The sequence below is a fragment of the Thermus caldilimi genome, from assembly GCF_004684245.1.
GTDB classification, from domain to species: Bacteria; Deinococcota; Deinococci; order Deinococcales; family Thermaceae; genus Thermus; species Thermus caldilimi.
Genome location: NZ_CP038452.1, coordinates 111,143 through 167,086 on the forward strand (window position 1 = coordinate 111,143; position 55,944 = coordinate 167,086).

The following is a 55,944-nucleotide window of genomic DNA, read 5'->3' on the forward strand; positions in this document are numbered from 1 at the left end:
GGGGTATACCTTTGCTCCTAAGGTAGCGGCAGCCCACCTCCCCTTCGCTGTACCGGTCCCCGGGGAGCCTGCCCCCCGCCACCGCCACCTTTGGGGCCGCGCCCCTTTGGTAGAGGGCCAAGGCCGCCTCCAGGCGCCTTTCCAAGGCGGGGGAGGGTTTGCCCCCGTACTGGGCCGCCCCCAGGACCACGATCCAGCTGTAGCCCGGCTGGGCCATGGCCGGGGCCAGGAGGAGGGCCAGAGCAAGCCAGCGCACCCTTTTCAATCTAGAGCCAGGGGCGGTTTTTGGGTATACTTAAGGAGCATTGGAGAAGATCTTCGGCAAGACCGAGGGGCTCAAGAAGAGCGAGCGAAAGAGGCTTTCCAACCTGTACCGCAGGCGGATTCCCCCGGAGAGGGTCCTGACCCCCGAGCTGGCCCAGGCCCTGGCCGGGCTCTCCCAGGAGATCGGGAGGCCTGTGAGCCTTCTCTTGGACCGGGAGGGCCGGGTGGTGCGGGTGGGGGTGGGGGATGCCAAGGACCTGCCCATCCCCGAAGGGGCCAGGGGGGAGAGGAGGCTATCGGGCTTCCGGCTCCTCCACACCCACCTGGCCAAGGGAGGGCTTTCCCGCCCCGACCTCTCGGTGCTTTTCCTGAACCGGCTGGACAGTTTGGCGGCCTTGGAGGTAGAGGACGGGAGGCCTACCACCCTGCACCTGGCCTTTCTCTCCCCGCCCAAGGCCGTGGCTGCTTCCCGATGGGAACACGTTACGGAGGACTGGCGCATCCTTCCTCCCAAGCTCTACTTCCAGTACCTGGATTTTGACCACAAGGCGGAGGTGGAGGCCTTGGAGGAGGAGCTGGCCCGCCAGGCCCGGGTGCGGGAGCTTTTGGACGGGAGCGGGGAGCGGGCCATCCTGGTGGGGGTGGACCTGGGGGAAGGCCCGGAGGCGGAGGCGGGCCTTTCCGAGCTCGCCGAGCTCACCCGCACCGCGGGAGGGGTGCCGGTGAAGAAGGTCCTGGTCTTCCGCCCCCACCTGGACCCCCGGTACCTGGTGGGGCTGGGCAAGTTGGAGGAGCTCAAGAGCCTGGCCTACCACGAGAACGCCTCCACCCTGATCTTCGGCCTGGAGCTCACCCCCGCCCAGGCGCGGGAGATCGAGCGGGCCACGGGCCTCAAGGTCCTGGACCGGACCCAGCTCATCCTGGACATCTTCGCCCTGCATGCCAAAACCCCCGAGGCCCAGACCCAGGTGGAGCTGGCCCAGCTAAGGTACCTTCTCCCCCGCCTGGTGGGGAAGGGGAAGGAGCTGAGCCGCCTGGGAGGTGGGATCGGCACCCGGGGTCCTGGGGAGACCAAGCTGGAGGTGGACAGGAGAAGGCTTCAGGAAAGGATCGCCCACCTAAGCCATAAGCTCCAGGAGTTCACCCGGCGCCGGGAGGAGGCAAGGCGGCAGAGGAAGCGCCGGGGTGTGCCCCTCATCGCCGTGGTGGGGTACACCAACGCCGGCAAGACCACCCTCCTCTCCGCCCTTGCCCGGGGCGGGGAGCCGGGGGAGGACAAGCTCTTCGCCACCTTAAGGCCCCTCACCCGCCGGGGTTTCCTGCCGGGGGTGGGGGAGGTGCTCTTCACCGACACTGTGGGCTTCATCCGCCAGATGCCCGCGGAGCTCCTCACCGCCTTCCGGGCCACCCTCGAGGAGGTGCGGGAGGCCGACCTCCTCATCCACGTCCTGGATGCCTCGGAGGAAGGGGCCCTGGGGCGGTACCGGGTGGTGGAGGAGCTTCTGGCGGAGCTGGGGGTGGAGGCCCCCCGGGTCCTGGCCCTCTCCAAGGCGGACCGGGCGGCTCCCTACGACCTCTTCTACCTCCAGGAGAAGCTGGGTGGGGTGCCGGTTTCCGCCCTGAAGGGTACGGGGGTTTCGGAGCTCAGGGAGGCCCTGGCGGAGGCCCTCCTTAAGGTGGGGGTTCGGCCCCAGCCCTGGGCCCAGGCTCCTCAGTACACGTAAAACCCCTTTAGGCCGGTTTCCTCGGCCCACTGAACCTCCACCTCCTCCACCCGGCTTAGACGCGGGCCCTGCTTGAGATGGTGGAGGAGGGTGAGGAGGTCTTCCTTGGGGCCTTCCGCCACCACCTCCACCCGGCCGTCGGGGAGGTTCTCCGCATAGCCGGAAAGCCCTAGCTCCAGGGCCTTTTTCTGGGCGAAGGCCCGGTACCCCACTCCCTGTACCCTTCCCTTGATCAAGGCCACCAGGCGCGGCATGGTGGCATTTTAGCCTCCTTGCCACGCGGTTTTCATCTCCGGTGCCTATGCTAATAGGGATGCGGCGGGGGCTTCTCCTCCTCCTGGGATTCGCCCTGGCCCTCCTCCTTCTGGCCTGGCCTCCCCTTTTGCGGCTTGCCGTGGAGCGGGGGCTTGCCCTTTCGGGCTTCCAGGGGCAGGTGGGGGAGGTGCAGGGCCACCTCCTCTTCGGCCTCCGCCTGAGGGGGGTGGCCTTGAGGGGGGAAGGGCTTGCCCTCGAGGCCCAGGAGGTGCGCCTGGGCTACGACCTTCTGGGGCTTCTTCGCAGGGAGCTCCCCGTGTCCTTGGTCCTTAGGGGTGCGAGGCTTAAGCCCACCTGGGAAGCCTTGATCCCGGAACGGCCTGGGCCGCCCCCCGCCATCCGGGTGGTCTTCCGGCAGCTCCGCCTGGAGGATACCCAGGTGGAGCTTCCCAAAGGGCAGAGGCTTTTCCTGCCCCCCATGCGCCTCACCTTGGCTGGGGAGAACCCCTACGCCTTTCTGGCCCGGCTTCCTGGGGGGAGCTTCCGGGGGGAAGCGCGGGCCTTGGCCCGGGATCTTTCCGCCTGGGAGGTTCGCTATCGGGGCGAGGTGGGAGGGCTTTCCTTCTTCTACCCGGGGCTTAAGGGGGGAAGGCTTTCCGGGGTCTTCCGCCTCTTGCCCTCCGGCGTGGAAGGGGAAGCCCAAGTGGAAGGAGGGGTGGTGGAACTGGTGGGCTTCACCCTCACCCGGGTGGCGGGGCCCATCCGCCTAAAGGAGGATCGGGTGGAGGCGGAGCTCAAGGGTATGGGCCTCGAGGGGCCCCTTTCCGCAAGGGCCGAGGTGGACCTGAAGGCGAAGCGCTACCGCTTCTTTCTCACGGGCCGGCCCCGGCTTCCTGCCCTGGCCCGGCACTACCGCCTTGCCCTGCCGGTGGAGGGGGATGGGGAGCTTCGGCTGGAGGGGGAGGGCTGGGACCGGATCCGGGTGAAGGGGAGGTTTTTGGGGGAGGGGCGGTTTCTCTCCGAGCCCTTCCGCCACCAGGGAACCCTTTCCTTTGACCGGGTCTTCTCCCTGAAGGCGGAGGCGGAGGGAAGGCTTTTTGACCGCACCTACCGGCTGGGCTTTGGCGTGGTGGGCCAGGACTACCAGGCCAGCCTGGAGGACTCCTTGGGAAGCCGGGTTGCCCTCAAGGGCCAGGGGAACCGCACGGAAGCCCAGGGCCAGGTGGCCTGGCCCAGGCCCCTGGAGGGATGGGCCCAGGTGAACGTTGAAAGCGAGGGAAGCCAGTGGCAGGCCCGGGTGCAAAGCCCGGGGGTGCACCTTTCCTTCTTCCGACCCCTGGATCTTTCGGGGGAGGTGGCGGGGAAGGGGGAGCAAGTGGCGGGCCAGCTTGGACCCTTGGCCCTCCGGGGAACCTGGAGCCACCTTTTTCTGGCCCTCAGCCCCACGCCCCTGGCGGTGGGGAGCCTGGAGGGGGAGGGAAGGCTGATCTCGGGGAGGCTCGAGGCTTCCTTGCGCTACACCTCCCCCTATGCGGCTTTCCCCGTGCAAGTGGCGCAGGAAAAGGGGGCCTTCCGCTTCCGAAGCCCCTATGGGGAGGGGGAATACCGGGGTGGGATCCTGGCCTTACGCCTGCGGAACCTGCCCATCCATGCCCTGGACGAGTTCCGCCTTTCCGGGCAGGCCCTTTACCGGGACGGGGGGCTTTCGGGAAGCCTCACCTTAAAGGGCCGTTACCTGGAGGCGGAAGGGCATTTGCGCCGTTTGGGCGCGGGGATATGGGGCAGGATCCAGACCCCTTTGGGCAGCCTTCCCTTTGCCGGGGCTTACGACCCGGAGCTGGGCCTCACCTTGAGGGCCCAGGACTTCCTCCTGCGCTACCAAAGGGGCTTAAGCCTGAAGGGGAGGGCGGAGCTGGGACCCGTGGTCCTTGGGGCAGACCTCTTTTTGGATGGGGGCTTCCAGGGCTGGGCCCGGGTGGAAACCCCCTGGCTGGCAGGGGTGCTCCGGGGGGAGGGCGGGAGGTTGCTCTTGGCGGGGCTCAAGGGGTACGCCCAAGGGGAAGGGGAGGTCTACCCGGAGCTACGGATTGCCGGCAGGTTCCTCCCTCCCTTGCCGGAGGGCCTCGAGGTGCCTTCTTTGGCCTTCCGTCTGGACCGGAAGGGTTTGGAGGTGCTGGGGGTGGGAAGGCTGGAGTTCACCGGGCGGTATCCCTTCCACCTGGTCCTTCCTTGGAGGTACCGAGGGCTTTCCGGCCGTTTCCAGGCGGAGGGTACCCTGGAAAGAGGCCATCTTAGCCTTTCCTCTCCCTATGGTCGCCTGGAGGCTCAGGGAGGCTGGCGGGACCTAAGGGTAGGGGGGCAGGGGGAGGTTCCCTATGCGGGTCCGGTGGGGATGACGGGAAGGCTGGACCTCCTGGGACTTTCCTACCAGGCCCAGGCCCACCTGGAGAGGCTGGACCTAAGCCTCAGCCTGGTGGGGCGGGGGGCGGGCTTCCGCTTCCAGGGCCAGGCTCCGGGCCTGCGTCTCCTGGGGGGGTACGAGGGGGGTCTAAGCCTTCTGCTCCAGGCGGAGGGGTTTGACCTCTCCCCTTGGGGGCTTCCCGCACGGGCCAGCGGCACCTGGGGCACCCGGGGTGGAAGGCTTAGCCTGGAAAGCCCCTACGGGGAGGCCCTTTTCACCGGGGAGGAGCTGCTTTCCGCCCGGGCAAGGTTTTCTGGGCCCTACTTTCAGGGAGAGGGCCAGGTTTCCCCGGAAGGGCTTTCCTTGGCGGTGCGGGGAGAGTATGAGAAGAACGGGCTAGGAGTGCGCCTAAAGGCGGAAGGGGAAGGGCCCTGGCGGGCCTTCCGCCTGGGGCTTTCCGGGGAGGCTTGGCTTCCCTACGTTGGCACCCTGCCCCTTTCGGGCCAGGTGTGGACCGAGGAGGGGAGCCTCCGCTACCGGTTGCAAGGTCCCTTGTCCCTCGAGGGGGAGGGACTTAGCTATAGGGGTAGCTTGGCCTTACCCTTTGCTGCCCTGGGAAAGGAGGGAAGGATTGCGGGGAGTTTCCAGGGCCAGGGGCTTCAGGTGGTGGGGAAGGGGGAGGGGAGCTTTGCCGGCCTGCCCTTCACCTTCCAAGGGGGGTACCAGGGTAAGCCCTATCTGGCCCTGAGGTGGGAGGGCGGTGAGGCGGCGCTAACGGGAGAGGAGGTGGGGTTTTCCCTGGAGGAGGTGGCCCCTTTGGCCGGGGTTTTGGGCCTTCCCCTTGTGGGAAGGGCGGAGGGCAGGCTGACCCTTTCCGGCGAGGGGGAGGCCTGGGCGCGGGTGCGCTACGGAGCGGAGCCCTTGGCCCTGGACTACCGGGAAGGGATCCTCCGCCTGCTCCTGCCCCAGAGGGATGCGGGCCTGGCCTGGAATCCCCGGGAAGGGAGGCTCTGGGGCCTAGGGGGGCTTGCCGGGGAGGGCAGGTTCCGCCTGGGGCCCGGGCTTCAGGGGGAGGTGGAGGGGAGTTTCCGCTACGGTCCCTTGAGGCTTGGGCTTAGGGGTCCCTTGGAGGGCCTAGCCCTGGAAGCCCGCTACCAGCAGGATGGGCTTGGGTGGACGGAGCTTGCGGGCCGGGTAAACCTTTTGGCCTTGAGGGGGCAGGGTACCCTGCGCCATGCCTCCCCTTATGGGGAAGGGGAGGTGGCGTGGACCTTTGAGGGAAGCCGCTACCAGGGGGAGGGAAGCTTTAGGAGCCTCCGCTACCTGGAGCAGGAAGGGCCCTTGCGCCTGAAGGGGGAGGGAACCCGGGCGGAGCTTTCCTGGGAGGCGCCCTTGGCCTTGTTGGCCCGGTACGACGGGGCTTGGCACCTTTCGGCGCAAGGGGAGGGCAAGGCGGAGGGAATGGCCCTTCGGATGGATCTTTCCTGGGGCCCGGAGGGGTATCGGGGAAGGCTTTGGGCGGAGGGGCATGGGCTTCTTCTAAGGGGGGAGGGGGAAGGGCCTTTGCACCTTACCCTGGAGGGCAAGGACCTTCCGGGGGAGGTGGTGGTGGAAGCGACCCTGGAGGACCTTTTCCTTTCCGGGAGAGCCCAATACCGCCTGGAGCTGGGCCAGGCCCAGCTGGAAGCCCAGGGCAGTTTTCAAGCGGGGTGGTCTGGGCTTCCCCGGGGTCAGCCCTTGGGCCAGTTGGAGGGCCAGGGAAGCCTCTTGGGGAAGGGGGAGGCCTTGCCCTTCCGCTTCGCCTACCGCTACCGGGGAGGGGCCCTGGGGGTGGAGGCTCTTTCCCTGGTGGGGGAGGCGGAGGGCTTCGCGGTGCGTCTGGAGGGAGGGCACCTCGCCCTGGACCTTGACCGGGACCTCACGCCCTTCGGCCTTCCCCTGCGCCTCAAGGCCCAGGCGGACGGGCCCTGGCAGGAGGCCCTTGAGGTAAGCCTGGAGCGTCCGGAAGGACGGCTATCCGGGAAGGCGTGGCTCTGGCCCCTGCGGGCGGAGCTTGCGGGGGAGGTGCTGGGGGAAAGGGTGGCCCTGCGGTACGGGGATGGGGAGGCGGTGGGGAGCTTCCAGGGGCCGGAGCTTCTGGGGGAAGCCCGCTACCGGGAGGGGCTTTCCGGCCTCCTCACCCTCCGCTACCCCCTGCCCCAGGGGGGGCTTGCCGGGTGGGTGGATCTCGGGGCGGGCTTGTTCCAGCTCCAGGGGGAGGGGGATTGGCAGGGGCGTTTGCAGGGAGGGTTCTGCCTGCCGGGACCCTTGGGAAGGTGCCCGGGCCTCGAGGCCTGGGCTTCAGGGAGCCTGGCCTACCAGGGGGTGGCCTTCCAGGCCCAGTACCGCTACCTGGCGGAAAAGGGGTACCGGGGAAGGGTTACGGGGGAGGGCAGGCTTTCCACTCCCTATGGGGTGGTCCTGGCCCGGGGGGAGGGGCTGGGCCTGGATCTCTTGGGAGAGGGGCTTCCCCTCTCGGGGCGGCTGGATCTTTTTCCCTTTCGCCTGGCCTACCGCTACGCCGGGGCCCTGCCCCGGGGCCTGGGGGAGCTTTGGGCCGAAGGGATTTATCCCGGGGAGTGGCTTAAGGGCCAGTACCGCTACGGGGAGGTGGCGCTTTCCCTGATGGGGCTTCAGGGCTTCCAGGTGGGGGTTTCCGGGGCGGGGGTGTCCGGCGAGGTGGGGCCTAAGGGGGTGGCCTTTCGGTTTGAGGGGTTCCGCTATGGTCCCCTAACCCTTTCTGGCCGGGTGGAGGGTCCCTGGCGGGAGGTGGGCCTGAACCTGGCCCTCCTGGCTTGGGGCCGGAGGGCTAGCCTGGAAGGGCGGTACGGAGGGGAAGGGCTCGTCCTGGAGTTCCACGGGGACCTCGAGGGGCAGGTGGCCTGGCAGGAGGCCTGGAAGGGAAAGGTGGCCTTTAAGGAGGGAAGCCTGGAGCTTTCCGGCAAACAGGTCCCCGAACTCCAGGGGGAGGTTTGGGGGGAAAGGGTGCGCCTGGCCTGGCCTCGTCTAGAGGTGGGGGGAGTGCGCCTGGACCTGGTGGCCCGCCAGGGGGAAGGGGAGGGCAGGCTCCTTAAGGCCCTGTTGCCCGGGGGCCTGGGGGTTTTGGGGCAGGGGGAAAGACTCCTTCTGGACTACCGGGTGCCCGCCCTGGGCCTGCCCCTGGAGGGAAGCTTGAACCTGAAGGACTTTTCCCTAACCCTGACCAGCCCCCAAGGGGAAGGGGCCTTGGCCTATGCCGGGGGCCAGGTGGAGGGGGCCTTGGCCTTGGACCTTTCCGGATTCCGCCTGCGCCTGGAAGGGGAGAAGGACCGGGTGCACCTCTTGGGGGAGCATCCTGCCTTTTCCTGGTGGGCGGCGGGGGCGGGGAGGCTTCAGGGAGAGGTGGACCTTGGAGGGGCATACCGGATGGTCTACCGGGCGGGGGAACAGGCCCTGGAGGTGGAGGGGAGGCTTTTGGAGGCCAGGCTCCGGGCGGAGGGTCCCTACCTTGCCGGCGAGCTTGCCTACCCCCCTGCGGGCGAGGTTCGGGTGGACCTTCCCCTTCCCCCCTGGAAAGCCGCTTCCGAGGCCGGGTTTTTGGAGAGGGATACCAGGTGGAGGGGGCGTTGGAGGGAGCGGTGGGCCGGATCGCCGCCGAAGGAAGACTTCTTCCCCTTAGCGGCAGGCTTCGCCTGGAGGGAGCGGCCTTGGAGGATCTTTTGGGCCGCTACGCCCCTTATCTGAAGGGGGTGGTTTCCGGGGAGCTCTCCTCGGAGGGTACCCGAGTCCAGGGGCAGCTTACGGGGGAGGCGGAGGTGGCGGGGAGCCGCCTGCCCTTCTTCTTCGCGGGAGCTTTGGGGCCTGGGTTGGTGCAGGGGGAGGGGCAGCTTGGGCAAAGCCCCTTCCAGGTGGCCCTCGAGGGGGATCGGCTGGACCTCTCCGCTTCCCTCCGGGGTTTTCCCCTGCACCTCCTCCTCATGGCGGTGGCGGGGCCCTTGGAGGGGGAGGCCTACTGGACGGGGGCGGTGCGGCTCCGCCTTCCCCTTTCCCACCCCTTGCGGGGCGAGGGGGTCCTGGTGGGGGAGGCCTTGCGCTTCGTGGGGGGCGGGGATGAGCTTAAGGGCCAGGCGGTCTTTCGCCTGGAGGGAGGCCGGATCATGGTGGACCAGCTCCGCCTTCTGGGCCGGGGAAGCTGGGAGGGTGGGGGGTACTGGAGCCCGGAGGGGAGCGACCTTTACCTAAGCCTCAGGGACACGGTCTTCACCCCCGTGCTCCAGGTGGTGCCTCCCTTAAAGCCCTACCGGCCCGAGGGTTCGGGAAGCCTCTTCCTGAGGCTTAGGGGGGAGGGCTTCCAGGTGGAGTTCAAGGACTTCCGCTTCCGCTTGGGGCCGGTGGCGGGGTACCTTCCCCAGGGACTTCTCTCCTTGAACGGGGGAGCGCGGGCGGAGGGGGAGCTTACCCTTTTGGCCCCCTTCCCCGGGAAGGCCAGGCTGGGCCTCGAGGGCGGATTGGAGAAATTCCAGGTGAGTGCCAAGGGCGTGGTTACCCTGCCCGGGCTGAAGGAGGAAACCCCGGCGGAGGTGGCCTTCCGATACCCGGGCTACGGGGTGGAGATCCACCTGGGGGAGGCCCAGGCCCAGGGCACCCTCTTTCCCTTGCGCCTTGCCGGCTACGGCCGGCTTCCCCTCTACTACCCCCAGTACTACCTGCAGGAGGGCCTCCTAGACGTGAAGAGCTTCTTCCTCTATGAGGAGAAGGGCACCTACCACCTCACGGGGAACGCCGAGGTCCTGAGGGCCAGGCTGGCCCTGCCGGAGGCAAGGGCCAAGGAGCTGGCCCAGGGGGGGGTGGAGCTGGGGGGAAGCGGGGCGGGAAAGCCCACCCCCCTGCCCCTGGTCTTCGAGGGGGTGCGGGTGTATGCGGAAAGGGGGGTCCTGGTGCAGGAAAGCCTGGCCCAGGGGGAGCTCAAGGGGGAGGTGTTTCTGGGGGGAAGCTACGCCGACCCCTACCTGTCCGGACAGGTGGAGGCCCTGTGGGGTAACTTCCGCCTTTGGGATTCCCTCTTTACCCTGGATCCCACGGCAAGCTTCCTGCGCTTTTTCCCGGACCGGGGCATCCTCCCCGAGTTCCAACTCAAAGCCCAGGCGGAAACCCGGGGCCACAAGGTTTTCCTCACGGCCACGGGGGAGTTTTTGCGGGAAAACGGCCGGGTGAAGGTGCGCCTCGAGCCCCACTTCGCCTCGGATCCCCCCCTCAGCGAGCCCGAGATCTACGCCCTTCTCACCCTGGGTACCCCCGACGTCACCCGGCTGGCGGAAACCCTCCCCCAGGTGGCCCTGGGGGCCGCTTTGGAGAACCTGGTGCTGGGCCAGCTGGAGCGGGAGCTGGCCCGTTCCTTGGGCTTGGACCGCTTCCAGGTGCAGCTTCCCCTTCTCCAGGGGGGAGATCTGGAGGAAACCCGTTTTTCCGTGGGCAAGTACCTGAGCCCCGAGCTCTTCTTGGGTTATGAGCTGGACCTCAGAGGGGAGCAGACCCTGAGCGCCCAGTACCGCCGGGATGGCCTTACCTTTTCCCTGGGCTCTACCTTCCTGCCAGGGGATGGCAGGCTTGCCCGCTTCACCTTCACCCTGGGCTACGACCTCACCCCGGCTTTGGGCCTGAGCTTGAGCCTCGAGGCGGCGGACACCACCCGCTTCGGCGTGGGTGCCCTCTACCGGTGGTAGCATGGCCCCGGTATGCGCGCTTTGGCCAAGCTGGCCCCGGAAGAGGGCCTAACCCTGGTGGAACGCCCCGTGCCCGAGCCGGGCCCGGGGGAGATCCTGGTGCGGGTGGAGGCTGCCAGCATCTGCGGCACCGACCTCCACATCTGGCGGTGGGACCATTGGGCGAGGGGCCGGATCAAGCCTCCCCTCATCACCGGGCACGAGTTCAGCGGGGTGGTGGAGGCCGTGGGCCCGGGGGTGAAGCGCCCCCAGGTGGGGGACCACGTGAGCCTGGAAAGCCACATCGTCTGCCATGCCTGCCCCGCCTGCCGCACGGGCAACTACCACGTTTGCCTCAACACCCAGATCCTGGGGGTCGACCGGGACGGCGGGTTTGCCGAGTACGTGGTGGTGCCGGCGGAAAACGCCTGGGTGAACCCGGTGGACCTGCCCTTCGAGGCGGGGGCCATCCTGGAGCCCTTCGGCAATGCGGTGCACACGGTGTATGCGGGGAGTGGGGTTTCCGGAAAAAGCGTTCTCATCACCGGGGCGGGGCCCATCGGCCTGATGGCGGCCATGGTGGCCCGGGCCAGCGGGGCCGGGCCTATCCTGGTATCCGACCCCAACCCCTACCGCCTGGCCTTCGCCAAACCCTACGCCGACCGGCTTGTGAACCCCCTGGAAGAGGATCTCCTTTCCGTGGTGGAGGAGGTGACGGGAAGCGGGGTGGAGGTCCTCCTGGAGTTTTCCGGGAATGAGGTGGCCATCCACCAAGGGCTTAAGGCCTTGATCCCGGGGGGAGAGGCCAGGATCCTGGGCATTCCCTCGGATCCCATTCGCTTTGACCTGGCCGGGGAGCTGGTCATGCGGGGGATCACCGCCTACGGCATCGCCGGTAGGCGCCTTTGGCAGACCTGGATGCAGGGCACCGCCTTGGTCTACTCGGGCCGGGTGGACCTACAGCCCCTCATCACCCACCGCCTGCCCATGAGCCGATACCGGGAGGCCTTCGCCCTCCTGGCCTCGGGCCAGGCGGTGAAGGTGATCCTGGACCCCAAGGCGTGAGCCTGCCCGAAGGTGTCCTAGCTCCCCTGGAGGAGGAGGAAGCCGGGGTAGCCTGGGGCCAAAGGAGGTGGCAGGTGTTCACGCGGAGGGGGGTGTTGGCGGGGCTCTTGGGCTTGGGGCTCGCCCGGTCCCAGGGGCTACGGGCGGAGGAGGTGGTGGGGGGCCTCGAGGTGCCCTGGGCCCTGGCCTTTTTACCCGACGGGAGCTTTCTCATTTCCGAGCGGCCTGGGCGGATCCGCCTGGTGCGGGAGGGAAAGGCCTCCCTCTATGCGGAGCTTCCCGTTTACCACCGGGGGGAGTCGGGGCTCCTTGGCCTCGCCCTCCATCCCCAGTTTCCCCGGGAGCCCTACCTCTACGCCTACCGCACGATGGAGGAAGGGGGATTGAGGAACCAGGTGGTGCGGCTAAGGCACCAGGGGGAAAGGGGCGTGCTGGACCGGGTGGTCCTGGACGGGATCCCCGCCCGCGCCCACGGCCTCCACTCGGGGGGGCGCATCGCCTTCGGTCCCGATGGGATGCTCTACGTGACCACGGGGGAGGTGTACGAGCGGGAGCTGGCCCAGGACCTGTCCTCCCTGGGAGGAAAAATCCTCAGGATCACCCCGGAAGGCAAGCCGGCACCGGGGAACCCCTTCCTGAACCGTCCCGGAGCCCGGCCCGAGATCTATAGCTACGGCCACCGCAACCCCCAGGGCCTGGCCTGGCACCCGGAAACGGGGGAGCTTTTTTCCAGCGAGCACGGGCCAAGCGGGGAACAGGGCTTTGGCCACGACGAGGTAAACCTCATCGTTCCCGGGGGCAACTACGGCTGGCCGAGGGTGGTGGGCCGGGCCGGGGACCCTAGGTATGTGGACCCCCTCTACGTCTGGCCCCAGGGCTTCCCCCCGGGGAACCTGGCCTTTTGGAAGGGGGCGCTTTACGTGGCGGGCCTCAGGGGGCAGGCCCTTTTGCGGCTGGTCCTCGAGGGAGGCCGAGGCGCGTGGCGGGTGGTACGCGTGGAGACCGCCCTTTCCGGCTATGGCCGCCTGCGGGAGGTGCGGGTAGGCCCGGACGGGGCCCTTTGGGTCACCACCTCCAACCGGGATGGCCGTGGCCAGGTGCGCCCGGGGGACGACAGGGTCCTCCGCCTCCGGTAAGCTTTTGCCGTGGAGCGCGTCCTGCCCTTTCGCTTTGAGGAAAAGGAGGGGGTCTTCTGGCTTCTGGACCAGAGGAAGCTTCCCCTGGAGGAGGTCTGGGTTCCCATCCGCACCGCCAAGGAGATGGCGGAGGCCATCCGGACCATGGTGGTGCGGGGGGCTCCGGCCATCGGGGTCTCCGCCGCTTACGGCATGGTCCTGGCCCACCTCTCTGGGGAAAGCCCGGAGGAAGCGGACCAGCTCCTGCGGGGAAGCCGCCCCACGGCGGTGAACCTCTTCTATGCTTTGGATCGCATGCGCCCCCACTGGGGGAACCTGGCGGGAAGTCTTAAGGAGGCCCAGGCCATCCGGCGGGAGGTGGAGGAAACGGAAAGGGCCATAAGCCTGCATGGGGCCAAGGTGCTAAGGGGCCAGGTCCTCACCCACTGCAACACCGGCCCCCTGGCCACAGGGGGGTACGGCACCGCCCTGGGGGCCATTGTGGAGGCCTACCGCCAGGGGCGGGTTTCCCATGTCTGGGTGGATGAAACCCGGCCCTACCTGCAGGGGGCCAGGCTCACCGCCTACGAGCTCAAGAAGGCCGGGGTTCCCGCTACCCTCATCACGGACAACATGGCGGGCTTCCTCATGGGAAAGGGCCTGGTGGACGCGGTGATCGTGGGGGTGGACCGCATGGCCTTAAACGGGGACTTCGCCAACAAGATCGGCACCTATACCCTGGCGGTTCTCGCCCACCACCACGGGATTCCCTTCTATGCCGCCCTGCCCCTTTCCTCCGTGGACCCAAGCCTGGAAAGTGGGCAGGGGATCCCTATAGAGGAACGCTCCCCCGAGGAGGTCTTGGAGCTAAGGGGGGTGCGCCTTGCCCCCTTGGGGGTAACTGCCTACCATCCCGCCTTTGACATCACTCCTCATCGCTACCTTACAGGCATCATCACGGAGAAAGGGATCCTCTACCCACCCTTTGACGAAGCCTTACGGGATGCTTTGGGGATTTCTTGAGAGCCTATCGGGCCATGCCTGCCCGGGATGCGGTGGGAAGTTGGATGCGCCCCTTCTTTGCTCCGCCTGCCGCCAGGGCCTGAGGGCCTTTGCTGCGGGGGAGATGGTTTACCTGGGCCTTTACGGGCGGGTGGGAGGGATGGTGCGGGCCTTGAAGTACGGCAGACGGTTCGGCCTTGCCCCCCTCCTGGCCGAGCCCTTGGCGGAGGCCGTCTTGGCCCAGGGCTGGAAGCTTTCCGGGGTTACCGCCGTCCCCACCCTGCTTCCCCGGTTGGTTGTTAGGGGCTACAATCCCCCAGAGCTCCTGGGGCGGATCCTGGCAGCCCGCCTTGGGCTTCCCTATCTCCGGGTTTTGCGGCGGGTGCGCTACACCCCAGGCCAGCCCACCCGGGGCCGGGCCCGGCGTCGCCTGCCCGAGGATCTTTTTGTTCCCGCGCTGCGGGTGGAGGGAAGCTGGCTTCTCGTGGACGATGTTCTCACCAGCGGGGCCACCTTCTTAAGGGCCAAGGAAGCCCTTCTTAAGGCAGGGGCGAGCCGGGTGTACGGGGCTTTTTTAGCGGTGCGGGACCCTTCCGCCCTGGGCCCTTACCGCTAAAGGGCACACTTTTCTCCGCTCCTAGCCCTAAACTGGGGCCAAAGGGGGTGGGTTTGCGTGCGCAAGCTCCGTAGGCTAGAAGACCTTCTTCCCCACCTCCGGGAAGGCCGCTACCGCCTGGGGCCCCATGTGGCCAAGCACATGCTTCAGGAGGGCTTTACCGAGCTGGACGTGCTAAGGGCCTTGGAATGGGGCAGGGAGCTGGCCATCTATCCCGAGGAGCAAAGGATGCTGGTCCTGGGCTACATGGTCTTTCCTCCCCGCTTGAAGCTTCCCCTGCACGTGGTACTGGAGTACGCCACCCCTCGGCACGTGGACATCGTGACCGCCTTCATCCCCAAGGAGCCCTACCGGGTTTACTCCCGGGCCCGGCTGGCGGCCATCCTGCGCTTTGATGGGGCCCTCGAGGAGGTTCGCTGGAGCGCACCCTGGGCCCTCTACCCAGCCTGGGAGTAGGCGTTCACCGGGGGTTCACGGTTTGGGGCTCCCGGGTTCACCGCCTTCCCCGCATGCTGGGGTTCGGCCTTAGGGCCGGGAGGTGAGTGAAGATGCGAGGCATGCTTTGGACGTTAACTTCAGCGGCGGTGGCGGTGCTTTTGGGAATGGGTGCGGCGCAGGTGGGTGTTTCGCCCGCCTCTACCCTGACGCCCCAAGAACGCGAGGGGCTTTTGTGGATGCGGGAGGAGGAGAAGCTGGCGAGGGACGTGTACCTGACCTTGGGTAAGCTCTACCCCATCCCGGCCTTCCAGAACATTGCCCGCAGCGAGGAGCAACACATGGCCGCGGTGGCGCGCCTGCTCACGGCCTACGGCCTGTCCGATCCTGCCCAAGGCAAGGGCGTGGGCGAGTTCAGCAATCCTGAGCTGGCCCGGTTGTACCAGGAGCTTGTGGCCAAGGGGCAGGCTTCCCTTCAGGCTGCCTTGGCGGTGGGGGCCTACATAGAAGAGCTGGACATTCAGGACCTGCGGGTACGCCTGGCCCAGACCCAGCGGCCGGACATTGTGGCGCTGTACCAGAACCTCATGCAAGGTTCTTGGAACCACCTGAGGGCCTTTGCGGGAAACCTCTCGGCCATCACCGAGGAACCCTACCGGGCCCAGCTGTTGTCCCAGGCGGAAGTGGATGCGGCCTTGAAGCGTTCGCCGGGCCGTCCCTAGGTGCAGTCTGGGCAGCGGCCGTAAACCGTCACCTCGTGCCCCTCGGCCAGGAAGCCCGGGGGCAGGTGGCTTTCCAAGGCTAGGTCGCAACCGGAAAGCTCATACACCCTTCCGCAAAAGCGGCATAGAAAGTGGTGGTGGTGCTCCCGGCCCGCGGGCTCATAGCGGGCGGGTTCGCCGGGGAGGGCCACTGGGGTAAGGAACCCCTCCTCCACCAGGCCCTTCAGGGTGCGGTATACGGTGGCGAGGCCCAAGGAGGGCACCTTCTTCCTGGCCAGCTCCAGGACCTCCTGGGGCGATAGGGGCCGGCCGGCTTCCAGAAAGGCTTCCCGGATAGCCCGCCGTTGCCGGGTGGAGCGCTCCATACCCCTAGGGTAGCATCTTGAGAAGAAATTTTCATCCGGGGCGGGTAGAGTGGGGCCATGCGCCTTGTATGGCTTTCCCTATGGTTGTGGCTGCTTTCCGCCTGGGCTCAAGGCGAGGGGGCTTACCTGGTGGGGCGGATCCTCTCCCTGGACCCCGGGAGGGGGGTGGCCCAGGTGGCCGTGGCGGGGACGCAGCGGGAAGCCCTTCTGCCCGTGGACGGGGGCAGGTACCGAGTGGGCCAACGGGTGGTCCTCTACCAGGAGGGCGGCAAAACCTACGTGACCGAGCCCGACCGCATCCCCTGGCTTTTTGGCCTTTTGGGCCTTTTCGCTTTCCTGGCCGCCCTCCTGGGCCGGGGGAAGGGAGTTAGGGGGCTTCTAGGCACCTTCCTGAGCCTTTTGGTGGTGGTCTACTTCGTGGTTCCCAAGGTGGCGGCGGGGGGGAATCCCCTTCTCTTCGCCTTCTTGGGAAGCGTGGGGGTGCTTCTTCTTACCGTCTACCTGGTCCACGGGGTAAACCGCAAGACCACCGCGGCCCTCTTGGGCACCCTGGCCTCGGTGGCCTTCGTCCTGTTCCTGGCGCTCTTCTTCACCCGGGGCATGGGGTTTACGGGCCTGGCCTCGGAGGAGGCCCTGCTCCTCCGGCAGTGGGGGGGTGTGGACCTCCTCTCCCTCTTCCTGGCGGGGGTGGTGGTGGGCACCTTGGGGGCCTTGACCGATGTGAGCGTGACCCAGGCGGCGGTGGTCCAGGCCCTGGCCCACGCCAACCCCCGCTTTGGCCTTGGGGAGCTCTACCGTAGGGGCATGGAGGTGGGCTACGACCACATCGGCAGCCTGGTGAACACCCTGGTCCTGGCCTACGCCGCGGGCTCCTTGCCCCTTTTCCTCCTCCTCACCAAGGACCCCACCCCCTTGCGCTTCCTCCTCAACACCGAGCCCTTTGCCGCCGAGATCGCCTCCATGGTGCTGGGCTCCTTGGGGCTTTTATTGGCGGTACCCCTCACCACCCTGATGGCGGCCTGGTTCTTCCGGGGGGGGAGAAGTGGGCCGCCCGAGGATCATGGCCACACCCATTAGGGCGGGGGGCCGCCGGCTGGCATAATGGGAGCCGTGCGCCTATTGCACACCGCGGACTGGCATCTGGGCAAGGTATTAAAGGGCGTGGACCGCACCCCCGAGATCGGGGAAGCGTTGAAAACCCTTCTGGAGATGGTGGCCAAGGAGGGGGTAGACCTGGTGGTGGTTTCCGGGGACCTCTTTGACCGCCCCCAGGTCTCCGCCGAGGCCGAGGCCATGGCGGTGGAGTTTTTCCTGCGCCTTAGGGAGCTTGGGGTTCCCGCCTTGGTCATCGCGGGCAACCACGACCCCAAGGAGCGCCTCGAGGCCCTCGCCCCCCTTTTCGCCCTGGCGGGGGCGGCGGTGCGGGGAAGGCCCCTTTTCCGGGAGGAGGGGGGGTGGTGGAGGTGGGAGGGCTCAGGGCGGCCCTTCTCCCCTTTGTATCCGAGCGCATCCTGGTGAAAAAGGTCCTGCAGGAGGCCGAGGAGCGCCACCGCACCTACGCGGAGGCCATGCGGCGGATCCTTGCCAACCTGGAAAGCCCCCTTATGCTGGGGCACTTTGCCCTGGAGGGGATTCGCCCGGGGGCGGGGGAGTTCGTCTTCCACCTCACGGGAAGCTACGCTGTTCCTCCTTCTACCCTCCCCCTGGGAGCCCGCTACGTGGCCTTGGGCCATATCCACCGCCAGCAACAGGTTTCCGAGGCCCCCGTGGCCTGGTATGCGGGAAGCCTCGTCCAGCTGGACTTCGGCGAAGGGGAGGAGGCGGAACGGGGAGCTTTGCTGGTGGAGGTGCCGGAAAGGGGGCCGGTGCGGGTCCACCCCATAAGGGAGCGCTGGGGCAAGCCCCTTAAAACCCTCCGCCTGAAGCCCGAGGAGCTGGACGCCAGGCTTTCCGAGCTGGAGCGCTTTCCCGGGTACCTCAGGGTGGTGGTGGAGGGCCGGCTTTCCCCGGCGGTGAAGGAGAGGCTCTTCCAGGGGCTCCCCCATCTCCTGGCGGTGGAAACCACGGGAGGGCCTGAGGACGGGGGGAATGGGACCTTGGCCCCAGAGCTGGGTCTGGTGGAGGCCTACGAACGCTACCTGAAGGAACGGGGGCGGGAGGAGGAAGGGCTTCTGGAGCGGTTTAACCAGGTGCTTAAGGAGGTGGAGCTTGAGGCCCTTGCGCCTGGAGCTTGAGGGGTTTGGCCCCTACCGGGAGCGGCAGGGGGTGGACTTCTCCGATGTGGAGCTTTTCGCCATCACCGGGCCCACGGGGAGCGGGAAGAGTACCCTCCTGGACGCCATGGCCTTTGCCCTCTATGGGGTGGTGCCCCGGGTGGGGCGGAATGTAGCCAGCCTGGTCCACCCGGGGGCTAGCGAGGCCCGGGTGCGCCTCACCTTCCAGGTGGGGGGAAGGGTCTACAGGGTGGAGCGGGTGCGGGGGAAGCGGAGCGAAGGACGGCTTTTTGAGCTGGGTCCGGTGGGGGAGCGGCTGTTACCCTTGGAGACCCTGGACGCCTTGAACCGGGCCTTGGAGGAGCTTTTGGGCCTCACCTACGAGGCCTTCACCCGGGCCCTCCTCCTTCCCCAGGGGGAGTTTGACCGTTTCCTTAAGGGAGAGGCCAAGGAGAGGCGCAGGATTCTCCTGGACCTCTTTGAGCTTACCCGGCTGGAAAGGGCCAGGGAAAAGGCGGCTTCCCGCAGGGCGGCCCTCCTGGAGGAGAAGGGCCGGCTGGAAGGGGAACTTGCGGGGCTTCTTGGGGTGAGCCTCGAGGCCAAGGAGGACCTGGAAAGGGCCCTGGCGGACCTAACCCGGGAGATCGCCCGCCTTCAGGGAGAGAAAAAGCGCCTGGAGGAGGGGATTGCGGAGCTCAAGGGCCTTCAGGCGCTTCTCCTCCGCAAAGGAGAGCTGGAAGGCCGTCTGGGCCGCCTGAAGGCCGAGGCTTCCCGCATGGCGGAGGTGGAGGAAAGGCTCAAGAAGGCCTCGGAGGCGGAGGTAGCCCTGCCTCTGTGGCAGGACTTGAGAAGGAAGGAGGAAGCCCTGGCGGCCACGGAGAGGGAGCTCCAAAGGGTGCGCGCCCGGCTTGTCCAGCTGGAAGGGGACCGCCGGGCCCTGGCCTTTGACCCCGAGGCCCTGAAGGAAGCGCAGAGGGCCCTTCTGCAGGCGGAGGGGCTAAGGGCCCTCGAGGCCCTTTGGCGGCGGGTGGGAGTGAAGGAGCACCTGGCTCCCAGGCTGGGCCTGGCTCCCGAGGCCTACGCGGAGGCCTTGGAATCCCTCCTCCAGGAGGAGGCCTATTTGGCGGAGAAGGAGCGAGAGCTATCCCGCACGGTGGAGGTGCAGGGGCGGTTAAGGGAAAAGGAAGAAGCCCTGAAGCGGGTTAGGGAGGCCCTGGCGGCCTTGGTGGAGGAGGGAGGGCGGGCCCGAGCCCAGGTGGAGGCCCTGGAGAGGGCGCTTAAGGGTGCGGAAGCCCACCGGCTTCAGCAGGAGCTGGAGGAGATCGGGAGGCAACGGGGGCTTTTGCAGGCGGAAAAGGAGCGCCTAGAGTCGGAACTCGCCCACCTGGCCCGGGAGGAGCGGCGGCTTGGGCTCCTGGCCTACCGCGACCTTTTGCGCCCGGGGGAGCCCTGCCCCCTTTGCGGCAGCGTGGTCCACGGCCTCCCCCTGGCGTTGGAGGGGCACGGGGCTATCGCCCTTAGGGAAAGGCGGGAGGAGGCGGAGAAGGCCTTGCGGGAGGTCCTGACCCGGCTTGGGGCTGTGGCGGAGGAGGAAAGGGCCAAACGTGAGGCCCTGGAGACCCTGGGTGTGGAGCCCATCCCTGGGGATCCCAAGGAGCTGGAGGGGAAGCTGCAGGAGGCGCAGGCGAGGCTTCAGGAGCTTAGGGAAAAGTACCGGGAAAAACAGGGAGAGGCCAGGGCCCTCGAGGAGGAGGTGAAGCGGCTTTCCCAGGAGAAGGAGCGTTTGCACCAGGGGTTTTCCCGCCTGGAGGAGGAGGTGGAAATCGCCTGGGAAAAGACCCGGGAAGCCCTGGCCTCCCTGCGCCGGGAGAAGGAGGCCCTGGCGGCCGGGCTTTACCGCCTGCTTTGGGAGAGGACGGGAGGCAGGCCGGTGCCGGAGCACATCGCGGCCCTTTCCCGGAGGGTGGAGGAGCTGGAGAAAAAGGAAAAGCAGGACCGCGATCTCGCCCGGGCCTGGGAGGAGGCCTCCCGGACCCTGGCGGGGCTTTTGGCCCAGGAGGAGGAGCAGCGAAAGGCCTTGGAGGAGGCCAAGGGCCGGGTGGTGGACCTGATGCCCGAGGAGGAGGCCAAGGTTCTTTACCTTCCCCCCAAGGAGCGGGAGGCCCTGGCGGAGAGGATCCGGGCCCACCGGGAGGAGCTTGCCCAGGTGGAAGCCCTCCTGGAGGAGGTGGAACGGGAGGCCAGGGCTCGCTTTCCTGGTTCCCTTCCCCCTTTGGCGGAAGTGGAGGCCCGCTTGCGCCGGGAAGAGGAAAGGCTTTCTGAGGTGCAGGGGAGCCTCGAGGCCAGGATGGGAGAAAAGGCCGTTTTGGAGGAGCGGCTTAAGGAGATGGGGGAAAGGATAAAGCGCCGCCGGGAGATGGAAGCCCGCCTGGCGGAGGTGGTGCGGGAGATGGACCTCTGGGAGAAGCTGGCCTTTGACCTCCAGCAGAATAACTTCCCCGCCTACCTCCTGGGCCTTAGGCAGAGGAACCTGGTGGAGCGGGCGGATGAGCTCATGGCTACCCTTTCCGCCGGACGTTACCGCCTGCGCTCCAAGGAGGACGAGTACCAGGTCCTGGATCTCTGGACCGAGGCGGTGCGCCCGGTAAAGACCCTTTCCGGAGGGGAGAGCTTCCTGGCAAGCCTCTCCTTGGCCCTGGCCCTTTCCGAAGAGCTTTCCCGGGGGCGGCTTGGGGCTTTGTTTTTGGACGAGGGCTTCGGTACCCTGGACCCGGAGACCCTGGAGGTGGTGGCGGGGGTGCTGGAGGCCCTTCCCACCCGGGGGCGGCTGGTGGGCATCGTCACCCACGTGGAGGCTTTGGCGGAAAGGCTTCCCGCAAGGCTCGTGGTGTGTAAGCATCCCTCGGGAAGCCGGGTGGAGTGGGCTTAGAGCTGCCGGTGATCACGGTAAACCCTGACCTGGGTGTGGAGTACGTGGCCCGGCTCTTCGCCAACACCGGCATCCGCCGCGCCCCCGTCATCCAAGGGGAGGTGATCGGCATCGTTTCCGTGACGGATATCCTACGCAAGGCGGTGTTCTAGAGGGGGTTTTGCCCCTGGGGCAGCCGGGAGGGCTACCCTTTCTTGACCTGGTTCAAGATTCCTTATACACTGCAGGCGGAGGTGAACAATGCGGCGGTTGCTCGCCTTGCTTTTACTTTTGGGTTTGGCCCTGGCCCAGGGCCTCGAGGCCCTCTGGAAGGCGGTGGAGGTGCCGGGGGGCGTATGCGCGGACGGCTCCCCTTATCGCTTTTACGTGAGCCCGGGAGATCCCAAAAAGGTGGTCATCGACTTCCAGGGGGGCGGGGCCTGCTGGGACGCCGCCACCTGCGGCCCGCAAAGCCAGACCTACCGCAAGCGGGTGGATGTTCAAGAGCTCCTCTTGGCCCAGGGCATCTACAACCGCATAAGCGTGGCCAACCCCTTCCACGGTTGGACCCATGTCTTTGTGCCCTACTGCACGGGGGATCTCCACGTGGGGCGGGCCACGGTGGACTACGGGGGCTTCAAGGTCCACCACCAGGGGGCCAGGAACGCCCTGGCAGCCTTGGAGTACGTCTTCCGCAACCACACCAATCCCGATCGGGTCTTCGTGACCGGGTGCTCCGCCGGGGCCTACGGGGCGGTCTTCTGGGCGGACAAGGTGCTGTCCACCTACAAAAACGCCCAGGTGGCCGTCTGCGGGGACGCCGGGGTGGGGGTGCGCACCCCGGACTTCCCTGGCTTCAGGGTTTGGAAACCGCGCCTGCCTGAGCTTCCTGGCCTTTCCCAAAACCCAGAGGTGGCCGAGATCTACCTGGTCCTGGCCAAAGCCTTCCCTAAGGCCCGTATCGCCCAGTACACCACCCTCCTGGACGGCACCCAGATCTTCTTCTACGGCCTCATGAAGGGGGAGCGGGCCCCCTCTGAGGCCACCGCCCGGGAGTGGGCGGAAGGCGCCATGAGGGCGGTCCTGGCCCCAGCCCAGGCGGAAAACTATACCTTCTACCTTGCCCCGGGTGGCCAGCACTGCATCCTGCCCCGGCCGGAGCTCTATACCTTGAAGGTGGGGGAGGTTTCCTTCCTGGAGTGGCTTAGGGCCCTGGCGGAGGGGAAGGCGGCGCCTAGGGTGCGTCCTTAAGGCCGAAGGCGGCGAACCAGGCCTTAAGCTCAGGGTATAGCTCCAGTAATATCCTGTGCCCCTTTTTCCGCTCCAGGGGGGCGGCCTCGAGGAAGGCCAGGAGGAGGCCGTCCCCCTTCCTTTCCAGGATTTCCCGGGACTTCAGCGTGAACTGGGCCTGGAACCAGAGGGCGCTTTTCAGGTTCCCCCGCCTCCTCTCGTAGGCGGAAAGGCTTCGCCTTTCCGGTTCCAGGAGGCCCAGGTAGCGGCTAAAGGCCAGGAGGGATTCCGCTAGATCCGGTCTGGCCTTGCCCAGGCCCAGGAGGAAAAGGTAGTTGGCGAAGAACTCGTCCAGCCACCTCACCCCCGTCCTCAGGTGCCAGGCCACCTGCAGGGCGTGGGCGTACTCGTGGCCCAGGTTCAGGTCCAAGAAGGAGGCGATTTCCATGGGAGGCGGTCCTAGGGGAAGCAGGACCTCTCGGAAACGGTGGAGGAGCCTTTCGGGGTAGGTGAGGGGAGCAAACAGGGAAAGCCTTCCCCCCTCGCTTCGTTGAAAGGCCAGGCCGTAGGGGTAGGGCACCAGGGCCCGCCAGTCCCCCTCGGAGAGCACGTAAAGGGTCACGGGGGGTACCGGGGCGTAGGCAGTGTAGGCCTCCCGCAGCTCCAGAAGGTAGCTTCGGAGGCTTTCGGCCCTAAGGACTCCCCCCTCGGAGGCGAAGGCGGGGATATGGGGATGGGGCAGGGCCTTCATCCCTCACCTCTTGGCGAGGATTTGCCCAGGCCCCGCCATTCCCTAGATGACCTCCCGGAAGCCGATGCGCTCCGCCTGGGCCCGGAGCTCCTCCTTAAGGGCCTGGTGCTGGGGCAGGGAAAGGTTGGGGTCCATCTCCAGGATGCGCTTGGCCAGGGCCCGGGCTTGCTCGATGACCTCGGTGTCCTGGGGGAGGTCCCCGAGCTTCAGCTCCGGGTAGCCGGACTGCCGGGTGCCCCTGAGTTCCCCAGGGCCCCTTAGCTTCAGGTCCATCTCGGCGATGTAGAAGCCGTCTCCCGATTCCTCCAGGACCTTAAGGCGCTTTAGGGTTTTCTGACTGGCTTCCCCGGCGATGAGGATGGCGTAGCCTTCAAGCCCCCCTCGCCCCACCCGGCCCCTAAGCTGGTGGAGCTGAGCCAGGCCGAAGCGCTCAGCGTTTTCCACGATGATGAGGCTGGCCTTGGGGATATCCACCCCCACCTCCACCACGGTGGTGGACACCAGGAGGTCAAACTCCCCCTTTCGGAAGGCTTCCATGACGCTATCCTTCTCCCGTGCGGACATCCTGCCGTGGAGAAGGGCCATGCGCACCTCGGGGAGAAGGCCCTTTAGCTCCTCGTAGAGGGCGGTGGCCGCCTTTAGGTCCAGCTCCTCCGATTCCTCGATGGCCGGGGCCACCACGAAGACCTGGTGCTCCTTTCTCACCTCCTCCCGGGCGAAGGCGTAGGCCTGGAGGCGGAGGCGGTGGGGGAGGACCTTGGTCTTAACGGGCTTCCTCCCCGGGGGCATCTCGTCCAGGATGCTGACCTCGAGGTCCCCATAAAGGGTCAGGGCCAGGGAGCGGGGGATGGGGGTGGCGGACATCACCAGCACATCGGGAGGGACCTTGGCCAGCTTCAGGAGGGCCCGCCGCTGCAACACGCCGAAGCGGTGCTCCTCGTCCACCACCGCCAGGCCCAGGTCCCGAAAGCCCACCCCCTCCTGGATGAGGGCGTGGGTGCCCACCGCCACCTGGGCCTCCCCGGAAAGAAGCCTCTCAATAGCCCCTTCCCTTTCCTTGGAGGTCATGGAGCCCAGAAGGAGCTCCACCCGCACCCCTAAGGGGAAGAGGTAGCGGGTGAGGTTCTGGTAGTGCTGCTTGGCCAGGATCTCCGTGGGGGCCATAAGGGCCCCCTGGGCTCCGTTCATGGCCGCCAGGTAGAGGGCGTAGGCGGCCACCACGGTCTTACCCGAGCCCACATCCCCCTGGAGGAGGCGGGCCATCTGCCTGGGGCTTTGCATGTCCTGGGCGATCTCCGCCATGACCCTTTCCTGGGCCCGGGTTAGGGGGAAGGGAAGGGCTTTCTTGAAGGTTTCCGTCCAGGTTTCCTCCACCGTAAAGCCTCGGCCCAGGACCAGCCCCCCGGCGTCCAAGAGAGCCTTTAGCTCCAAGAGCACGTACTCGTCAAACTTAAGGCGGAGGAGGGCCTTCCTCAGGGCCTCCTCGTCCTCAGGGAAGTGGATTTGGCGAAGGGCCTCGGAGTAGGGGAGAAGGCGGTGCTCCTCCCGGTAAGGCTCCAGGGGGTCGGGGAGAGGGAGGGCTGTTTCCAGGGCCCGGTGGACGGTGCGGCGCAAAAAGGCCTGTCCGATGCCCTCCTTGGCAGGGTAGATGGGCACGATCCGGCCCGTGGAGAGGGACTCGGTGCCCTCGTTCTCGAAGTGCTCCACGTAGAGCTGCACCCCGTTTCGCCTCTGTACCCTTCCCGTGACGATGAGGGTCTCCCCCTCCTGGATCTGGGAAAGGACCCAGGTCTGGTTGAACCAAACCAGGGTGATGCGAAAGCCCCAGGCATCCTGGGCCCTCACCTGCACCAGTTGCATCCCCTTCTTGGGGGTTCTCACCAGCTCCTTGCTCAAGACCTGCACGGAGAGGGTGGCCTTCTGGCCTTCCTCCAGGAAGCGCACCCCGGGGAGAGTCCTGCGGTCTTCATAGCGGCGGGGGAAGTAGTAGAGGAGGTCCCGCACCGTGTGGAGGGAAAGCTCCGTAAGCTTCTTCCGGCTCTGGGGGGGAACCAGGAGGTGGGCGGCGTCCTGGGGGTAAGGCGGCGGGACGGGGAAGGGGTGGGGGCCGCCTGGGCCCTGGAGGGAGGGGCCGCCAGGCCGTCTTTAAGGAAACGGATGGCCTCCGTCAGGATCTCCTTTCGCTCCTCCGGGGTCTTCTCCCCGTACCCCTGGAAGAGGTTCTGGAGCCTGGGGAAGGGTTTGGCCAGGTTCTGGATGAGGTTTTCCAGGCCTCCCACCACCACCTGGTCCCTGGCTCCATCCTTTAGCTCCCGCAGGATGGGCCTGAGGAGCCTTTCCCGAAGTTCCCCTTCCCTCACGCCCTCCATGATACCCTTAGGCCTGTGAGCCGCGTGGAGCGACTGCCAAATGGGCTTGTTCTGGCCCTCGAGGAGCGGGACTACCCCGGGGTAGCCTTCCAGCTACTGGTGCCCGCCGGGGCGGTGAACGAGCCCGAGGGGCTTCTGGGGGCCAGTACCCTCATGGAGGGCTGGTTGTGGAAGGGGGCTGGGGAGCTGGATGCCCGGGGCCTGGCCCAGGCCCTAGACGCCTTAGGGGTCAGGCGGCAAAGCGGGGCGGGGCTGGAGTACACCCTTTTTGCCGCCGCCTTTTTGCCGGAGGTGCTGGAGGAGGTTTTCCGGCTCTATGCCCTTCTTCTCTTGAATCCCCGGCTTCCCGAGGAAGGCTTTGAAGCGGTGAGAAGCGTGGCCCTGCAGGCCCTTCTTTCCCAGGAGGACCAGCCCGCCAGGAAGCTTTTCTCCGAACTCCGGAAACGGGTCTTCCTCTCCCCCCACGGCCGGGACCCCTTGGGGGAGGAAGCGAGCTTGAAACGGGCTACCCCTGAGGCGGTGCGGGAGGACTATCGGCGCCGCTACACCCCTAAGGGGGCCATCCTGGCGGTGGCGGGAGGGGTTTCCTGGGAAAGGCTTCTTGGGGCGGTGGAGCCCCTTTTGGCCTGGGAGGGGGAAGGGGCCTCCTACCCACCCCCCCTTCTTTCGGAGCCCCACTCCTTTGCCCTCAGGCGGCCTACGGCCCAGGTGCAAATCGGTCTGGCCTACCCCGACGTGGGGCCGGAGGACCCCCGTTTTTACGCGGCCAGGCTGGCCTTGGAGGTGCTTTCGGGAGGTATGAGCAGCCGCCTTTTCACCGAGGTGCGGGAGAAAAGGGGCCTGGTCTATGCGGTGAGCGCCTTCCCCGCCGGGGTGAAGGGCCAGGGCCTCCTCATGGCCTACGGGGGCACCACCAAGGAGCGGGCCAGGGAAACCCTAAGGGTCATGCTGGCCGAGATGGAGCGCCTGGCGGAGGGCGTCACGGAGGAGGAGCTTTCCCGGGCCAAGGTGGGTTTGAAGACCGCCTTGGTGATGGCGGATGAATCCATCCGTAGCCGGGCGGGTTCCATGGCCCGGGACCTCCACATGTTGGGGCGGATCCGGCCCCTTTCCGAGATCGAGGGGGCCATAGAGAACACGGGCCTCGAGGCGGTGAACGCCTTCTTGCGGGCGCATCCCTACCGCAACCCCTGGGTGGGGCTTTTGGGCGAGGTGGACGATGTTTTGTGAAGCGGAACTAAGGAATGGCCTGAGGGTCATCGCTGAGGTGGTTCCTGGGGCCCGCAGCGTGGCCTTGGGGTATTTCGTCAAGACCGGGGCCCGGGACGAGGCCCCCGGGGAGAGCGGGGTAAGCCATTTCCTGGAGCACATGGTCTTCAAGGGCCCCGAGGGGATGGATGCCCTTTCGGTGAACCTGGCCTTTGACCGCCTGGGGGCCCAGTACAACGCCTTCACCTCCGAGGAGGCCACGGTTTTCTACGGGGCTGTGTTGCCGGAGTTCGCCTTTCCCCTTCTGGAACTCTTTTCCAGGCTCATGCGCCCCGCCTTGCGCCAAGAGGACTTTGACACCGAGAAGAAGGTGATCCTGGAGGAGATCGCCCGTTACCAGGACCGCCCCGGTTTTATGGCCTACGACTGGGCCCGGGCTCGGTTCTTCGCCGGCCACCCCTTGGGGAATAGCGTGTTGGGGACGGGGGAAAGCATCACAGCCCTCACCCGGGACCAGATGGCCCAGTACCACGGAAGGCGCTACCTTCCTGGGAACATGGTCCTGGCCGCCACGGGAAACGTGGATTTCGGGGCCCTGGTGGCTGAGGCGGAAAGGCTTACGGAGGATTGGCCCTTGGGGGAGGCGGGAAGGGCCTACCCGCCCTTAAGCCCCGCCCAGGGGGTGGAGGAGCACCCCTACGAGAAGGCCCGGGCCCTCTATTTGGTGGGCCTTTTCCCTGGGGTAGGCTATCAGGCGGAGGAACGCTTTGCCGCCCAGGTACTGGCCCATCTTCTGGGGGAGGAGGGTTCGGGGCGGCTCCATTTCGCCCTGGTGGATACGGGCCTCGCCGAGGCGGCCTCCTTTGGCCACGAGGAGGCGGACCGGGCAGGCTTCTTCCACGCCTACCTGCAGGCGGACCCAGAGAACAAGGAGGCGGTGCTGGGTGTCCTTCAGGAGGAACTGGGCCGGATCGCCCTCAAGGGCGTGCGGGAGGAGGAGGTGGAGAGGGCCAAGACGCCCCTGGCCACGGCGCTGGTGTTTGCGGGGGAAACCCCCATGGGGAGGCTTTTCCACCTGGGGATGGAATACCTTTACACGGGGCGCTACCTTTCCCTTTCCGCGGTCAAGGAGCGGGTGAGCAAGGTGGAGGCCAAGGAGGTAAACGCCCTTTTGGAGAGGGGGTTTTTGCACCAGGGGCTCTACTATCTGGTGGGTCCTTATGGAACCTAAGGCCCTGGCAGCCGCCTTCCTCACCATCCTCTTCTGGGCCAGCGCCTTCGCGGGGATCCGCGCGGGTTTGCAGGGCCTGAGTCCGGGCCACCTGGTCCTCCTGCGCTTTTTGGTGGCCAGCGCCCTTCTCCTCCTCTATGCCCGGTTTCAGGGCCTCCGCCCCCCCAGGAGGGAGGACCTTCCCCGGCTTTTCCTCCTGGGGGTGTTGGGCATCACCGTGTACCACACCGCCTTGGTCTACGGGGAGCTTACGGTGAGCGCCGGGGCGGCGAGCCTCCTCATCGCCACGGGGCCGGTGTTTACCGCACTTCTCTCCTACTTCCTTCTCGGGGAGCGGCTTAAGCCCCTGGGGCTACTGGGATTTGCCCTGGCCTTCATGGGTTCCTTGTTCATCGCCTTTGGCGAGGGGGGTGGGGTGTCTTTGAGCCCGGGAGCTTTTTTGATCCTGCTTTCTGCCCTTTCCACCTCCTTGTACTTCGTCTGGCAGAAACCTCTTTTTGCCCGTTACAACAGCCGGGAGATGACGGTCTACACCATGGTGCTGGGTACGGTTCCCCTTCTCGTTTTCCTTCCCGGCCTGGGGGAGGCCCTTCGCGCCGCCCCTCGCCCGGCCCTTCTCAGCACCGTCTATTTGGGGATTTTCCCGGGTGCTTTGGCCTACCTCACCTGGACCTACGCCCTTTCCCGCACCCCGGCCTCCCGTTTGTCCAGCTTTTTGTACCTTTCCCCGGTCCTGGCCATCCTGATCGCCTACCTTTGGCTGGGCGAGGTGCCCTCCCCCTTATCCCTGGTGGGCGGGACCCTGGCCCTGATGGGCGTCCTTTTGGTGAACCTTAAGGGCGTAAAATAGCCCCCGAGGTGCCGGTATGGAGGTGAAGAAAATCGGCGTGGTGGGCGCAGGGCAGATGGGAAGCGGGATCGCCCAGGTGGCGGCCCAGGCGGGTTTTGAGGTGGTGCTGGTGGACGTGGCCGAAAGCTTCCTGGAAAGGGGCCTGAAGGCCATCCAGCGTTCCCTAGGCAGGTTCGTGGAGAAGGGGCGGATTGCCCCGCAGGACCTCGAGGCCACCTTAGGGCGGATCCGCTCCACCGTGGTCCTGGGGGACCTGGCGGAGGCGGACCTGATCGTAGAGGCCATCGTGGAGGACGAGGGGGAAAAACGCCGCCTCTTTGAGCGCCTGGGAAGCCTGGTGAAGCCCGAGGCGATTCTGGCCAGCAACACCTCTTCCATTCCCATCACCGCCTTGGCCCGCTACTCGGGTAGGCCCGAGCGCTTCATTGGCATGCACTTCTTCAACCCCGTGCCCGTCATGCAGCTGGTGGAGGTAATCCGGGGGGAGCTTACCTCCGAGGAAACCCGGGATGTGGTGGTGGAGGTGGCGAGGCGGATGGGGAAAACCCCCCTCGAGGTCCAGGACTACCCCGGTTTCGTTTCCAACCGCCTCCTCATGCCCATGATCAACGAGGCCATTGAGGCCCTAAGGGAAGGGGTGGCCACCAAGGAGGCCATCGACGGGGTCATGCGCCTGGGGATGAACCATCCTATGGGTCCCTTGGAACTTGCGGACTTCATCGGCCTGGACACCTGTTTGGCCATCATGGAGGTGCTGCACCGGGGCTTTGGCGACGACAAGTACCGGCCCTCCCCCCTTCTCCGCCGCATGGTGCAGGCGGGGCTTCTGGGTCGCAAGACGGGCCGAGGGTTTTACACCTACGACGAGAAGGGGAACAAGGTGGGCTAGACAGGGGCTTGCCCGGTTCCCTGGTGGACCCAAACCGCTTAGGCCCTGTCAGCCTCTGGAAGGGTTTCCAAACCTGGGGTAAACTGGGCCCATGGAGCTTCCGCGCGCCTACGGCCTGCTTCTCCACCCCACCAGCCTTCCCGGACCCTATGGGGTTGGCGTTCTGGGCAGGGAGGCTTTCGCCTTCCTCCGATTCCTGGGGGAGTTTGGGGCCCGCTACTGGCAGGTCCTGCCCTTAGGGCCCACAGGGTACGGAGACTCCCCCTACCAGTCCTTCAGCGCCTTTGCCGGGAACCCCTACCTCATCGACCTCCGCCCTTTGGCGGAGGCGGGGTATCTCCGCCTCGAGGACCCCGGTTTTCCGGAGGACCGGGTGGATTACGGCTGGCTCTACGCCTGGAAGTGGCCGGCGCTTAGGGAAGCCTTCCGGGGTTTCCAGGAGCGGGCTTGCCGGGAGGAAAAGGAGGCCTTCCAGGCCTTTCGGGACCGGGAAAGGAACTGGTTGGATGACTACGCCCTCTTCATGGCCTTGAAGGCCCACCACGGGGGCCTTCCCTGGAACCGCTGGCCCATGCCCCTACGCCTGAGGGAGGAAAGGGCTTTAAGGGAAGCGTCGTCGGCCCTCTCCCAAGAGGTGGTCTTCCACGCCTGGACCCAGTGGCTTTTCTTCCGGCAGTGGGGGGAGTTGCGGCGGGAAGCGGAGGCGTTGGGTCTTCAGGTGATCGGGGACATGCCCATCTTCGTGGCCGAGGACTCCGCAGAGGTCTGGGCCCACCCCGAGTGGTTCCACCTGGATGAGGAGGGAAGGCCCACGGTGGTGGCGGGGGTGCCACCGGATTACTTTTCGGAAACGGGCCAGCGCTGGGGGAACCCCCTCTACCGCTGGGAGGTGCTGGAAAAGGAGGGCTTCTCCTTCTGGATAGACCGCCTGAGGAAGGCCCTGGAGCTCTTCCACCTAGTGCGCATCGACCACTTCCGGGGCTTCGAAGCCTACTGGGAGATCCCCGCCTCCTGCCCCACGGCGGTGGAGGGACGCTGGGTGAAGGCCCCGGGGGAGAAGCTCTTTCAGAAGATTCAGGAAACCTTTGGCCGGGTGCCCATCTTGGCGGAGGATCTAGGGGTGATCACTCCCGAGGTGGAGGCCCTAAGGGACCGGTTTGGCCTTCCGGGGATGAAGGTCCTGCAGTTCGCCTTTGATGGGGGGATGGAAAACCCCTTCCTGCCCCACAACTACCCCTCCCACGGCCGGGTGGTGGTCTACACCGGCACCCACGACAACGACACCACCCTGGGCTGGTACCGCACCGCTACCCCCCACGAGCGGGCTTTCCTTGGGCGCTACCTGGCGGCGTGGGGGATTGGGTTCCACGGGGAAGGGGAGATCCCCTGGGCCCTCATGCACCTGGGGATGAAGTCGGTGGCAAGGTTGGCCGTCTACCCCGTGCAGGATGTGTTGGCGTTGGGAAGCGAGGCCCGGATGAACTACCCCGGCCGCCCCTCGGGCAACTGGGCTTGGCGGCTTAGGCCCGGCCAGCTCCTTGCCGAGCACGGGGAACGGCTTCGCTGGATGGCCGAGGCCACGGGCAGGGTATGAAAACACCCCACCCTGGCCAAGCCAGGGTGGGAGCCTTAATTTAGCCCAAGGCCTTTTTCACCAGCTCCACGATCTCGTCGATGGTGTCGGCCACGGGGATACCTGCCTCGGCGAAGGCCTTCAGCTTGGACTCCGGGGTGCCCACGTTCCCCATGATGATGGCCCCGGCGTGGCCCATGCGCTTGCCCTTGGGGGCGCTACGGCCGCCGATAAAGCCCACCACGGGCTTTTTCATGTTTTCCTTGATCCAGGCTGCGGCCTCCTCCTCGTCGGATCCCCCGATCTCCCCGATGAGGACCACGGCCTCGGTCTCGGGATCCTCGTTGAAGAGGGGGAGGAGGTCCTTAAAGGTGGTGCCGATCACCGGGTCGCCGCCAATCCCCACCGTGGTGGTGGTGCCCAGGCCCGCCTGGGAGAGGGCGGCCGCCGCTTCGTAGGTGAGGGTGCCGGAGCGGCTGATGAGCCCCACCTTGCCCCGCTTGAACACGTGGCCGGGCATGATGCCGATCTTGGCCTCTTCAGCGCTGATGATGCCGGGGCAGTTCCCGCCGATGAGGCGGCTTCCTAAGGCCTTGATCTCCTCCACCGCCCGCACCATGTCCAGCGTGGGGATGCCTTCGGTGATGAGGACGATGAGGGGGATGCCCGCGTGGGCAGCCTCCAAGGCGGCGTCCGCCGCCGCAGGGGCGGGCACGAAGATGATGGAGGCGTCGATGGGGTGGTGGGCCACCGCCTCCCTCACCGTGTCGTAGACGGGGAGGCCCAGGACCTCCGTACCTCCCTTGCCTGGGGTCACCCCCGCCACCACCTTGGTGCCGTAAGCGAGCATCTGTTGGGCGTGGAACTGCCCTTCCCGGCCGGTGATGCCCTGGACCAGGACGCGGGTTTCACGGTTTACCAGGATCACGCCGCACCTCCCACCATGGCCACGATGGCCTTGGCCGCTTCAATGGACGTGGGGTACATGTAGATGGGCTTGCCCTCGAGGAGCCTCTTGGCCTCCTCCTCGGCGGTGCCCGCCACCCGCATGACCACGGGCTTGGTGAGGAGGCCCTCCTCCAGGGCCCGGATCACCCCCTTGGCCACCTCGTCCGCCCGGGTGATGCCGCCGAAGATGTTGATGAAGACCCCCTTGACGTCCGGGTCCTTGAGGACCACCTTGAGGGCGTTGTAGACCACCTCCGCCTTGGCCCCGCCCCCGATGTCCAGGAAGTTGGCGGGCTTGCCGCCCACCCGGTTCACCAGGTCCAGGGTGTACATGACGAGGCCCGCCCCGTTGCCGATGATGCCGATGTTGCCCTGGAGCTTCACGTAGGCGAAGCCGTAGTTGCTGGCCTCCACCTCCAGGGGATGCTCGGCCTCGATCTCCCTGAGCTCCGCCAGATCCGGGTGGCGGAAGAGGGCGTTGTCGTCCAGGACGATCTTGGCGTCGGCGGCCACCACCTGGCCGTCCGTGGTGATGACCAAGGGGTTGATCTCGGCGATGGAGGCGTCCACCCCCTCGTAGGCCCGGTAGAGGGCTACCAGGACCTGGGCCAGCTTGTTGAGGTTGCCCTCGAGGCCCGCCCGTTTCACCATCTCCCGGGCCTCAAAGGCGCGGAAGCCCTTGTGGGGGTCGATCCAGAACTTGTGGATGGCCTCGGGGCGCTCGGCGGCCACCTCCTCGATGTCCACCCCTCCTTCCTTGGAGAGCATGAGGACCACCCGTTTCTGGGCGCGGTCCAGGATGAGGCCGGCGTAGTACTCCTTGGCGATGTCCACCGCCTCGGCCACCAGGACCTTCTTCACCGTGAGGCCCTTGATGTTCATGCCCAGGATGGCCTGGGCTTTCTCGTAGGCTTCCTGCGGGGTGTCCGCCAGCTTCACGCCCCCGGCCTTACCTCTCCCGCCCACGTGCACCTGGGCCTTGATCACCACCCGCCGGCCCAGCTCCTCCGCGATCCTTTTGGCCTCGTCGGGGGTGTAGGCCACCTTGCCGGGGGGCACCGGTACCCCGTAGCGGGCCAGGATCTCCTTGGCTTGATACTCGTGCAGGTTCAAGGTCCACCTCCCTGACCTTGGTCGGCCAAGGCCGAGGGGCATTATACCCTTCTCAGGAGCGGCTAGGCCCGGTAGCCTGGAGGGGAAAGAGGGCGCTCATGGCGGGCAAAGGCGGCGGTTGGGCCCTAGGGGTGGCGCTTGTGCTTTTGGGAGTTCTGCTCCTCCTCCAGAACCTGGGGGTGGAGCTTGGGCGGGTGCTCCTGGGCCTGGTGTTCCTGGGGGGTGGGGGAGGGTTTCTGGTGGCGTACCTCCAGGACCGGAGCCTCTGGTGGGCCTTGATCCCCGGTGGGGGCCTGCTGGGCTTGGGGCTGGCCCTGTTGGCGGGGGAAGCGGCCTGGGGTGGGGCGCTCTTCCTGCTGGGGGTGGGCTTAGGCTTCGCCGGGGTCTATGTGGCAGACCGGGGGCAATGGTGGGCCCTGATCCCTGGGGGGATCCTCCTCTCCCTGGCGGCGGTGGCCCTGGTGGAGGGGCTTTTTCCGGGCACGGACGCGGGTTTCCTGCTCTTCCTCGGCCTGGCCCTCACCTTCGGGCTTCTCTTCCTGCTGGGCCACCGCTGGGCCCTGTGGCCGGCCCTGGGGGTCTTGGTGCCCCTGGGCTTGGCCAGCGCCCCCTTGCGGAGCTTTCTCACCTACGCCCTGCCCCTGGTCCTTATCCTAGCGGGGGCCTACCTCCTTTGGCGGGGCTGGAGGCGGGCTTCCTAACCCACCCTGTGCGGGCGGAGGGGTCCAGAGGGCAGGGAAGGGCCCTTTAGGGGGTTCCTTAGGCTTCCGCGGCGGGCCGGGCGAAGAAGAGGCGCCCTACCTGGGTCTGGATGGCCTGGGTGACCACCACCTCGATCTCCTGCCCCCGGTAGCGGATGCCCCCGTCCACCACCACCATGGAGCCATCCTCCAGGTAGCCCACCCCTTGGTGGGGCTCTTTCCCCTCCTTCATGATCAGGAGCTTCAGGGTGTCCCCCACCTGGAGCTGGGGCCTTAGGGCCTGGGCCAGGGCCTGGACGGAAAGGGCCTTTACCCCGTAGATCCTGGCCATCTGCAAGAGGGCCAGGTCGTTGCTCACCAGGGCGGCGCCCAAGGAGCGGGCCTGGAAGAGGAGCTTTTCGTCGACGCTTTCCCCCTTGGGGATCTCCTCCAGCACCTCGAGGCCCGCGGTCTCCTTGAGCCGCTCCAGGGTTTCCAACCCCCGCCGGCCCTTGGCCCGCTTTAGGGGGTCTTGGCTATCGGCGAAGTGCTGGAGCTCCTTCAGCACGAAGTGGGGCACATAAAGGGGGCCTTCCAGGAAACCCGTGGCCGCCACCTCCGCCACGCGGCCGTCCACCAGGACGCTGGTGTCCAGCACCTTACCCCCCAGGGGTCGGGGTGGCTTTTGCGGTAAGCGCAAGTAGTCCTTGTACCCCAGGGCCAGGTAGCTGAAGAGCCCCACCAGGAACAGGGCCAAGAGGAGGCTATGGTAAGGGGAAAACCCTGGGATCTGGGAAAGGAGGCTGGTGAGGAGCACGGTAAAGAGAAGCCCCAGGGTAGCTCCCAGGGTCAGGGCCACCGGCAATTCCGGGGGAAGCTCCCTGAGGCGCCCAAGCCGCTTTTCCCAGAAGTTTTCCAGTCTGGGGGCCAGGAGAACCCCTGCCAGGAAACCTGCCAGGCTCAGATAGAGGCGGTTGAGGGAGAGGAGGCCAGCCGAGCGGGGAAGGAGGCCTAGGCCCTCCAGGGCCACCGCCAGCTGGTAGCCCAGGAAGGCGAAAAGGAGGTAGAAGAGGAGTTGGGGGCTCATCCCAGGTACTGCTCCACCGCTTTCCCCAAGGAGCGGGTGTTCCCCGGGTGCACAAAACGGGAAAACCCCGCCCGCTCCCCTTCCCTAAGCCGCCTTTCCAGTCCCATGACGCTTCGCACCTCGCCCAAAAGCCCCACCTCGCCCACCAGGGCGAGGTCCGGGGGTAGGGCCTTGCCCACCACCGCAGAATACACCGCCAGGGCCACCGCCAGATCTAGGCCTGGGTCCAAAACCCTAAGCCCCCCGGCCAGATTCACGTAGATGTCCAGGTTTCCCAAGGGGAGACCAAGCCGCCTTTCCAGGACTGCCAGGACCATGTCCACCCGCCTGGCGTCCAGGCCCTGCACCACCCGCCTGGGGGCGGGGAAGGGCGTCTTGGCGGCCAGGGCCTGGACCTCGAGGGCCAAGGCCCGTTCCCCCGCCAGGGCCAGGGCCACGGCGCTTCCCGGCACCCCCAAAGGTCTTTCTAGGAGAAAGGCCTCCGAGGGGTTGTTCACCTCCACCAAGCCCTCCTCCTCCATGCGAAAGACCCCGAGCTCCCCCACGGGGCCGAAGCGGTTCTTGGCGCTCCTCAGCACCCGGTAGACCCCGGCGGTTTCCAGGTAGAGGGTGGCGTCCACCGCGTGCTCAATGCTCTTGGGCCCGGCCACCACCCCCTCCTTGGTCACGTGGCCCACCAAAAGGGTGGTGATGCCTCCCTCCTTGGCCAGGCGCACGAAGGCATGGGTGGCCTCCCGCACCGCCACCAGGCTGCCAGGGCTTCCCCCCGCCTCGATGGTCTGTATGGAGTCCACAAAAAGCACCTCGGGAGGGTCCCGTTCCAGGAGGGAAAGAAGGGGTTCCAAGCGGACTTCCTTTAGGAGGAGGAGCTCTTCCACCCCGAGCCTCCTGGCCCGGAGCTTGATCTGGGCTGGGGACTCTTCCCCGGCCAGGTAGTAGACCTTCCGGGTAAGATGCTTGGCCAGCTCCAGAAGAAGGGTGCTCTTGCCCACCCCGGGTTCCCCCCCCAGGAGGACCACCTCCCCCGGCACGAACCCCCCGCCCAGGACCCGGTCCACCTCAGAAAGACCCGAGGAAAAGCGCTTCTCCTCGGCCTCGTTCACCTGGGAAAGGGGAATCGGCGAGGGGGCTTCCAGGTGGGCTTGGCGGGATGGGGCACGGGCGGGGGAGGGGGCTACTTCCTGGAAGCTGTCCCAGGCGCCGCAGGCCGGGCACCGCCCCAGGGGCTTGGGGGTGCGGTAACCGCATTCCACGCAGGCGTAGGAGGTCCTGGCCATGGGTTCAAGCCTCTAGGGGCCCAAGAAAAAGCGGCCCCCTCGGGAGGAGGCAGGGCCTTGGGATTCCTGGGAACATCTAGACCAAAAGCTCCTCCCCCTCCACCTCGTGGAAGGCCAGGTGCCCATCCTCCACGTTCACGTAGAGGTGACCGGTGGGCTTTTTGAGGAGGGCCAGGGAGAGGGGATCTTCGATGCGTTCCCGGATGATGCTCCGGATGGCCCGGGCACTCCCCGTCTTGGGGGCCTGCTCCACCACGAAGCGGGCCACCTCGGGGGAAAAGCGCACGATGATGTCCCGACCCTTGAGCTCCTTCTGGATGTCCTCCAGCATCATCCGGGCCACCTGCACCAGCTCTTCTTCCGTGAGGGGGCGGAAGCGGATGACCTCGTCCAGGCGGTCCAGGAACTCGGGGGTGAAGAGGGCCTTGAGGGGGGATTCCGTGTCCACTTCCTTGCTGGTGAAGCCGATGGCCGGGCCCACGTTGTAGCCGGTGTTGGAGGTCATGATGAGGATAACCCGGCGGAAGTCCACGGTGCGCCCCATGCCGTCCGTGAGGCGGCCTTCGTCCAGCACCTGTAGGAAGGTGTTGTACACATCGGGGTGGGCCTTCTCGATCTCGTCCAGGAGCACCACGCTGAAGGGCTGGCGGCGCACCGCCTCCGTGAGCCGGCCCCCCTGCTCGTAGCCCACGTAGCCCGGAGGGGCCCCGATCAGCTTGGAGACGGAGTGGGGCTCCTGGAACTCGGACATGTCAAAGCGGATGAGGGCCCTTTCAGAGCCGAAGAGGACCTCGGCCAGGGCCTTGGCCAGCTGGGTCTTGCCCACCCCGCTTTGCCCCACGAAGAGGAAACTGGCCGCCACCCGGGTCCTCCCCCCAAGGCCCACCCGGGCCCGACGGAGGGCGCTGGCCAGGGCACGGATGGCCTCCTCCTGGCCCACCACCCGCTTTCTGAGTTCCTCCTCGAGGCGCATGAGCTTCTCGTCGTCCTTGTCGTCCACGTAGACTCCGCCCCAGGAGTCCACCACCGCCTCGATGTCCTCCCGGGTGACCATGGGGGTTCCGTCCTCCTCCTCGGCCACGGGGAGGCCCAGGGAGGCGTTGAGGCGCACCCGGCTCGCCGCCTCGTCGATGAGGTCGATGGCCTTATCGGGGAAGTTGCGCCCGGGGAGGGAGCGGATGCCGATCTTCACGGAAAGCTCCAGGATCTCGTCGGGGATGATGACCCCGTGGTGAGCCTCGTAGCGGGGCCTTAGCCCTTTCAGGATCTCCAGGGTCTCCTCCGGAGAAGGCTCCAAGACGATCACCGGCTGGAAGCGCCTCTCCAGGGCGGCGTCCTTCTCGATGTAGCGGTGGTACTCCCCCGTGGTGGTGGCTCCGATCACCTGGATCTCCCCCCGGGCCAAGGCGGGCTTCAGGATGTTGGCGGCGTCCAAGGTGCCCTCTGCCCCCCCGGCCCCGATCAGGGTATGGAGCTCGTCGATAAAGGCGATGACCTTGGCGTTCTTGAGTTCCTCAATGATCTGGCGGAGGCGTTCCTCAAACTCCCCCCGGTACTTGGTGCCCGCCACCACCCCCGCCAGGTCCAGGGCCACCACCCGCGCCCCCTTGAGGATGGGGGGTACCCGGCCCTCCACGATGGCCTGGGCCAGGCCCTCCACGATGGCGGTCTTGCCCACCCCAGGGTCCCCGATGAGGACCGGGTTGTTCTTGGTGCGCCGGGCCAGGATCTGGATCACCCGGTTGATCTCCTCCTGCCGGCCGATCACCGGGTCCAGCTTGCCTTCCCGGGCTTCCTTGGTGAGGTCGCGGCCGTACTCGTCCAGGAAGGGGGTGTTCACCGGCTTTTCCCGTTCCCGGCCCTCGGCCATGGAGAGGATACGCCAGCGGATGGCGTCCACGTCCTTGGCGAAGTGGGAAAGGATGCGGTAGGCGATCCCGTCCCCCTCGCGGATGATGCCCAGGAGGATGTGCTCGGTGCCGATCACCGGGGCCCCCATGTTGCGGGCCTCGGCGCTGGCCAGCTCCATGACCCGCCTGGCCCTGGGCGTAATGGCAGGGGGTTCTCCGGTGCGGCTTCCCTCCCCGCGGCCCACCAGCTCCTCCACCATACGGCGCATGGCCTCGAGGCTTGCCCCGTACTCCTGGAGGATGCGGGCCGCGGTACCCCCCTCGCGCATCAGGCCCAGGAGGAGGTGCTCTGGGCCGATCATGGAGTGGCCTAAGCGGCTCCCCTCCTCCCTTGCGTAGTGAAAAACCAGCCTGGCGCGATCGTCGTACCTGTTCATGCTCCCCTCTTCCCACATTCTAGCCTAATGGAGCCCGCGGTGGAGTTTGCGCCTGGGATTACCTTGGCCTTGGGGAAGGTCCTTGGCCGGGGCTGCCAGGAGCAAAAAGGGCCCAGCATCCGGTAAGATGCCCTTTAACCGGGGGCCAAGCCCCCTTTCGGGAGGGACGATGCCGGCGAGTAGTCTTGATGAACTGGTGGCGCTTTGCAAACGCAGGGGGTTCATCTTTCAGGGCTCCGAGATCTACGGGGGCCTCCAGGGGACCTACGACTACGGTCCTTTGGGGGTGGAGCTCAAGAACAACCTGAAGCAGGCCTGGTGGCGCAGGAACGTCTACGAGCGGGACGACATGGAGGGGTTGGATGCCAGCATCCTCACCCATCGCCTGGTCCTCCACTATTCCGGCCACGAGGCCACTTTTGCCGACCCCATGGTGGACAACCGCCTCACTAAGAAGCGCTACCGCCTGGACCACCTCCTCAAGGAACAACCGGAGGGGCTCCTGGGGCGGCTCTACCGGGCCATGGAGGTGGAGGAGGGTAACCTTCATGCCCTGGTCCAGGCCATGATGCAGGCCCCAGAAAGGGCTGGGGGGCCATGACCGCAGCTGGGGTGCTGGATCCCGCCACCTTGGAGCCTGGGGACTGGACCCCGCCCCGCTACTTCAATATGATGTTCAAGACCTACGTGGGCCCGGTGGAGGACGAAGCTTCCCTGGCCTACTTGCGCCCAGAAACGGCCCAGGGCATTTTCATCAACTTCAAGAACGTCCTGGATAGCACCAGCCGCAAGCTCCCCTTTGGCATCGCCCAAATCGGCAAGGCCTTCCGCAACGAGATCACCCCCAGGAACTTCATCTTCCGGGTGCGGGAGTTCGAGCAGATGGAGATCGAGTACTTCGTCCGCCCGGGGGAGGACGAGTACTGGCACCGCTACTGGGTGGAGGAAAGGCTTCGCTGGTGGCAGGAGATGGGCCTGAGCCGGGAGAACCTGGTCCCCTACCAGCAGCCCCCCGAGGAGCTTGCCCACTACGCCAAGGCCACGGTGGACCTCCTCTACCGCTTTCCCCACGGCCTCGAGGAGCTGGAGGGGATCGCCAACCGCACGGACTTTGACCTGGGAAGCCACACCAAGGACCAGGAGGAGCTTGGCATCAGCGCCCGGGTGCTGAAAAACGAGCACTCCACCGCCCGCCTCGCCTACCGCGACCCCGACACCGGGAAGTGGTTCGTGCCCTACGTGATCGAGCCCTCCGCGGGGGTGGACCGGGGGGTCCTCGCCCTCATGGCCGAGGCCTTCACCCGGGAGGAGCTTCCGAGTGGGGAGGAACGCATCGTCCTCCGGCTCAAGCCCCAGCTCGCCCCCATCAAGGCCGCGGTCATCCCCCTGGCCAAGAACCGCCCGGAGATCACCGGCTACGCCAAGGCCCTGAAGGCCCGCCTCCAGGGCCTGGGCCTCGGGCGCATCCTCTACGAGGACACCGGCAACATCGGCAAGGCCTACCGCCGCCACGACGAGGTGGGCACCCCCTTCGCCATCACCGTGGACTACGACACCATCGGTCAGAGCAAGGACGGGACCACCCGGCTCAAGGACACGGTCACGGTGCGGGACCGGGACACCATGGAGCAGATCCGGCTTCACGTGGACGAGCTGGAAGGGTTTTTGCGAGAGAGGCTCAAGTGGTAAACTAAAGAACAACAGTTTGCCGGGTGGCGACGTGGGCATCAACAAGCATATCCGCAAGCGGTTGGAGGGTTTGGAGCGGCAGATCCAGGCACACCAGGAGAAGATCAGGGCGGAGCTGGAGAAGTCCCAGCCGGACTGGGGCCTCATTGGGAAGTGGGAGAGGGAGATCCGGGTATGGGAAAGGGAACGAAGGCGGCTCATCCGCAGGCTGAGGGGGTCGTAGGCATCCCCGAAGCCTTCTGGCAGGAGCTTTTCGGGGAGGTGGACCACCTCCGCGTCCTCTATGAGCGGTTCAAGGGAGCTGGAGAGGAAGAGAGGAAGGTCTTGGAGGAGGAGATCCTCCACAGCCTTACCCACCTTTGGGCCCACGCCAAGGTGATGTGGGAGGAGATAAGCCTCAGCGAGGAGGGCGGGGCATGAGGGTGGCGGTGGTGGGGGCCACGGGGGCCGTGGGGCAAGAGATGCTGAAGGTCCTCGAGGCCCGCAACTTTCCCTTGAGCAAACTGAGGCTGTACGCCTCCCCCCGCTCCGCGGGCAGGACCATCTCCTTCCGGGGGGAAGCCATCCCGGTGGAGCCCCTCCCCGAGGGGCCCTTGCCCGTGGACCTGGTCTTGGCGAGCGCCGGGGGTTCCCTCTCCAAGGCCCTGGCCCCGGTCTGGGCCCAAGGGGGAGCCTTGGTGATCGACAACTCCAGCGCCTGGCGCTACGAGCCCCAGGTGCCCCTGGTGGTGCCGGAGGTGAACCGCCAGGAGATCTTCCGGCACCAGGGCATCATCGCCAACCCCAACTGCACCACGGCCATCCTGGCCATGGCCCTCTGGCCGTTGCACCGGGCCTTCCGGGCCAAGAGGGTCATCGTGGCCACCTACCAGGCGGCCAGCGGCGCGGGGGCCAAGGGGATGGAGGAGCTCCTCCACGAGACCCACCGCTACCTCCACGGGGAGGCCCCCAAGGCTGAGGTCTTCGCCCACCCCCTGCCCTTCAACGTCCTCCCCCACATCGACGCCTTCCAGGAAAACGGCTACACCCGGGAGGAGATGAAGGTGGTGTGGGAGACCCACAAGATCTTCGGGGATGCCTCCCTCCGCATCAGCGCCACCGCGGTGCGGGTGCCCACCCTGAGGGCCCACGCGGAGGCGGTGAGCGTGGAGTTCGAGCGCCCTGTTACCCCGGAGGCGGCCCGGGAGGTCCTGGCCCAGGCCCCCGGGGTGGAGGTGGTGGACGAACCCCAGGCCCGGCGCTACCCCATGCCCCTCACGGCCAGCGGCAAGTGGGCGGTGGAGGTGGGCAGGATCCGGCAAAGCCTGGCCTTTGACAACGGCCTGGACTTCTTCGTGGTGGGGGACCAGCTCCTGAAGGGGGCGGCCCTCAATGCGGTGCAGATCGCCGAGGAGTGGCTTAAGGGACCTTAAGCCAGAGCCAGAACTCCCGGTTTCCTTCCTTACCCGGCAAGGGGCTTTCCCTTTCCCCCAGCGCCTGATAGCCCAGTTCCTGGGCCTGCTCCCGTACCCGGGCCAGGGCCTTTTGCCGGAGGCCTTCCTCCCGCACCACTCCCTTGTGCGCTCCCGGGCCCAGTTCAAACTGAGGCTTCACCAGGACGAGGGCCTCGCCTCCCGGCTTAAGGAGCTCCTTTACCTTGGGCAGAAGCAGGGTGGAGGAGATGAAGGACACGTCCATCACCACCAGGTCCACGGGCTCGGGAAGAAGGAGGTCCCTGGCGTCCTGCTCCTCGAGGCTCACCACCCGGGAGTCCTCCCTTAGGCGGGGATGGAGCTGATTCCTGCCCACGTCCACCGCATAGACCCGCCGGGCGCCCCTTTCCAGGAGCACCTGGGTGAACCCGCCGGTGCTGGCCCCAAGGTCCGCGGCCACCTGGTCCTTCACCTCCAGGGAGAAGGCCTCGAGGGCACCCAGGAGCTTGTAGGCCCCCCGGCTCACGTACCTTTCCGGGGAGAGGACCTCCACCTGGGCTCCTTCCGGCACCCTGTGGGCGGGCTTGGTCACCACCTGCCCGGCCACCTTGACCTGGCCGGATTGGATAAGCCTCTGGGCCTTCTCCCGGCTTTCCGCTAGGCCCCTTTCCACCAGGTAGCGGTCCAGCCTCACGAGGGGTATTATGCCGGGGATGGATCTCTCGGGGCCCTGGTACATCCTGGAGGGGGAGCCTGGGGAACACCTTGTGTTGGAGGTCTTGGGGCAGAGGCTTTCCGGTATCTGGACTTCCGAGGCCCTGGCCCAGAGCTTCCTGGCCCGGCATCCTGAGCTAGGGATGCGGGTAAGTGCCCTGGAAAGCCCTGCCTTGAAGGAAGCCTTCCTCAGGGCCTTGGGCATGCTCAAGGTGGATGGGGTCCTGGTGGATTACGAACCCGGGGCCCACCGGGCCCGGATGGCCCGGGTGGAGGTACTTTTAGAGGAGGTGCGGCGTGCGTAGGTGGCTTGCGGTGTTTTCGGTGGCTTTGGCCTTGGGTCTGGCCCAGCGGGCTGAGGTGAGCGGGGGAAGCCCTTTTGGGGTGCAGGGGGGATTGCGCTTTCCCCTGGTGCCCCTCCTGCTGGATGGGCGGGTCTACGGGGGCGTGGGCCTCGAGGCCCTGGGGGGCGGGGCGGACCTCCTCCTCAAGGTGCCCCTCACCGACCTCTACCTGGGGCTTGGGGCCTTTTACGGCAGCGGTCCTGGCCTCACCCTGCCCCAGGACGCCCGGGGCCAAGGAGGCCTGCGGGCGGTCCTCGGCACCTGGCTCAACCTGCCCCTCCCCTTCGTGGGGGTCTACGCCGAGCTCCACCCCACCTACTACCTGGCTCCCGCCCAGGGCTTCGGCCTCGGGGGGGCGGTGGGCTTGAGCGTGGGGCTTTAGGCCCGGTACCCCTCCTTGAGGGGCACGATGCGGTTCATCACCAGGGCCTCGGGCCTCGAGTCCACCGGGTCTTGCCAGAAGTAGCCGAGGCGCTCCAGCTGGTAGCGGGTGTCCTTGGGGTCCTGGAGGACGCTGGGCTCGATGAAACCCCGCCGGACCTCGAGGGCCCTTGGGTTCAGGTTCTTGAGGAAATCCCCGCCCTCTTCCGGGTCCTTCGTGAGGAAGAGCCGGTTGTAGAGCCGGAACTCCACGGGCAGGGCGTGGCGGGCGGAAACCCAGTGGATGACCCCTTTGGGCTTCACCCCGTCCTCGGGGTTGGCCCCCAGGGTGCCGGGAACGATGCGGGCCTTGAGGAGACGCACCTCCCCCCCTTCCTCCACCGCGTCCTCCAGCTCCAGCACGTAGGCGTGCCGTAGGCGCACCCTTTGCCCCGGGGCGAAGCGCTTCCAGCCCTTGGGCGGATTCAGGCTAAAGTCGGACCGCTCGATGTAGAGCTCGGGGGAGAAGGGCAGGGCCCTTGTTCCCTCCCTAGGGATATCCCGGGGCCAGTAGGGGGCTTCTAGCCACTCCTCCCCCTGATAGTTGGTAAGGACCACCCTTAGGGGGTCCAGTACCCCTAGGACCCTGGGGGCGATGGGGTTCAGGTCGTCCCGCACCACCTCCTCAAAGAGCTCCATCTCGATGAGGGCCTCGTTCCTGGAGATCCCCGTGCGCCGCACGAACTCCCTTATGGCCTCAGGCCGCACCCCCCGCCGGCGTAGGGCCCTTAGGGTGGGGAGCCTGGGGTCGTCCCAACCCCACACGTACCCCCCTTCCACGAGCCGGATGAGCTTCCGCTTGGAGAGCACCGTGTGGGTGAGGTCCAGGCGGGCGAATTCGTACTGGTAGGGCCTGGGGGCGAGGGGCAGGCCGCACTTCCCCTTGAGGTTTTCGATCACCCAGTCGTAGATGGCCCGGTTGTTCTCAAATTCCAGGGTGCAAAGGGAGTGGCTGACGCCCTCGATGAAGTCCTCCAGGGGATGGGCGTAGTCGTACATGGGGTAGACCACCCACCGGTCCCCGGCGTGGTAGTGGGGAGCGTGCACGATGCGGTAGAGCACGGGGTCCCGCAGCTTGAAGTTGGGGTGGGCGGGGTCAATCTTGGCCCTTAGAACCCGGCTTCCCGTGGGGAACTCCCCCCGGCGCATCCTTTCAAAGAGTTCCAGGTTTTCCTCCACACTCCGGTTCCGGTAGGGGCTTGGCTTTCCCTGGGCTCTGAGCTCGCTCATCTCCTCTTCCGAGAGGTCGTCCACGTAGGCCTTGCCCTCCCGGATGAGCTCGAGGGCACACTGGTACATGGTTTCAAAGTAGTCGGAGGCGTAGAGGACCCGATCGGGGGTGAAGCCCAGCCAGCGCACATCCTCTTCTATGGCCCGGGCGTACTCCTCCTTTTCCGTTTCCGGGTTGGTGTCGTCGTAGCGCAGGTTGCACTCTCCACCAAAGTCCAGGGCCAGGCCGAAGTTCAGCACGATGCTCCGGGCGTGGCCGATGTGCAAATAGCCGTTGGGTTCTGGAGGAAAGCGGGTAAGGAGCTTCTCGTACTTCCCTTCCCGCAGGTCCTTCTCCACGATCTCGGTGATGAAGCAGGGGGGAACAAGGCCCATAAGGGGAGTATAGCCCTTGCCGGGTGTCCAAAACCCTCCTACCGCTCCAAGGCTATGCCTTTTCAGAACCTAGGGGGCCGCTTCTCAAAGAAGGCCCGGATGCCCTCCTTGAGGTCCCCTGTCTCCCGCACCCAGGCGTTGGCCAAGGCCGCCAGGCGGAAGCCGTCCTCCAGGCCCATCCCCGGGAGGGCCAAGAGGAGCTCCTTGCTGAGGCGCAAGGAGGTGGGGGCATTTTTGGCCAGCTCCTCCGCCAGGGCCAAAGCCTCCTCCAGAGCCTTGCCAGGAGGGGCCACGCGGTTCGCCAGCCCAAGAGCCTTGGCCTCCTCGGCCCCCATGAGCCTGCCCATGAGGAGGAGGTCCTTGGCCACCTTCTCCCCCACGGCCCGCACCAGGATCACCGAGACCAAGGCGGCCACAAAGCCGATCTTTACCTCGGTGTAGCCCAGCTTGGCCTCTTGGTCCATGACCACCAGGTCGCAGGCGGTGGCCAGGCCCGCTCCTCCCGCCACCGCCGGGCCGTTCACCGCCGCCACCGTGGGCTTAGGGAAGGTGTAGAGGCGGTGGAAGAGGCGCATGAGGGAAAGGGAGTGGCGGTAGTTCTCCTCGGCTCCCAGCTCCGTCACCTTTTCCAAGAAGGCCAGGTCGGCCCCGGCGCTGAAGGCGCTTCCCCGGCCCGAAAGGACCAGGACCCGGGCCTCGGGATCTCTCTCCGCTTCCTCGAGGGCCTGCAAAAGCCCCTCCACCATCTCGGGGGAAAGGGGGTTTCGCCGTTCTGGATCGTTGAGGAAAACCCGATAGATCCGACCTTTCTCCAGCTGAACCATGCCCCCATTGTAGGCGCTGGGGTTTTCCTGCTACACTCCCCTTAGCCCGCAAGCCATGCAGGGAGAGCCCGCGGGCTAGGAGGTGGTGTAGATAAAGGAGTATCTGGTTAACGAACGCATTCGCGCACGGCAGGTGCGGGTCATCGGGGCCGATGGGCAGCAGCTGGGCATTATGGACACCCGGGAGGCCTTGCGCCTGGCCCAGGAGCAGGACCTGGATCTCGTGCTGGTGGGTCCCACCGCCGATCCGCCCGTGGCCCGCATCATGGACTACTCCAAGTGGCGCTACGAGCAGCAGGTGGCGGAGAAGGAGGCCCGCAAGAAGGCCAAGCGCACCGAGGTGAAGTCCATCAAGTTCCGGGTCAAGATCGACGACCACGACTATCAGACCAAGCTGAACCATATCAAGCGCTTTTTGGCCGAAGGCCACAAGGTCAAGGTCACCATCATGTTCCGGGGAAGGGAGATGTCCCATCCCGAGCTAGGGGAGAGGCTTCTCGAGCGGGTGGCCGAGGACCTGAAGGGCCTGGCCGTGGTGGAGATGAAGCCCGAACTCTTGGGCCGGGATATGAACATGCTCCTGGCCCCGGCCAAGGTATCCGCCTAGGCCAGCCCCGGAAGGGCTAAATGGCGTAAGCCTAGGTCAGCCCCATGGGGGCTAAATGGCGAAAGCCTAGACCTTTTCGTTTCCCTTTGGTATAGTGTGAGGGCTTTGGGGAGCCTGCAAGACCCCCTGTGGGGCGCTTCCCAGGGCTTGGAGGAAGGGTATGCCGAAGATGAAGACCCACAAGGGCGCCAAGAAGCGGGTGAAGGTGACCGCTTCGGGCAAGGTGATGGCCATGAAGACGGGAAAGCGGCACCTCAACTGGCACAAGTCCGGGAAGGTCATCCGCCAGAAGGGGCGGAGGTTCGCCCTGGCCCAGGCGGAGGCGGAGCGGGTAAAGCTCCTTCTGCCCTACGAGTGAGGAGGTAGAGGATGCCGCGCGCCAAAACCGGTGTCGTTCGCCGCAGGAAGCACAAGAAGATCCTTAAGCTGGCCAAGGGCTACTGGGGCCTTCGCTCCAAGAGCGTCCGCAAGGCCCGGGAAACCCTCTTCGCCGCGGGCAACTACGCTTATGCCCACCGCAAGCGCAAGAAGCGGGATTTCCGCAAGCTCTGGATCGTGCGCATTAATGCCGCCTGCCGCCAGCACGGCCTAAACTACTCCAGCTTTATCCACGGCCTGAAGCGGGCGGGGGTGGAGCTGGACCGCAAGGTGCTGGCCGATTTGGCGGTGCGGGAGCCCCGGGCCTTTGCCGAGCTGGTGGAGAAGGCCAAGGCAGCCCGCGCCTAAGGCATTGTTTCCCGTGATCCGCCGTCCGGATCCCGTCCCGATCTGGCGGCGGGTTTCCTTTTGTGAGCATGCCTCCTGAACTCTACGTGGTCCTGGTGGCCGCCCTGCCGGTGGTGGAGCTGAGGGGAGCCATTCCCCTGGGGGTGGCCCTGGGGCTTTCCCCAGGAGAGGCTTTCCTGCTGGCCCTCTTGGGCAACCTGCTGGTGGCCCCGGTGGCCCTCTTCCTTTTGCCTTGGGCGGTGGCGCTTTTGATCCGGGTGCCCTTCCTGGCCAAACTCTGGGCGGCCCTCGAGGCCCGGGTGCGCCTTAAGGGGGAAGAGCAGGTGCAGCGCCTGGGGGCCCTGGGCCTTTTCCTCTTCGTGGCCGTGCCCTTGCCGGGCACCGGGGCCTGGAGCGGGGCGGTGCTGGCGGTGGTCTTGGGTCTAAAAAGGCGCTACGCCCTCCTGGCCATCTCCCTGGGGGTGCTGGCTGCCGGGCTTATCGTTTTCCTCCTTACGGGTGGGGCGGTGGCCGGGCTAAACTACCTGCGATGATGTTCGTCCTTTTGCCCCTTTCCTATGCCCTGGGCGCCTTGCCCTTGGGGTACTGGCTGGCCAGGCGGCGGGGGGTGGACTTGCGCACGGCAAGCCCCTACGCCCTGGGCTTGGAAACCGCCCTGAAGCGGCTGGGCTTGGGACTCACCCTCTTGACCTTTCTCCTGGACTTCCTCAAGGGGTACCTGCCCCTGGCCTTGGGCCGGGCCTTGGGCCTTGGTTTTCCGGAGCTTTTGGCCCTGGGGGTGGCGGTTTACCTGGGCCACCTTTATCCCCTCTTCTTCCGCGATCCCTGGCCCCTCCGGGCTAAGGGGGCGGGGGTGCTCCTCGGGATCCTGGCGGGTTTACCTTTGGCTCCGGCCCTAGGGATGGTGCCCGTGGCCCTGGCCCTCGCCCTCTACGCCCTCACGGGGTACGCCTCCTTGGGGGCCCTGGGGCTTCCCCTGGGCCTCTTTGGGGTCGCCCTCTTCGGCGGGTTTGGACTTCAGGAGAAGCTTCTTTCCGGCCTCCTCTTCCTCCTCGCCCTTTGGCGCTACAAGGAGAACCTGGGCCGTATCCTGGAAGGCACCGAGCCCAGGCTCGGTAACCCCATGCCCTTGCCCTCGGAAAGGCAGGTGGTCTGCGCCTTCCTCATCCATCCCCTTACGGTGGAGGATTTCTGGCAAAGCCCCCGCTTCCGCTGGGCCCGTCCTCTGGTGCGCCTGGGGCTTTTGCGGCAGGCCTGGATGGAACGTTTGGCGGAGCTTTTCCGCCCCATGAAGGTGGGGGAGGTGAGGGGAGTGAGGACGGCGGATGGCCGGGAGGTTCTGTGCCACCTCATCTCCGCTCCCCTTCTGCCCCACCAGATCAAGGCTAAGCCGGAGCTGGCGGTAAGGCGGGCCATCCAAGGGGCCAGGCTCGCCAAGGAGCTTGGGGCCACGGTGGTGGGCCTGGGAGCCTTCTGGAGCGTGGTGGGGGAGAAGGGCAAAAGGGTACAGGAGGCGGTGCCGGGTATAGAGGTGACGAACGGGGGGGCCTACACCGCGGGCACCGTCAAAGCCGCCATCCCCGGTATCCTGGCCCACTTTGCCCAAGGCGGCAAGGAACTGGGAAACACCACGGCGGCGGTGGTGGGGGCGAACGGGGTGGTGGCCTTCGGCATCGCCCGACAGATCGCCCCTCTGGTGGGCAGGCTCATCCTGGTGGGCCGGGACCGGGAGCGCCTGGAGAAGTCAGCGGAAAGCCTTCGGAAAAACCTGGAGCGAAAGGGGAAAGCGCCTGAGATCCAGGTGACCACCGAGGTGACCGCCATTCGGGAGGCGGATTTGGTCTTCACCGCCACCAGCGATCCGAACCCGGTGATCTACCCTGAACACGTGAAGCCAGGGGCCTGGATCTATGACGAGGGCGTGCCCCCCGACGTGCATCCTTCGGTTAAAAAGGTACCTGGGGTCAGGGTCATCCCCGGGGGTGTGGTGCGGCTTCCCGGGAGGGCCAAGGCTACCCTAGACCTTCACTTCGGTTCCCCCGACCAGGTGCCCGCCTGCTTGGCCGAGACCATGATTCTGGCGGCGGAGGAGGCCTTTGATCGCAAGAGCCTGGGGGGCGAGGTGAAGGCGGAGAACATCCAGTTCTTCGTGGAGCGGGCCGAGGCCTTGGGATTTAAGGTGGTGGAGTGATGTGGCTCCTCCTTTCCCCCACGCCCCTCGAGGCCCCCTTCCTCCAGGGGGAGCCCTTTACCTTCCTTGAAAGGAAGGGGCTTAGGGGAGAGGGGTTTGTCTGGCTGGAAACCGGTATCGGCAAGGTGAACGCGGCCCTCACCCTGGCGGCCTGGGCCAGCCAAAACCCGGTGGAGAAAGCCTTGCTTTTTGGCATCGCCGGGGCTTACCCGGGCTCGGGTCTGGCCCTAGGGGAGGCCGTCTTGGTGGGGGAGGAGGTGGAGGCGGACCTGGGGCTTCGCGGGGGGCTTGAGCCCCTGGGGTTCCCCGCTCTGGTCCTCCAGGGAAAGACCTTCTACAACCGCTTTCCCCTTGATCCGGGCCTCACGGGGGAGATGGCCCAGGCCCTGGGCTTTAAGGTGGCGGTGGGCCTCACCCGGGATCTGGTCACGGAAAGCCCGGAGGAGGCGGAGGCCCTGGCCTCCCGTTGGGGGGCCCAGGTGGAGAGCATGGAGGGGGCGGCCTTCGCCCGGGCCTGCCTGGCCCTGGGGGTGCGGGGGGCGGAGCTCAGGGCCATTTCCAACCCCGCCGGGGCGCGGGACAAGGGGGCCTGGCGGGTGCGAGAGGCGGTGGAGGCCTTGGAGGAGGCGGTAAGGCGAATCCTAAAAACATAGCCCGGGGCCAAGGGCCCCGGGCCAAGACGGCGAGGTTTAGCCCCGCTTGTAGATTTCTTCCGCCTTGTCCCAGTTGATCACGTTCCAAATGGCCTGCAGGTAGTCGGCCCGGCGGTTTTGGTACTTGAGGTAGTAGGCGTGCTCCCAGACGTCGATGCCCACGATGGGGGTGAACCCCTCCATGATGGGGTTGTCCTGGTTGGGGGTGGAGATGACGTGGAGCTTGCCGAAGGGATCCTTGACCAGCCAGGCCCAGCCGGAGCCGAAGCGGGCCATGGCCGCCTGGGTGAGCTTTTCCTTTAGGGCTTGGAAGCCGCCAAACTGCTCGTCGATGGCCTTTTTTAGCTCCCCTACGGGCTCCTTGGCCCCCCCAGGGGTGAGGAGTTCCCAGAAGAGGCTGTGGTTCAGGTGCCCGCCCCCGTTGTTGCGCACCGCGGTCTGGATGTCCGCGGGCAGGGCGGCCAGGTGACGGAGCAGGGTCTCCACTTCGGCCCCGTGCAGGTAGGGGTACTTCTCCAAGGCAGCGTTGAGGTTAGCCACGTAGCCCCCATGGTGCTTCTGGTGGTGGATCTCCATGGTCTTGGCGTCGATGTGGGGCTCGAGGGCCTCGTACGGGTAACCCAGTTCCGGTAGCTTAAACGGATACGGCATACCTCACCTCCCAAACCTCACTATAGTAGTGCCCACCCCAAGCGGGGTGGGCGTTCTCACAAATGACCTCAAGCCTCATGAGGTTTGGCCAGCCTCACGGGAACTACGATGCGGTCAAACTCCTCCTCCGTGAGGTAACCCAGCTCTAGGGCAGCTTGCTTCAGGGTCTTCTTTTCCTTTATAGCCTTCTTCACAATTTCCGCCGCCTTGTCGTAGCCGATGGCCTTGTTCAAGGCGGTGGCCAGCATGGGGTTTTTCTGGAGGTGTTCCTCTATTCGCTCCAGGTTGGGCTCGATGCCTTTAGCCAGGTTCTCGTTGAAGGACTCCATGGCGTCGGCCAGGAGTTTGATGGACTCGAGGGCGGCATCCACCATCACCGGCTTGTAGACGTTGAGCTGGAAGTTCCCCTGGCTTCCGGCGAAGGCCACCGTGTGGTCGTTGCCGAAGACCCGCACCACCACCATGGTGAGGGCCTCCACCTGGGTGGGGTTCACCTTGCCGGGCATGATGGAGCTTCCGGGTTCGTTGGCAGGGATGAAGATCTCCCCGATGCCCCCGTAGGGCCCGGAGGCCAGCCAGCGGATGTCGTTGCCGATCTTCATGAGGGCCCCGGCCAAGGTCCTGAGGGCCCCCATAAGGTGCACCAGCTCGTCGTGGGCGGCCAAGGCGGCGAAGCGGTTTTCCGCCACCCGGAAGGGGAGGCCCGTTTCCTCGGCCAGGTACTGGGCCACCAGCTCACCAAAATGGGGATGGGCGTTCAGGCCCGTGCCCACCGCCGTGCCCCCAATGGCCAGGTTATAAAGTCCTTTTTCCGCCTCCTTGACCATGGCCAGGGTGTTCTTGAGCTGGGCCGCCCAGCTCCCCACCTCCTGCCCCAGGGTGATGGGCACCGCGTCCATGAGGTGGGTGCGGCCCACCTTCACGATGCCGTCAAAGGCCTTGGCCTTTTCCTCAAAGGTGGCGATGAGGGCCTCCGTTGCCGGGTAAAACCTCTGGTGGAGGGCCAAAGCCACGGCCACGTACATGGCGGTGGGGAAGGTGTCGTTAGAACTCTGGCCCCGGTTCACGTGATCGTTGGGGTGAACGTACTTGGAGCCCAGGGGCTTCCCCAGAAGCTCCGAGGCCCGGTTGGCGATGACCTCGTTCACGTTCATGTTGGTCTGGGTGCCGCTTCCCGTCTGGAAGACCACCAGGGGGAAGTGGTCGTCCAGCTTCCCCTGGATGACCTCCTCCGCCGCCTGGATGATGGCCCTCGCGATTTCCTCGGGAAGTTCCCCCAGTTCTAAGTTGGCTCTGGCCGCCGCTTTCTTCAGCATCCCGTAGGCGCGGATCACCTCCAGGGGCATGCGGAAGCGAAAGGCCCCTATTTTGAAGTGCTCGAGGGAGCGCTGGGTCTGGGCACCCCAGTAGCGGTCCGCTGGTACCTTGACCTCGCCCATGGTGTCCCGCTCAATCCGGTATTCCATAAGGCACCTCCAGCTCGATTTTACGCTTCCTCCTCGTAGGGCTCGTGGAGCTTGACGGGTTTCCCCCTAAGCCCTGCACGAAGGTTCAGCCACTCCACCAGCACGGCGAAGCCCATGGCGAAGTAGATGTACCCCTTGGGGATGTGCACCCCCGTGCCCTCGGCCACCAGGGTGAAGCCGATGAGGAGAAGGAAGGCGAGGGCCAGCATTTTCACCGTGGGGTGACGGTTCACGAAGGCGTAGATGCCCTTGGAGGCCAGGAGCATCACCGCCACCGAGGTGAGGATGGCCGCCACCATCACCGGCACATGGGGGGTGAGGCCCACGGCGGTGATGACGGAGTCTATGGAGAAAACGATATCCAGAAGAAGCACCTGCCCGATCACTGCGGCGAAGGAGGGGGCCACCCTTTTGATGGCGTGGCCCGGTTCTCCTTCCAGCTTCTCGTGGATTTCCCGCACCGACTTGTAGAGGAGGAAAAGCCCTCCGGCGATCAGCACCAGGTCCTTTCCGGTAACCTCGTGGCCCAAGAGGGCGAAGAGGGGCTTTTTCAGGGCCATGATCCAGGCGATGGAAAGGAGAAAGAGGATCCGGGTAACCGCCGCCAGGGAGATGCCCACCACGCGGGCTCGGTCCTGCTCTTCCTGCGGCAGCTTGGAGGCCAGGATGCTGATGAAAATCACGTTGTCCACGCCCAGGACCACTTCCAGCACCGTGAGGGTGAGGAAGGCCACCCAGACCTCGGGGCTTGTGAGCCATTCCACGGGAGAAAGTCTACAAGGTCCTTTAAACTCAGGGGCATGGTGGATGTGCTGGTGGTGGGGGCGGGGCCTGTAGGGCTGGCGGCGGCCCTCGAGGCCAAGCGCCAGGGCCTGAGCCACCTGATCCTGGAAAGGGGCACGGTGGCGGAGACCCTCTACCGTTTTCCCCGGCAGATGGTCTTCTTCTCCGAGGCCAAAAACATCGAGATCGGAGGCCATCCCCTGGTGTCCCAGGGGCCCAAGCCCACCCGCCTCGAGGCGCTCCTCTACTACCAGAAGGTGGCGGAACGCGAGGGGCTTCGGGTCCTCACCTATACGGAGGCGGTGGGTGTGGAAGGGGAGGAGGGCGCCTTTAAGGTCTTGGCCCGGGACCGGTTTGGGGAGAAGGCTTTCCCTGCCCGGTACGTGGTGGTGGCCACGGGCTACTTTGGGAACCCTAACCGCTTAGGGGTGCCGGGGGAGGACCTGCCGCACGTGCTGTACCGCTACGAGGAGGCAGCCCCCTTCTTCGGCCGCAAGGTGGCGGTGGTGGGGGGGAGCAACTCGGCGGTGGAGGTGGCCTTGGACCTGTACCGGGGCGGGGCCCAGGTGGCCTTGGTCCACCGGGGCAAGTGGGTGCGCCCCAGCGTGAAGTACTGGCTCCTTCCCGACTTCGAAAACCGGGTGAAGGAGGGGAGCATTCTGGCGGTGATGGAGGCCAGGGTCAAAGCCATCACCCCGGAGGGCCTCGTCCTGGAAAGACCCCAAGGGGAGGAGTTCTTGGAGGCCGACTTCGTCCTGGTCCAGATCGGCTACCGGGCGGAAGACCATCTCCTTAGGAGGGCGGGGGTGCGCTACGAGGGGGAGAAACCCTGGCTTTCCCCGGAATGGGAAACCTCCCGCAAGGGGCTTTTTGCCATCGGCTCCAGTGCCTTTGGGCCGGACACCCGCACGGTGTTTATCGAAAACGGCCGGGAGCACGCAAGGGTGGCCATAGCCGCCATCGCCCGCCGCTTGGGCTCTTGACACCCTTCACAAAGGGGGCTAGGATAAAGCCCAAGATGCGCTTCGGCCTCGTCCTATCCCTAGGCCTGGTCCTAATCGTAGGGCCAGCGGGGGGTAGGGTGTAGCGTTTTAGGGCGCATCCAAGACCCCCCGGAGAATCCGGGGGGTCTTGGTTTAGGAGGGGGAGATGAAGGGAGCGGAGGCACTTTTGAAAGCGCTGGAGCGGGAAGGGGTGGAGGTCATCTTCGGCCACCCGGGTGGGGCCATCATGCCCGTCTACGATGCCCTTTACGACAGCGGGATCCGCCACATCCTGGTGCGGCACGAACAAGGGGGAGTCCACGCCGCCACCGCCTACGCTCGGGCTTCGGGCAAGGTGGGGGTGGTGATGGCCACCAGCGGTCCCGGGGCCTTGAACCTGGTGACCGGCCTGGCGGATGCCTACATGGACTCTACCCCCGTGGTGGCCATCACCGGGAACGTGCCCCGGAGCCTCATCGGTACCGACGCCTTCCAGGAGGCGGACGTCACCGGGGTCACCATGCCCATCACCAAGCACAACTACCTGGTGCAGGAGGCGAACGACATCCCCGGGGTGGTGCGGGAGGCCTTCCACATCGCCTCGAGCGGGAGGCCGGGGCCGGTGCTGATCGATCTGCCCAAGGATGTGCAGCTGGCGGAATTCACCGGTACCTTTGATGTGGAGCTGGACCTTCCCGGGTACAAGCCCACCACCAGGGGCCACCCCAAGCAGATCGAGCGGGCCCTCGAGGCCCTGGAGAAGGCGGAAAGGCCCATCCTCATGGTGGGGGGTGGGGCCCAGCACGCCCACGGGGAGCTTCTGGCCTTCGCGGAAAGGACGGGAATCCCCGTGATCACCACCCTCATGGGCCTGGGGGCTTTCCCTGGCAATCACCCCCTTTGGCTGGGGATGCCGGGCATGCACGGCACCGTGGCCGCTAACCGGGCCATCCACCATGCGGACGTGATCCTGGCCATCGGCCTCCGCTTTGACGACCGGGTCACGGGGAAGGTTTCCCGTTTTGCCCCCCATGCCCACACCATCATCCACGTGGACATCGACCCGGCGGAGATCGGGAAGCTGGTGCGGACCCACATTCCCATCGTGGGGGATGCCCGCTTTGTGCTTCGGGAGATGCTGAAAGGGGCTAAGCCCCTGAAGCTGGCCTCCTGGTGGCGGCAACTGGAGGAGTGGCGCACCCGCTACCCCTTGCGCTGGAAACCCAGGCCCCACTTGCAGAGCCAGGAGGTCATCAAGGCCTTCGCCGAGGCCACGGGGGGGCATGCCATCGTCACCACCGGGGTGGGGCAGCACCAGATGTTCGCCGCCCAGTTCTTTCCCGTGACCCGGCCGAGGAGCTTCATCACCTCTGGGGGCTTGGGCACCATGGGGGTGGGCCTGCCCTTCGCCATCGGGGCCAAGGTGGCCCGGCCGGAGGAACTGGTCATCGACTTCGACGGGGACGGTTCCTTCCAGATGACCCTCCAGGAGCTGGCCACCTTGGTGAAGTACAAGCTGGACGTGAAGGTGGTGGTTCTGAATAACGGCTATCTGGGCATGGTGCGCCAGTGGCAGGACCTCTTCCACGCCAGGCGCTACTCCGAGGTCTACCTGGCGGACTCCAACCCCGATTTCGCCCGCCTGGCGGAGGCCTACGGCATCAAGGGGGTCAGGGTGGAGCGCAAGGAGGATCTGATGAAAGGAGTGGAAGCCGTGCTTTCCACCGATGGGCCCGTGGTGGCGGAGTTCAAGGTCTACCACGAGGAAGGGGTCTTCCCCATGATCCCCGCGGGGGGTGCGGCGGAGGACATGATCCTGGAACACCCGGCGGAAAGGGAGGAGGTGGAGGCGTGAGGCACGTGATCTCCGTGTTGGTGCAGGACCACCCCCGGGTTTTGAACCGCATCACGGGCCTTTTCGCCCGCCGGGGCTTCAACCTGGAGAGCCTGGCGGTGGGGACCACCCATGTGCCGGGGCTTTCCCGCATCAGCCTGGTGGTCTCGGGGGACGACCGCACCCTGGAGCAGGTGGAAAAACAGCTGAACCGCCTGATCGAGGTTTTGAAGGTGACGGACCACGCCGAGCCCCATGTGGAGCGGGAGCTGGCCCTGGTAAAGGTCCACGTGGCCGGGGTGGAGGAAAGATTGGCGGTGAAGGACATCCAGGAAGCCTTCCGGGCCCGGGTGGTGGATGTGGCCCAGAAAAGCCTGATCCTGGAGCTCACCGGGGACTCCAAGAAGATAGACTCCTTCATCGAGGCCCTTAGGCCTTACGGGATCCTCGAGGTCATGCGCACCGGAGCGGTGGCCATGAGCCGCGGGGAGCGCACCCTTAAGGTCAGGGAAAAACGGGAGGCGGTATGAAGATCTACTACGAGCACGACGCGGATCTGGGGTTCATCCAAGGCAAGAAGGTGGCGGTGCTGGGCTTCGGCTCCCAGGGGCACGCCCACGCCTTGAACCTTAAGGAGTCGGGGGTGGACGTGCGGGTGGGGCTTAGGCCCGGGTCTAAAAGCGCCGCCAAGGCGGAGGCCATGGGCCTTAGGGTCCTTTCCGTGGCCGAGGCGGTGCGGGAGG

General features: G+C 66.3%; 47 protein-coding genes and 4 pseudogenes (2 of these 51 only partly in view). 35 read left to right on the forward strand and 16 right to left on the reverse strand.

Annotated elements, in window-relative coordinates; translation table 11 throughout:
• Positions 1-217 carry the start of a YdcF family protein gene (locus EBI04_RS00565; protein ID WP_135257824.1) on the reverse strand. 320 nt of this gene lie to the left of the window's left edge, so 217 of the gene's 537 nt are visible here — the first part of the coding sequence; its start codon is at positions 215-217; the stop codon falls past the left edge of the window.
• A gap of 88 nt (positions 218-305) precedes the next feature.
• Between EBI04_RS00565 and hflX the strand changes: the two genes are divergently transcribed.
• Complete coding sequence (hflX, locus tag EBI04_RS00570) at positions 306-1,988, forward strand: GTPase HflX (protein WP_135255598.1); 1,683 nt, start codon at positions 306-308, stop codon at positions 1,986-1,988.
• Here the strand turns inward: hflX and EBI04_RS00575 are convergent.
• Positions 1,976-2,242: an acylphosphatase gene (locus tag EBI04_RS00575; RefSeq protein ID WP_135255599.1), complete on the reverse strand. Its 267-nt coding sequence runs from the start codon at positions 2,240-2,242 to the stop codon at positions 1,976-1,978. The two genes, hflX and EBI04_RS00575, sit on opposite strands and share 13 nt — an antisense overlap.
• A gap of 59 nt (positions 2,243-2,301) precedes the next feature.
• Here EBI04_RS00575 and EBI04_RS13720 point away from each other — a divergent pair.
• From EBI04_RS13720 to EBI04_RS00610, 7 genes and pseudogenes are all read left to right on the forward strand, one after another.
• Positions 2,302-10,385, forward strand: a pseudogene (locus tag EBI04_RS13720) (translocation/assembly module TamB domain-containing protein).
• 12 nt (positions 10,386-10,397) lie between these two features.
• Entirely contained in the window at positions 10,398-11,429 is a 1,032-nt protein-coding gene (gene tdh, locus EBI04_RS00585; protein ID WP_135255600.1) for an L-threonine 3-dehydrogenase, read from the forward strand.
• 74 nt (positions 11,430-11,503) lie between these two features.
• Complete coding sequence (locus EBI04_RS00590; protein ID WP_135255601.1) at positions 11,504-12,565, forward strand: PQQ-dependent sugar dehydrogenase; 1,062 nt, start codon at positions 11,504-11,506, stop codon at positions 12,563-12,565.
• A 9-nt stretch (positions 12,566-12,574) separates the two neighbouring features.
• A complete protein-coding gene (mtnA, locus tag EBI04_RS00595) occupies positions 12,575-13,567 on the forward strand; it encodes an S-methyl-5-thioribose-1-phosphate isomerase (RefSeq protein WP_135255602.1) in 993 nt (330 codons plus the stop codon).
• The gene (locus tag EBI04_RS00600; RefSeq protein WP_135255603.1) at positions 13,548-14,162 is read left to right on the forward strand and encodes a ComF family protein; all 615 of its coding nucleotides are present in this window, start codon (positions 13,548-13,550) and stop codon (positions 14,160-14,162) included. The genes mtnA and EBI04_RS00600 overlap by 20 nt, the downstream gene beginning before the upstream one ends.
• 57 nt (positions 14,163-14,219) lie before the next feature.
• Positions 14,220-14,618, forward strand: a complete 399-nt coding sequence (locus EBI04_RS00605; protein WP_135255604.1) for a DUF4258 domain-containing protein — start codon at positions 14,220-14,222, stop codon at positions 14,616-14,618.
• Positions 14,619-14,710: 92 nt separating this feature from the next.
• Positions 14,711-15,319, forward strand: coding sequence for a DUF2202 domain-containing protein (locus tag EBI04_RS00610; RefSeq protein ID WP_135255605.1), 609 nt, complete (start codon positions 14,711-14,713; stop codon positions 15,317-15,319).
• Here the strand turns inward: EBI04_RS00610 and EBI04_RS00615 are convergent.
• A complete protein-coding gene (locus EBI04_RS00615; RefSeq protein WP_135255606.1) occupies positions 15,316-15,684 on the reverse strand; it encodes a zinc uptake transcriptional regulator in 369 nt (122 codons plus the stop codon). The genes EBI04_RS00610 and EBI04_RS00615 overlap by 4 nt on opposite strands.
• A 57-nt stretch (positions 15,685-15,741) precedes the next feature.
• Here EBI04_RS00615 and EBI04_RS00620 point away from each other — a divergent pair, with 57 nt between their 5' ends.
• From EBI04_RS00620 to EBI04_RS00640, 5 genes and pseudogenes are all read left to right on the forward strand, one after another.
• The gene (locus tag EBI04_RS00620; protein WP_135255607.1) at positions 15,742-16,761 is read left to right on the forward strand and encodes a YibE/F family protein; all 1,020 of its coding nucleotides are present in this window, start codon (positions 15,742-15,744) and stop codon (positions 16,759-16,761) included.
• 24 nt (positions 16,762-16,785) lie between these two features.
• Positions 16,786-17,918 (forward strand): annotated as a pseudogene (locus EBI04_RS00625) (metallophosphoesterase family protein).
• Positions 17,893-20,826, forward strand: a complete 2,934-nt coding sequence (locus EBI04_RS00630) for an AAA family ATPase (RefSeq protein ID WP_135255608.1) — start codon at positions 17,893-17,895, stop codon at positions 20,824-20,826. Before EBI04_RS00625 ends, EBI04_RS00630 begins: the two are co-directional and overlap by 26 nt.
• A complete protein-coding gene (locus EBI04_RS00635; RefSeq protein WP_234557288.1) occupies positions 20,817-20,978 on the forward strand; it encodes a CBS domain-containing protein in 162 nt (53 codons plus the stop codon). Before EBI04_RS00630 ends, EBI04_RS00635 begins: the two co-directional genes overlap by 10 nt.
• Before the next feature lie 88 nt (positions 20,979-21,066).
• Positions 21,067-22,056 (forward strand): pectin acetylesterase-family hydrolase, encoded by a 990-nt coding sequence (locus EBI04_RS00640; RefSeq protein ID WP_135255609.1) that lies wholly within the window; start codon positions 21,067-21,069, stop codon positions 22,054-22,056.
• On the opposite strand, the gene EBI04_RS00645 is transcribed toward EBI04_RS00640, so the two are convergent.
• Positions 22,040-22,786, reverse strand: a complete 747-nt coding sequence (locus EBI04_RS00645; protein ID WP_135255610.1) for a hypothetical protein — start codon at positions 22,784-22,786, stop codon at positions 22,040-22,042. The genes EBI04_RS00640 and EBI04_RS00645 overlap by 17 nt on opposite strands.
• Positions 22,787-22,828: 42 nt before the next feature.
• Positions 22,829-25,155: pseudogene (gene recG, locus EBI04_RS00650) on the reverse strand (ATP-dependent DNA helicase RecG).
• A gap of 15 nt (positions 25,156-25,170) precedes the next feature.
• On the opposite strand from recG, the gene EBI04_RS00655 reads away from it, so the two are divergent.
• The 5 genes from EBI04_RS00655 to malQ all read left to right on the forward strand — a co-directional run bounded on the left by EBI04_RS00655 (position 25,171) and on the right by malQ (position 30,928).
• Positions 25,171-26,385: a M16 family metallopeptidase gene (locus EBI04_RS00655; RefSeq protein WP_135255611.1), complete on the forward strand. Its 1,215-nt coding sequence runs from the start codon at positions 25,171-25,173 to the stop codon at positions 26,383-26,385.
• A complete protein-coding gene (locus EBI04_RS00660; protein WP_135255612.1) occupies positions 26,375-27,595 on the forward strand; it encodes a M16 family metallopeptidase in 1,221 nt (406 codons plus the stop codon). The genes EBI04_RS00655 and EBI04_RS00660 overlap by 11 nt, the downstream gene beginning before the upstream one ends.
• Complete coding sequence (locus tag EBI04_RS00665; protein ID WP_135255613.1) at positions 27,585-28,445, forward strand: DMT family transporter; 861 nt, start codon at positions 27,585-27,587, stop codon at positions 28,443-28,445. The genes EBI04_RS00660 and EBI04_RS00665 overlap by 11 nt, the downstream gene beginning before the upstream one ends.
• Before the next feature lie 16 nt (positions 28,446-28,461).
• Complete coding sequence (locus tag EBI04_RS00670; RefSeq protein ID WP_135255614.1) at positions 28,462-29,334, forward strand: 3-hydroxybutyryl-CoA dehydrogenase; 873 nt, start codon at positions 28,462-28,464, stop codon at positions 29,332-29,334.
• Between the two features lie 91 nt (positions 29,335-29,425).
• Positions 29,426-30,928, forward strand: coding sequence for a 4-alpha-glucanotransferase (gene malQ / locus EBI04_RS00675; RefSeq protein ID WP_135255615.1), 1,503 nt, complete (start codon positions 29,426-29,428; stop codon positions 30,926-30,928).
• A 40-nt stretch (positions 30,929-30,968) separates the two neighbouring features.
• Here the strand turns inward: malQ and sucD are convergent, their stop codons facing one another.
• Both sucD and sucC read right to left on the reverse strand, forming a co-directional pair.
• Positions 30,969-31,835 (reverse strand): succinate--CoA ligase subunit alpha, encoded by an 867-nt coding sequence (gene sucD / locus EBI04_RS00680; RefSeq protein WP_135255616.1) that lies wholly within the window; start codon positions 31,833-31,835, stop codon positions 30,969-30,971.
• The gene (gene sucC / locus EBI04_RS00685; protein ID WP_167481847.1) at positions 31,832-32,968 is read right to left on the reverse strand and encodes an ADP-forming succinate--CoA ligase subunit beta; all 1,137 of its coding nucleotides are present in this window, start codon (positions 32,966-32,968) and stop codon (positions 31,832-31,834) included. Before sucC ends, sucD begins: the two co-directional genes overlap by 4 nt.
• A gap of 98 nt (positions 32,969-33,066) precedes the next feature.
• Here sucC and EBI04_RS13725 point away from each other — a divergent pair, with 98 nt between their 5' ends.
• Positions 33,067-33,669 (forward strand): hypothetical protein, encoded by a 603-nt coding sequence (locus EBI04_RS13725; protein WP_135255618.1) that lies wholly within the window; start codon positions 33,067-33,069, stop codon positions 33,667-33,669.
• A gap of 58 nt (positions 33,670-33,727) precedes the next feature.
• Here the strand turns inward: EBI04_RS13725 and EBI04_RS00695 are convergent, their stop codons facing one another.
• The 3 genes from EBI04_RS00695 to EBI04_RS00705 all read right to left on the reverse strand — a co-directional run bounded on the left by EBI04_RS00695 (position 33,728) and on the right by EBI04_RS00705 (position 38,299).
• Positions 33,728-34,735, reverse strand: a complete 1,008-nt coding sequence (locus tag EBI04_RS00695; protein WP_135255619.1) for a PIN/TRAM domain-containing protein — start codon at positions 34,733-34,735, stop codon at positions 33,728-33,730.
• A complete protein-coding gene (gene radA, locus EBI04_RS00700; protein ID WP_135255620.1) occupies positions 34,732-36,012 on the reverse strand; it encodes a DNA repair protein RadA in 1,281 nt (426 codons plus the stop codon). Before radA ends, EBI04_RS00695 begins: the two co-directional genes overlap by 4 nt.
• 76 nt (positions 36,013-36,088) lie before the next feature.
• Entirely contained in the window at positions 36,089-38,299 is a 2,211-nt protein-coding gene (locus EBI04_RS00705; RefSeq protein WP_135255621.1) for an ATP-dependent Clp protease ATP-binding subunit, read from the reverse strand.
• Between the two features lie 169 nt (positions 38,300-38,468).
• On the opposite strand from EBI04_RS00705, the pseudogene EBI04_RS00710 reads away from it, so the two are divergent.
• From EBI04_RS00710 to EBI04_RS00725, 4 genes and pseudogenes are all read left to right on the forward strand, one after another.
• A pseudogene (locus tag EBI04_RS00710) lies at positions 38,469-39,988 on the forward strand (glycine--tRNA ligase).
• 16 nt (positions 39,989-40,004) lie between these two features.
• Entirely contained in the window at positions 40,005-40,211 is a 207-nt protein-coding gene (locus tag EBI04_RS00715; protein ID WP_240695333.1) for a hypothetical protein, read from the forward strand.
• Positions 40,163-40,408 (forward strand): hypothetical protein, encoded by a 246-nt coding sequence (locus EBI04_RS00720; RefSeq protein WP_135255622.1) that lies wholly within the window; start codon positions 40,163-40,165, stop codon positions 40,406-40,408. The genes EBI04_RS00715 and EBI04_RS00720 overlap by 49 nt, the downstream gene beginning before the upstream one ends.
• Positions 40,405-41,400: an aspartate-semialdehyde dehydrogenase gene (locus tag EBI04_RS00725; protein WP_135255623.1), complete on the forward strand. Its 996-nt coding sequence runs from the start codon at positions 40,405-40,407 to the stop codon at positions 41,398-41,400. Before EBI04_RS00720 ends, EBI04_RS00725 begins: the two co-directional genes overlap by 4 nt.
• Here EBI04_RS00725 and EBI04_RS00730 read toward each other — a convergent pair.
• Positions 41,387-42,094: a TlyA family RNA methyltransferase gene (locus EBI04_RS00730; RefSeq protein ID WP_135255624.1), complete on the reverse strand. Its 708-nt coding sequence runs from the start codon at positions 42,092-42,094 to the stop codon at positions 41,387-41,389. The two genes, EBI04_RS00725 and EBI04_RS00730, sit on opposite strands and share 14 nt — an antisense overlap.
• Positions 42,095-42,113: 19 nt before the next feature.
• On the opposite strand from EBI04_RS00730, the gene EBI04_RS00735 reads away from it, so the two are divergent.
• Both EBI04_RS00735 and EBI04_RS00740 read left to right on the forward strand, forming a co-directional pair.
• Complete coding sequence (locus EBI04_RS00735) at positions 42,114-42,419, forward strand: DUF3234 domain-containing protein (RefSeq protein WP_135257826.1); 306 nt, start codon at positions 42,114-42,116, stop codon at positions 42,417-42,419.
• On the forward strand, positions 42,412-42,840 hold the full coding sequence (locus EBI04_RS00740; protein ID WP_135255625.1) for a hypothetical protein: 429 nt from the start codon (positions 42,412-42,414) through the stop codon (positions 42,838-42,840). The genes EBI04_RS00735 and EBI04_RS00740 overlap by 8 nt, the downstream gene beginning before the upstream one ends.
• Here EBI04_RS00740 and EBI04_RS00745 read toward each other — a convergent pair.
• Positions 42,837-44,483 carry a glutamine--tRNA ligase/YqeY domain fusion protein gene (locus EBI04_RS00745; RefSeq protein ID WP_135255626.1) on the reverse strand — a complete coding sequence of 549 codons (1,647 nt, stop codon included), beginning with the start codon at positions 44,481-44,483 and terminating at the stop codon, positions 42,837-42,839. The two genes, EBI04_RS00740 and EBI04_RS00745, sit on opposite strands and share 4 nt — an antisense overlap.
• A gap of 62 nt (positions 44,484-44,545) precedes the next feature.
• The gene (locus tag EBI04_RS00750; RefSeq protein WP_135255627.1) at positions 44,546-45,307 is read right to left on the reverse strand and encodes an enoyl-CoA hydratase/isomerase family protein; all 762 of its coding nucleotides are present in this window, start codon (positions 45,305-45,307) and stop codon (positions 44,546-44,548) included.
• A gap of 91 nt (positions 45,308-45,398) precedes the next feature.
• Here EBI04_RS00750 and infC point away from each other — a divergent pair, with 91 nt between their 5' ends.
• From infC to mqnB, 6 genes are all read left to right on the forward strand, one after another.
• Positions 45,399-45,914 (forward strand): translation initiation factor IF-3, encoded by a 516-nt coding sequence (gene infC / locus EBI04_RS00755; RefSeq protein ID WP_081454909.1) that lies wholly within the window; start codon positions 45,399-45,401, stop codon positions 45,912-45,914.
• A gap of 160 nt (positions 45,915-46,074) precedes the next feature.
• Complete coding sequence (gene rpmI / locus EBI04_RS00760; protein ID WP_135255628.1) at positions 46,075-46,272, forward strand: 50S ribosomal protein L35; 198 nt, start codon at positions 46,075-46,077, stop codon at positions 46,270-46,272.
• Positions 46,273-46,283: 11 nt separating this feature from the next.
• Positions 46,284-46,640 (forward strand): 50S ribosomal protein L20, encoded by a 357-nt coding sequence (rplT, locus tag EBI04_RS00765; protein ID WP_135255629.1) that lies wholly within the window; start codon positions 46,284-46,286, stop codon positions 46,638-46,640.
• 68 nt (positions 46,641-46,708) lie between these two features.
• Positions 46,709-47,173, forward strand: coding sequence for a COG2426 family protein (locus tag EBI04_RS00770; RefSeq protein ID WP_135257827.1), 465 nt, complete (start codon positions 46,709-46,711; stop codon positions 47,171-47,173).
• A complete protein-coding gene (locus tag EBI04_RS00775) occupies positions 47,170-48,831 on the forward strand; it encodes a glycerol-3-phosphate acyltransferase (protein ID WP_135255630.1) in 1,662 nt (553 codons plus the stop codon). Before EBI04_RS00770 ends, EBI04_RS00775 begins: the two co-directional genes overlap by 4 nt.
• Entirely contained in the window at positions 48,831-49,484 is a 654-nt protein-coding gene (gene mqnB, locus EBI04_RS00780) for a futalosine hydrolase (protein WP_135255631.1), read from the forward strand. Before EBI04_RS00775 ends, mqnB begins: the two co-directional genes overlap by 1 nt.
• 36 nt (positions 49,485-49,520) lie before the next feature.
• Here mqnB and EBI04_RS00785 read toward each other — a convergent pair whose 3' ends face one another.
• The 3 genes from EBI04_RS00785 to EBI04_RS00795 form a co-directional block, all read right to left on the reverse strand.
• Positions 49,521-50,135 carry a superoxide dismutase gene (locus EBI04_RS00785; RefSeq protein WP_135255632.1) on the reverse strand — a complete coding sequence of 205 codons (615 nt, stop codon included), beginning with the start codon at positions 50,133-50,135 and terminating at the stop codon, positions 49,521-49,523.
• Between the two features lie 68 nt (positions 50,136-50,203).
• The gene (fumC, locus tag EBI04_RS00790) at positions 50,204-51,601 is read right to left on the reverse strand and encodes a class II fumarate hydratase (protein ID WP_135255633.1); all 1,398 of its coding nucleotides are present in this window, start codon (positions 51,599-51,601) and stop codon (positions 50,204-50,206) included.
• A gap of 20 nt (positions 51,602-51,621) precedes the next feature.
• Positions 51,622-52,365 (reverse strand): TerC family protein, encoded by a 744-nt coding sequence (locus EBI04_RS00795; protein WP_135255634.1) that lies wholly within the window; start codon positions 52,363-52,365, stop codon positions 51,622-51,624.
• 36 nt (positions 52,366-52,401) lie between these two features.
• Here EBI04_RS00795 and EBI04_RS00800 point away from each other — a divergent pair, with 36 nt between their 5' ends.
• The 4 genes from EBI04_RS00800 to ilvC form a co-directional block, all read left to right on the forward strand.
• Positions 52,402-53,367, forward strand: coding sequence for a YpdA family putative bacillithiol disulfide reductase (locus EBI04_RS00800; protein ID WP_135255635.1), 966 nt, complete (start codon positions 52,402-52,404; stop codon positions 53,365-53,367).
• A gap of 166 nt (positions 53,368-53,533) precedes the next feature.
• On the forward strand, positions 53,534-55,222 hold the full coding sequence (gene ilvB, locus EBI04_RS00810) for a biosynthetic-type acetolactate synthase large subunit (protein WP_135255636.1): 1,689 nt from the start codon (positions 53,534-53,536) through the stop codon (positions 55,220-55,222).
• A complete protein-coding gene (ilvN, locus tag EBI04_RS00815; protein WP_135255637.1) occupies positions 55,219-55,731 on the forward strand; it encodes an acetolactate synthase small subunit in 513 nt (170 codons plus the stop codon). Before ilvB ends, ilvN begins: the two co-directional genes overlap by 4 nt.
• Positions 55,728-55,944, forward strand: partial view of a ketol-acid reductoisomerase gene (gene ilvC, locus EBI04_RS00820; protein ID WP_135255638.1) — the 5' end (the start) only. 797 nt of this gene lie beyond the right edge of the window; only the first 217 of its 1,014 coding nucleotides appear in the window; it begins with the start codon at positions 55,728-55,730; the stop codon falls past the right edge of the window. The genes ilvN and ilvC overlap by 4 nt, the downstream gene beginning before the upstream one ends.

What these genes read in the sequence shown, in the direction of transcription:
- EBI04_RS00640 (WP_135255609.1), top strand. Translation starts at nt 21,067, where the DNA reads ATGCGGCGGTTGCTCGCCTTGCTTTTACTTTTGGGTTTGGCCCTGGCC.
- ilvB (WP_135255636.1), top strand. Translation starts at nt 53,534, where the DNA reads ATGAAGGGAGCGGAGGCACTTTTGAAAGCGCTGGAGCGGGAAGGGGTG.
- EBI04_RS00705 (WP_135255621.1), bottom strand. Translation starts at nt 38,299, where the DNA reads ATGAACAGGTACGACGATCGCGCCAGGCTGGTTTTTCACTACGCAAGG.
- EBI04_RS13725 (WP_135255618.1), top strand. Translation starts at nt 33,067, where the DNA reads ATGGCGGGCAAAGGCGGCGGTTGGGCCCTAGGGGTGGCGCTTGTGCTT.
- EBI04_RS00645 (WP_135255610.1), bottom strand. Translation starts at nt 22,786, where the DNA reads ATGAAGGCCCTGCCCCATCCCCATATCCCCGCCTTCGCCTCCGAGGGG.
- EBI04_RS00735 (WP_135257826.1), top strand. Translation starts at nt 42,114, where the DNA reads ATGGATCTCTCGGGGCCCTGGTACATCCTGGAGGGGGAGCCTGGGGAA.
- EBI04_RS00615 (WP_135255606.1), bottom strand. Translation starts at nt 15,684, where the DNA reads ATGGAGCGCTCCACCCGGCAACGGCGGGCTATCCGGGAAGCCTTTCTG.
- EBI04_RS00695 (WP_135255619.1), bottom strand. Translation starts at nt 34,735, where the DNA reads ATGAGCCCCCAACTCCTCTTCTACCTCCTTTTCGCCTTCCTGGGCTAC.
- EBI04_RS00600 (WP_135255603.1), top strand. Translation starts at nt 13,548, where the DNA reads ATGCTTTGGGGATTTCTTGAGAGCCTATCGGGCCATGCCTGCCCGGGA.
- EBI04_RS00660 (WP_135255612.1), top strand. Translation starts at nt 26,375, where the DNA reads ATGTTTTGTGAAGCGGAACTAAGGAATGGCCTGAGGGTCATCGCTGAG.
- EBI04_RS00575 (WP_135255599.1), bottom strand. Translation starts at nt 2,242, where the DNA reads ATGCCGCGCCTGGTGGCCTTGATCAAGGGAAGGGTACAGGGAGTGGGG.
- rplT (WP_135255629.1), top strand. Translation starts at nt 46,284, where the DNA reads ATGCCGCGCGCCAAAACCGGTGTCGTTCGCCGCAGGAAGCACAAGAAG.
- EBI04_RS00610 (WP_135255605.1), top strand. Translation starts at nt 14,711, where the DNA reads ATGCGAGGCATGCTTTGGACGTTAACTTCAGCGGCGGTGGCGGTGCTT.
- EBI04_RS00750 (WP_135255627.1), bottom strand. Translation starts at nt 45,307, where the DNA reads ATGGTTCAGCTGGAGAAAGGTCGGATCTATCGGGTTTTCCTCAACGAT.
- EBI04_RS00620 (WP_135255607.1), top strand. Translation starts at nt 15,742, where the DNA reads ATGCGCCTTGTATGGCTTTCCCTATGGTTGTGGCTGCTTTCCGCCTGG.
- EBI04_RS00670 (WP_135255614.1), top strand. Translation starts at nt 28,462, where the DNA reads ATGGAGGTGAAGAAAATCGGCGTGGTGGGCGCAGGGCAGATGGGAAGC.
- EBI04_RS00665 (WP_135255613.1), top strand. Translation starts at nt 27,585, where the DNA reads ATGGAACCTAAGGCCCTGGCAGCCGCCTTCCTCACCATCCTCTTCTGG.
- EBI04_RS00745 (WP_135255626.1), bottom strand. Translation starts at nt 44,483, where the DNA reads ATGGGCCTTGTTCCCCCCTGCTTCATCACCGAGATCGTGGAGAAGGAC.
- fumC (WP_135255633.1), bottom strand. Translation starts at nt 51,601, where the DNA reads ATGGAATACCGGATTGAGCGGGACACCATGGGCGAGGTCAAGGTACCA.
- EBI04_RS00775 (WP_135255630.1), top strand. Translation starts at nt 47,170, where the DNA reads ATGATGTTCGTCCTTTTGCCCCTTTCCTATGCCCTGGGCGCCTTGCCC.
- EBI04_RS00785 (WP_135255632.1), bottom strand. Translation starts at nt 50,135, where the DNA reads ATGCCGTATCCGTTTAAGCTACCGGAACTGGGTTACCCGTACGAGGCC.
- EBI04_RS00770 (WP_135257827.1), top strand. Translation starts at nt 46,709, where the DNA reads ATGCCTCCTGAACTCTACGTGGTCCTGGTGGCCGCCCTGCCGGTGGTG.
- EBI04_RS00725 (WP_135255623.1), top strand. Translation starts at nt 40,405, where the DNA reads ATGAGGGTGGCGGTGGTGGGGGCCACGGGGGCCGTGGGGCAAGAGATG.
- mqnB (WP_135255631.1), top strand. Translation starts at nt 48,831, where the DNA reads ATGTGGCTCCTCCTTTCCCCCACGCCCCTCGAGGCCCCCTTCCTCCAG.
- EBI04_RS00720 (WP_135255622.1), top strand. Translation starts at nt 40,163, where the DNA reads ATGGGAAAGGGAACGAAGGCGGCTCATCCGCAGGCTGAGGGGGTCGTA.
- tdh (WP_135255600.1), top strand. Translation starts at nt 10,398, where the DNA reads ATGCGCGCTTTGGCCAAGCTGGCCCCGGAAGAGGGCCTAACCCTGGTG.
- EBI04_RS00800 (WP_135255635.1), top strand. Translation starts at nt 52,402, where the DNA reads ATGGTGGATGTGCTGGTGGTGGGGGCGGGGCCTGTAGGGCTGGCGGCG.
- rpmI (WP_135255628.1), top strand. Translation starts at nt 46,075, where the DNA reads ATGCCGAAGATGAAGACCCACAAGGGCGCCAAGAAGCGGGTGAAGGTG.
- malQ (WP_135255615.1), top strand. Translation starts at nt 29,426, where the DNA reads ATGGAGCTTCCGCGCGCCTACGGCCTGCTTCTCCACCCCACCAGCCTT.
- radA (WP_135255620.1), bottom strand. Translation starts at nt 36,012, where the DNA reads ATGGCCAGGACCTCCTACGCCTGCGTGGAATGCGGTTACCGCACCCCC.